The 56078-nt window shown below is 68.9% G+C and carries 59 protein-coding genes, 1 pseudogene and 2 riboswitches (1 of these 62 cut by a window edge); of the genes and pseudogenes, 42 read left to right on the top strand and 18 right to left on the bottom strand.

Annotated features, from left to right (window positions below; all coding sequences use genetic code 11):
• Positions 1 to 2575: the 3' portion of a DNA polymerase III subunit alpha gene (gene dnaE, locus ACFYY8_RS28875; protein WP_390046227.1), read on the top strand. 1019 nt of this gene lie to the left of the window's left edge; 2575 of the gene's 3594 nt are visible here — the last part of the coding sequence; its start codon lies beyond the left edge, outside the window; it ends in the stop codon at positions 2573 to 2575.
• Between the two features lie 97 nt (positions 2576 to 2672).
• On the opposite strand, the gene ACFYY8_RS28870 is transcribed toward dnaE, so the two are convergent.
• Positions 2673 to 3440 (bottom strand): TetR/AcrR family transcriptional regulator, encoded by a 768-nt coding sequence (locus ACFYY8_RS28870; protein WP_390046225.1) that lies wholly within the window; start codon positions 3438 to 3440, stop codon positions 2673 to 2675.
• 109 nt (positions 3441 to 3549) lie between these two features.
• Here ACFYY8_RS28870 and ACFYY8_RS28865 point away from each other — a divergent pair, with 109 nt between their 5' ends.
• On the top strand, positions 3550 to 4221 hold the full coding sequence (locus ACFYY8_RS28865; RefSeq protein WP_390046223.1) for a hypothetical protein: 672 nt from the start codon (positions 3550 to 3552) through the stop codon (positions 4219 to 4221).
• 51 nt (positions 4222 to 4272) lie between these two features.
• Here ACFYY8_RS28865 and ACFYY8_RS28860 read toward each other — a convergent pair.
• Positions 4273 to 4722 (bottom strand): annotated as a pseudogene (locus tag ACFYY8_RS28860) (VOC family protein).
• 189 nt (positions 4723 to 4911) lie between these two features.
• On the bottom strand, positions 4912 to 5448 hold the full coding sequence (locus tag ACFYY8_RS28855) for a GNAT family N-acetyltransferase (protein ID WP_390046221.1): 537 nt from the start codon (positions 5446 to 5448) through the stop codon (positions 4912 to 4914).
• Positions 5449 to 5625: 177 nt separating this feature from the next.
• Here ACFYY8_RS28855 and ACFYY8_RS28850 point away from each other — a divergent pair, with 177 nt between their 5' ends.
• Positions 5626 to 6246, top strand: a complete 621-nt coding sequence (locus tag ACFYY8_RS28850; protein WP_390046219.1) for a DUF6461 domain-containing protein — start codon at positions 5626 to 5628, stop codon at positions 6244 to 6246.
• A gap of 195 nt (positions 6247 to 6441) precedes the next feature.
• Here the strand turns inward: ACFYY8_RS28850 and ACFYY8_RS28845 are convergent, their stop codons facing one another.
• Together ACFYY8_RS28845 and ACFYY8_RS28840 are read right to left on the bottom strand one after the other, a co-directional pair.
• The gene (locus tag ACFYY8_RS28845) at positions 6442 to 7314 is read right to left on the bottom strand and encodes an ABC transporter substrate-binding protein (protein WP_390046217.1); all 873 of its coding nucleotides are present in this window, start codon (positions 7312 to 7314) and stop codon (positions 6442 to 6444) included.
• A 181-nt stretch (positions 7315 to 7495) separates the two neighbouring features.
• On the bottom strand, positions 7496 to 8305 hold the full coding sequence (locus ACFYY8_RS28840; RefSeq protein ID WP_390046215.1) for a UTRA domain-containing protein: 810 nt from the start codon (positions 8303 to 8305) through the stop codon (positions 7496 to 7498).
• Positions 8306 to 9269: 964 nt separating this feature from the next.
• Here ACFYY8_RS28840 and ACFYY8_RS28835 point away from each other — a divergent pair.
• The 20 genes from ACFYY8_RS28835 (at position 9270) to ACFYY8_RS28740 (ending at position 20549) form a co-directional block, all read left to right on the top strand.
• The gene (locus tag ACFYY8_RS28835; protein WP_390046213.1) at positions 9270 to 9494 is read left to right on the top strand and encodes a hypothetical protein; all 225 of its coding nucleotides are present in this window, start codon (positions 9270 to 9272) and stop codon (positions 9492 to 9494) included.
• A gap of 448 nt (positions 9495 to 9942) precedes the next feature.
• Positions 9943 to 10278 (top strand): hypothetical protein, encoded by a 336-nt coding sequence (locus ACFYY8_RS28830; protein ID WP_390046211.1) that lies wholly within the window; start codon positions 9943 to 9945, stop codon positions 10276 to 10278.
• A gap of 276 nt (positions 10279 to 10554) precedes the next feature.
• On the top strand, positions 10555 to 10788 hold the full coding sequence (locus ACFYY8_RS28825) for a hypothetical protein (protein WP_390046210.1): 234 nt from the start codon (positions 10555 to 10557) through the stop codon (positions 10786 to 10788).
• Positions 10789 to 10799: 11 nt separating this feature from the next.
• A complete protein-coding gene (locus ACFYY8_RS28820; RefSeq protein WP_390046208.1) occupies positions 10800 to 11051 on the top strand; it encodes a BldC family transcriptional regulator in 252 nt (83 codons plus the stop codon).
• Between the two features lie 316 nt (positions 11052 to 11367).
• Positions 11368 to 11955 (top strand): hypothetical protein, encoded by a 588-nt coding sequence (locus tag ACFYY8_RS28815; RefSeq protein WP_390046206.1) that lies wholly within the window; start codon positions 11368 to 11370, stop codon positions 11953 to 11955.
• Complete coding sequence (locus ACFYY8_RS28810; protein WP_390046204.1) at positions 11952 to 13112, top strand: SRPBCC family protein; 1161 nt, start codon at positions 11952 to 11954, stop codon at positions 13110 to 13112. Before ACFYY8_RS28815 ends, ACFYY8_RS28810 begins: the two co-directional genes overlap by 4 nt.
• Positions 13113 to 13157: 45 nt before the next feature.
• Positions 13158 to 13571, top strand: a complete 414-nt coding sequence (gene gvpJ / locus ACFYY8_RS28805; RefSeq protein ID WP_362780971.1) for a gas vesicle protein GvpJ — start codon at positions 13158 to 13160, stop codon at positions 13569 to 13571.
• 1 nt (position 13572) lies between these two features.
• Positions 13573 to 14388 (top strand): GvpL/GvpF family gas vesicle protein, encoded by an 816-nt coding sequence (locus ACFYY8_RS28800; protein ID WP_390046202.1) that lies wholly within the window; start codon positions 13573 to 13575, stop codon positions 14386 to 14388.
• Between the two features lie 3 nt (positions 14389 to 14391).
• The gene (locus ACFYY8_RS28795; RefSeq protein ID WP_352014141.1) at positions 14392 to 14661 is read left to right on the top strand and encodes a gas vesicle protein GvpG; all 270 of its coding nucleotides are present in this window, start codon (positions 14392 to 14394) and stop codon (positions 14659 to 14661) included.
• Positions 14662 to 14665: 4 nt separating this feature from the next.
• A complete protein-coding gene (locus ACFYY8_RS28790) occupies positions 14666 to 15055 on the top strand; it encodes a gas vesicle protein (protein WP_390046200.1) in 390 nt (129 codons plus the stop codon).
• A gap of 1 nt (position 15056) precedes the next feature.
• Complete coding sequence (locus ACFYY8_RS28785) at positions 15057 to 15473, top strand: gas vesicle protein (protein WP_390046198.1); 417 nt, start codon at positions 15057 to 15059, stop codon at positions 15471 to 15473.
• Positions 15466 to 16254, top strand: coding sequence for a GvpL/GvpF family gas vesicle protein (locus ACFYY8_RS28780; RefSeq protein ID WP_390046196.1), 789 nt, complete (start codon positions 15466 to 15468; stop codon positions 16252 to 16254). Before ACFYY8_RS28785 ends, ACFYY8_RS28780 begins: the two co-directional genes overlap by 8 nt.
• Entirely contained in the window at positions 16244 to 16486 is a 243-nt protein-coding gene (locus ACFYY8_RS28775; protein ID WP_390046194.1) for a gas vesicle protein, read from the top strand. The genes ACFYY8_RS28780 and ACFYY8_RS28775 overlap by 11 nt, the downstream gene beginning before the upstream one ends.
• Positions 16487 to 16577: 91 nt before the next feature.
• A complete protein-coding gene (locus ACFYY8_RS28770; RefSeq protein ID WP_390046192.1) occupies positions 16578 to 16910 on the top strand; it encodes a gas vesicle protein K in 333 nt (110 codons plus the stop codon).
• Positions 16911 to 17209: 299 nt separating this feature from the next.
• Positions 17210 to 18061 carry a dihydropteroate synthase gene (gene folP, locus ACFYY8_RS28765; RefSeq protein ID WP_390046191.1) on the top strand — a complete coding sequence of 284 codons (852 nt, stop codon included), beginning with the start codon at positions 17210 to 17212 and terminating at the stop codon, positions 18059 to 18061.
• Positions 18058 to 18495 carry a nuclear transport factor 2 family protein gene (locus ACFYY8_RS28760; protein WP_390046189.1) on the top strand — a complete coding sequence of 146 codons (438 nt, stop codon included), beginning with the start codon at positions 18058 to 18060 and terminating at the stop codon, positions 18493 to 18495. The genes folP and ACFYY8_RS28760 overlap by 4 nt, the downstream gene beginning before the upstream one ends.
• A complete protein-coding gene (gene folB / locus ACFYY8_RS28755; RefSeq protein ID WP_390046187.1) occupies positions 18492 to 18854 on the top strand; it encodes a dihydroneopterin aldolase in 363 nt (120 codons plus the stop codon). The genes ACFYY8_RS28760 and folB overlap by 4 nt, the downstream gene beginning before the upstream one ends.
• Positions 18851 to 19348, top strand: a complete 498-nt coding sequence (gene folK / locus ACFYY8_RS28750) for a 2-amino-4-hydroxy-6-hydroxymethyldihydropteridine diphosphokinase (protein WP_352014132.1) — start codon at positions 18851 to 18853, stop codon at positions 19346 to 19348. Before folB ends, folK begins: the two co-directional genes overlap by 4 nt.
• On the top strand, positions 19345 to 19794 hold the full coding sequence (locus tag ACFYY8_RS28745) for a DUF3180 domain-containing protein (protein ID WP_390046185.1): 450 nt from the start codon (positions 19345 to 19347) through the stop codon (positions 19792 to 19794). The genes folK and ACFYY8_RS28745 overlap by 4 nt, the downstream gene beginning before the upstream one ends.
• A 125-nt stretch (positions 19795 to 19919) precedes the next feature.
• Positions 19920 to 20549, top strand: coding sequence for a hypothetical protein (locus ACFYY8_RS28740; protein ID WP_390046183.1), 630 nt, complete (start codon positions 19920 to 19922; stop codon positions 20547 to 20549).
• Between the two features lie 86 nt (positions 20550 to 20635).
• Here ACFYY8_RS28740 and ACFYY8_RS28735 read toward each other — a convergent pair whose 3' ends face one another.
• The gene (locus ACFYY8_RS28735; RefSeq protein ID WP_390046181.1) at positions 20636 to 21553 is read right to left on the bottom strand and encodes a hypothetical protein; all 918 of its coding nucleotides are present in this window, start codon (positions 21551 to 21553) and stop codon (positions 20636 to 20638) included.
• A gap of 393 nt (positions 21554 to 21946) precedes the next feature.
• Here ACFYY8_RS28735 and ACFYY8_RS28730 point away from each other — a divergent pair, with 393 nt between their 5' ends.
• Positions 21947 to 22381, top strand: a complete 435-nt coding sequence (locus tag ACFYY8_RS28730; RefSeq protein WP_390046179.1) for an NUDIX domain-containing protein — start codon at positions 21947 to 21949, stop codon at positions 22379 to 22381.
• Here ACFYY8_RS28730 and ACFYY8_RS28725 read toward each other — a convergent pair whose 3' ends face one another.
• The 4 genes from ACFYY8_RS28725 to ACFYY8_RS28710 all read right to left on the bottom strand — a co-directional run bounded on the left by ACFYY8_RS28725 (position 22382) and on the right by ACFYY8_RS28710 (position 25863).
• Positions 22382 to 22855 (bottom strand): diadenosine tetraphosphate hydrolase, encoded by a 474-nt coding sequence (locus tag ACFYY8_RS28725; protein WP_390046177.1) that lies wholly within the window; start codon positions 22853 to 22855, stop codon positions 22382 to 22384.
• 157 nt (positions 22856 to 23012) lie between these two features.
• Complete coding sequence (locus tag ACFYY8_RS28720) at positions 23013 to 23303, bottom strand: antibiotic biosynthesis monooxygenase (protein WP_390046175.1); 291 nt, start codon at positions 23301 to 23303, stop codon at positions 23013 to 23015.
• Between the two features lie 140 nt (positions 23304 to 23443).
• Complete coding sequence (locus ACFYY8_RS28715) at positions 23444 to 24640, bottom strand: MFS transporter (protein ID WP_390046173.1); 1197 nt, start codon at positions 24638 to 24640, stop codon at positions 23444 to 23446.
• 638 nt (positions 24641 to 25278) lie between these two features.
• Entirely contained in the window at positions 25279 to 25863 is a 585-nt protein-coding gene (locus ACFYY8_RS28710) for a TetR/AcrR family transcriptional regulator (RefSeq protein ID WP_390046171.1), read from the bottom strand.
• Between the two features lie 135 nt (positions 25864 to 25998).
• Here ACFYY8_RS28710 and ACFYY8_RS28705 point away from each other — a divergent pair, with 135 nt between their 5' ends.
• From ACFYY8_RS28705 to ACFYY8_RS28695, 3 genes are all read left to right on the top strand, one after another.
• Positions 25999 to 27540, top strand: coding sequence for an MDR family MFS transporter (locus tag ACFYY8_RS28705; protein WP_390046170.1), 1542 nt, complete (start codon positions 25999 to 26001; stop codon positions 27538 to 27540).
• 436 nt (positions 27541 to 27976) lie between these two features.
• The gene (locus tag ACFYY8_RS28700; protein ID WP_390046168.1) at positions 27977 to 28648 is read left to right on the top strand and encodes a hypothetical protein; all 672 of its coding nucleotides are present in this window, start codon (positions 27977 to 27979) and stop codon (positions 28646 to 28648) included.
• Positions 28649 to 29007: 359 nt separating this feature from the next.
• A complete protein-coding gene (locus ACFYY8_RS28695) occupies positions 29008 to 29481 on the top strand; it encodes a hypothetical protein (RefSeq protein ID WP_390046166.1) in 474 nt (157 codons plus the stop codon).
• Between the two features lie 38 nt (positions 29482 to 29519).
• Here ACFYY8_RS28695 and ACFYY8_RS28690 read toward each other — a convergent pair whose 3' ends face one another.
• The 3 genes from ACFYY8_RS28690 to ACFYY8_RS28680 are packed head-to-tail and all read right to left on the bottom strand — an operon-like array spanning position 29520 to position 33162.
• Positions 29520 to 30638: an acyltransferase gene (locus ACFYY8_RS28690; protein ID WP_390046164.1), complete on the bottom strand. Its 1119-nt coding sequence runs from the start codon at positions 30636 to 30638 to the stop codon at positions 29520 to 29522.
• A gap of 22 nt (positions 30639 to 30660) precedes the next feature.
• Positions 30661 to 31845, bottom strand: a complete 1185-nt coding sequence (locus ACFYY8_RS28685; RefSeq protein ID WP_390046161.1) for an NADH-quinone oxidoreductase subunit D — start codon at positions 31843 to 31845, stop codon at positions 30661 to 30663.
• Positions 31846 to 31863: 18 nt separating this feature from the next.
• Positions 31864 to 33162 (bottom strand): aminotransferase class V-fold PLP-dependent enzyme, encoded by a 1299-nt coding sequence (locus tag ACFYY8_RS28680; RefSeq protein ID WP_390046158.1) that lies wholly within the window; start codon positions 33160 to 33162, stop codon positions 31864 to 31866.
• Between the two features lie 51 nt (positions 33163 to 33213).
• Positions 33214 to 33329, bottom strand: a riboswitch (SAM riboswitch).
• Positions 33330 to 33524: 195 nt separating this feature from the next.
• On the opposite strand from ACFYY8_RS28680, the gene ACFYY8_RS28675 reads away from it, so the two are divergent.
• Positions 33525 to 34259, top strand: coding sequence for a TerC family protein (locus ACFYY8_RS28675; RefSeq protein ID WP_352014155.1), 735 nt, complete (start codon positions 33525 to 33527; stop codon positions 34257 to 34259).
• A gap of 9 nt (positions 34260 to 34268) precedes the next feature.
• Entirely contained in the window at positions 34269 to 35465 is a 1197-nt protein-coding gene (locus ACFYY8_RS28670; protein WP_390046156.1) for a cytochrome P450, read from the top strand.
• Between the two features lie 4 nt (positions 35466 to 35469).
• Here ACFYY8_RS28670 and ACFYY8_RS28665 read toward each other — a convergent pair whose 3' ends face one another.
• From ACFYY8_RS28665 to ACFYY8_RS28655, 3 genes are all read right to left on the bottom strand, one after another.
• Positions 35470 to 36537, bottom strand: coding sequence for an acyltransferase family protein (locus tag ACFYY8_RS28665; RefSeq protein WP_390046154.1), 1068 nt, complete (start codon positions 36535 to 36537; stop codon positions 35470 to 35472).
• A 397-nt stretch (positions 36538 to 36934) separates the two neighbouring features.
• Positions 36935 to 37942 carry an NAD-dependent epimerase/dehydratase family protein gene (locus ACFYY8_RS28660; protein ID WP_390046152.1) on the bottom strand — a complete coding sequence of 336 codons (1008 nt, stop codon included), beginning with the start codon at positions 37940 to 37942 and terminating at the stop codon, positions 36935 to 36937.
• 65 nt (positions 37943 to 38007) lie between these two features.
• Complete coding sequence (locus ACFYY8_RS28655) at positions 38008 to 39024, bottom strand: SAM-dependent methyltransferase (protein WP_390046150.1); 1017 nt, start codon at positions 39022 to 39024, stop codon at positions 38008 to 38010.
• Between the two features lie 197 nt (positions 39025 to 39221).
• On the opposite strand from ACFYY8_RS28655, the gene ACFYY8_RS28650 reads away from it, so the two are divergent.
• The 12 genes from ACFYY8_RS28650 (at position 39222) to ACFYY8_RS28595 (ending at position 53107) form a co-directional block, all read left to right on the top strand.
• Positions 39222 to 40112, top strand: a complete 891-nt coding sequence (locus tag ACFYY8_RS28650) for a Rossmann-like and DUF2520 domain-containing protein (RefSeq protein ID WP_390046148.1) — start codon at positions 39222 to 39224, stop codon at positions 40110 to 40112.
• Complete coding sequence (gene panC / locus ACFYY8_RS28645; protein ID WP_390046146.1) at positions 40103 to 40948, top strand: pantoate--beta-alanine ligase; 846 nt, start codon at positions 40103 to 40105, stop codon at positions 40946 to 40948. Before ACFYY8_RS28650 ends, panC begins: the two co-directional genes overlap by 10 nt.
• A 95-nt stretch (positions 40949 to 41043) precedes the next feature.
• Positions 41044 to 41469 (top strand): aspartate 1-decarboxylase, encoded by a 426-nt coding sequence (gene panD, locus ACFYY8_RS28640; RefSeq protein WP_390046143.1) that lies wholly within the window; start codon positions 41044 to 41046, stop codon positions 41467 to 41469.
• A gap of 101 nt (positions 41470 to 41570) precedes the next feature.
• Entirely contained in the window at positions 41571 to 42308 is a 738-nt protein-coding gene (locus ACFYY8_RS28635) for an ABC transporter ATP-binding protein (protein ID WP_390046141.1), read from the top strand.
• Positions 42302 to 44761 (top strand): FtsX-like permease family protein, encoded by a 2460-nt coding sequence (locus ACFYY8_RS28630; RefSeq protein ID WP_390046139.1) that lies wholly within the window; start codon positions 42302 to 42304, stop codon positions 44759 to 44761. The genes ACFYY8_RS28635 and ACFYY8_RS28630 overlap by 7 nt, the downstream gene beginning before the upstream one ends.
• Before the next feature lie 200 nt (positions 44762 to 44961).
• Positions 44962 to 45765, top strand: a complete 804-nt coding sequence (locus ACFYY8_RS28625) for an ArsR/SmtB family transcription factor (protein WP_390046136.1) — start codon at positions 44962 to 44964, stop codon at positions 45763 to 45765.
• 33 nt (positions 45766 to 45798) lie between these two features.
• A complete protein-coding gene (locus tag ACFYY8_RS28620) occupies positions 45799 to 46320 on the top strand; it encodes a hypothetical protein (protein WP_390046134.1) in 522 nt (173 codons plus the stop codon).
• A 120-nt stretch (positions 46321 to 46440) separates the two neighbouring features.
• Positions 46441 to 47232, top strand: a complete 792-nt coding sequence (locus ACFYY8_RS28615) for an SDR family NAD(P)-dependent oxidoreductase (RefSeq protein ID WP_390046132.1) — start codon at positions 46441 to 46443, stop codon at positions 47230 to 47232.
• A 111-nt stretch (positions 47233 to 47343) separates the two neighbouring features.
• Positions 47344 to 49884 carry an L-aspartate oxidase gene (locus ACFYY8_RS28610; protein WP_390046130.1) on the top strand — a complete coding sequence of 847 codons (2541 nt, stop codon included), beginning with the start codon at positions 47344 to 47346 and terminating at the stop codon, positions 49882 to 49884.
• Positions 49884 to 50666 carry a type III pantothenate kinase gene (locus tag ACFYY8_RS28605; RefSeq protein ID WP_352014107.1) on the top strand — a complete coding sequence of 261 codons (783 nt, stop codon included), beginning with the start codon at positions 49884 to 49886 and terminating at the stop codon, positions 50664 to 50666. The genes ACFYY8_RS28610 and ACFYY8_RS28605 overlap by 1 nt, the downstream gene beginning before the upstream one ends.
• 111 nt (positions 50667 to 50777) lie before the next feature.
• Positions 50778 to 52235 (top strand): bifunctional lysylphosphatidylglycerol synthetase/lysine--tRNA ligase LysX, encoded by a 1458-nt coding sequence (gene lysX / locus ACFYY8_RS28600; RefSeq protein ID WP_390046457.1) that lies wholly within the window; start codon positions 50778 to 50780, stop codon positions 52233 to 52235.
• A gap of 623 nt (positions 52236 to 52858) precedes the next feature.
• Complete coding sequence (locus tag ACFYY8_RS28595; RefSeq protein WP_386188844.1) at positions 52859 to 53107, top strand: LuxR family transcriptional regulator; 249 nt, start codon at positions 52859 to 52861, stop codon at positions 53105 to 53107.
• Positions 53108 to 53267: 160 nt separating this feature from the next.
• Here the strand turns inward: ACFYY8_RS28595 and ACFYY8_RS28590 are convergent, their stop codons facing one another.
• Entirely contained in the window at positions 53268 to 54317 is a 1050-nt protein-coding gene (locus tag ACFYY8_RS28590) for an NlpC/P60 family protein (RefSeq protein WP_390046127.1), read from the bottom strand.
• Between the two features lie 5 nt (positions 54318 to 54322).
• Positions 54323 to 54473: riboswitch (cyclic di-AMP (ydaO/yuaA leader) on the bottom strand.
• Between the two features lie 334 nt (positions 54474 to 54807).
• On the opposite strand from ACFYY8_RS28590, the gene ACFYY8_RS28585 reads away from it, so the two are divergent.
• Positions 54808 to 55443, top strand: coding sequence for an amino-acid N-acetyltransferase (locus ACFYY8_RS28585; protein WP_390046125.1), 636 nt, complete (start codon positions 54808 to 54810; stop codon positions 55441 to 55443).
• Between the two features lie 267 nt (positions 55444 to 55710).
• On the opposite strand, the gene ACFYY8_RS28580 is transcribed toward ACFYY8_RS28585, so the two are convergent.
• On the bottom strand, positions 55711 to 56078 hold a 368-nt coding region (locus ACFYY8_RS28580), incomplete at its 5' end, for a hypothetical protein (protein ID WP_390046123.1).

The raw sequence follows: 56078 nt of genomic DNA, 5'->3' as shown, positions 1-56078 counted from the left end.
CCCGGTCCCCGCCGAGGTCCTCGAACGCATCGAGTACGAGCTCGGCGTGATCGAGACGATGGGTTTCCCCGGCTACTTCCTCGTCGTCGCCGACATCTGCCAGTACGCCCGGGACAACGGCATCTGGGTCGGCCCCGGACGAGGTTCGGCCACCGGGTCGATGGTCGCCTACGTCACCGGCATCACCGAACTCGACCCCATCGAGCACCAGCTGCTGTTCGAGCGGTTCCTCAACCCCGAACGAATCTCGATGCCCGACGTCGACCTGGACTTCGACGAGCGTAGGCGCGGTGACATGATCCGCTATGTCACGGAGCGGTACGGCGAGGACAACGTCTCGCTGATCATCACCTACATGACGATCAAGTCGAAGGCGGCCGTGAAGGACGCGGGGCGCGTCCTGGGCTACCCCTTCGCCGTCGGCGAGAAGATCACCAAGGCGTTCCCGCCAGCCGTCATGGGCAAGGAGATCCCGCTCAGCGGCATCTTCGACAAGGACCACCCCCGGTACGCCGAGGCCAGCGAACTCCGCAAGCTGTACGAGGAGGACGCCGACGTCAAGAAGGTCATCGAGACCGCGCTCGGCCTTGAGGGGCTGACCCGCGGCACCGGTGTCCACGCCGCCGGCGTCATCCTGTCGTCCCAGCCGCTGGTCGACGTCATGCCGATCTTCATGCGGCAGGACGACGGCGCCCGCATCACCGGCTTCGACGGGCCGTCCAGTGAGAACATGGGCGCGCTCAAGATGGACTTCCTGGGCCTGCGCAACCTCACCGTGCTCGGGGACGCGGTCGAGAACATCAAGGCCAACCGCGGCATCGAGCTCGACATGCTCAAGGTGCCGCTGGACGACAAGAAGGCCTACGAGCTGCTGGCCGCCGGGTGGACGCTGGGCGTGTTCCAGCTCGACTCGTCCATGATGCGCGACCTCACCAAGCTGATCGCCCCCACGGAGTTCGAGGACGTCTCGTCGATCCTCGCGCTGGGACGTCCCGGACCCATGGGTGCGAACGCGCACGTCAACTACGCGCTGCGCAAGGCGGGAACGCAGAAGGTCGAGCCGATCCACCCCGACCTCAAGGACGCCCTGGAGCCGATCCTCGGCAACACCTACCACCTGGTGGTCTACCAGGAGCAGGTCATGGCCATCGCCCAGCAGCTCGCCGGCTACACCCTCGGCGGCGCCGACATCCTCCGGCGCGCGATGGGCAAGAAGAAGAAGGAGGAGATGGACAAACAGTGGGCCACCTTCTCCTCCGGCATGGTCTCCAAGGGCTTCACCGAGGAACACGCCAAGGCCGTCTGGGACGTCCTCGAACCCTTCAGCTCCTACGGCTTCAACAAGTCCCACACCGCCGGGTACGGACTCGTCTCCTACTGGACCGCCTACCTGAAGGCCAACTACCCCGCCGAGTACATGGCGGCGCTCCTGACCTCGGTCGGCACGAACAAGGACCGCATGGCCATCTACCTGGCCGAATGCCGCCGGATGAAGGTCCGGGTCCTGCCGCCGTCGGTCAACGAGTCCAACCTCCGGTTCTCCGCCGTCGGCGAGGACGTCCGGTTCGGCCTCGGCGCGATTCAGAACGTCGGTGACGGCCCGATTCAGGGGATCATCTCGGCCCGCAAGGAACACGGGAAGTACACCGATTTCAATGACTTCCTGACCAAGGTTCCCGTCCAGGTCTGCAACAAGCGCACGATCGAATCACTGATCAAGGCCGGGGCCTTCGACGACCTCGACCACCCGCGATTCGGGCTCGTCATGGTCCACGAACAGGCCATCGACTCCGTCATCGACGTCAAGAAGAAGGAGGCGATGGGGCAGGACTCCCTGTTCGGCGCCTTCGAGGACTCCGGTGACGGTGACGCGGCCTTCGCCGTCGTCGTCCCGCCGAACGAGTGGGACAAGAAGACCAAGCTCGCCTTCGAGCGCGAAATGCTCGGCCTCTACGTCTCCGACCACCCTCTCAACGGCGCGGAACGCGTCCTGGAGAAGAACCGCACCCACTCGATCGCGCAGGTCCTCAACGGCGACGCCGACCGGGAACGCGGTGAGATCAAGATCTCCGGCATCATCTCCGGCGTCGAGAAGAAGGTCACCAAGCAGGGCAACGTCTGGGCCATCCTCAAGATCGAGGACCACGACGGCAGCCTTGAGGTCCCCTGTTTCCCCACCACCTACCAGCTCTACGGCGACAACCTCGCCCCCGACCTCGTCGTCGCGTGCACCGGCAAGATCCGCATCCGGGAGAACGGCGAGGACGCCAGCGTCAGCTTCAACGCCGTCGCCTTCGAGTTCCTCGACATCTCCAAGGTCCCCCAGCCCGGCGACAAGGACCCGATCGTCATCTCCCTCCAGGAGAGCAAGATCGACCGAAAGCTCGTCGACGAGCTGAAGCAGATGTTCCGGACCCACAAGGGCGACACCCCGGTCCAGTTCATGGTCGAACGTCTCAACCGGCGCAAGGTCCTTGTCGGCCTCGCCCCGGAGTACAAGGTCAACCTCGCCAACGGAGCCTTCGCCGGAGACCTCAAGGTCCTCCTGGGCCCCAACGCCCTGGCCGACTACTGACTCTTGACCGGCTTGGCCTCCTCGGCTCGCTGGGGAGGCCGTACGGCCCGCGTGCTTCGACGGCGGTCCATCCGGCAGGCCGACCGTGACGGCATTCTCACCGTCGGACATATGACTCGATGCCGTCGAGAATCCTCGCGAGACCGAACTCGAAGCCGTCGAGCGGGGGCTCGTCGGAGAGGAACATCGGGTCCTCCATCGCGTCCGCGACGGCGTTCAGGTCGCGGGAGCGGAGCTGGCCGTCCAGGAAGACGCGGACCGCGCGCACCGCCCGTCGCTGGTCGGGATTCGCCCGGCGCAACGCGGCCGGTGTCGGGGTGTTGCGCCGCAGGTTGGCACCGTACCGGGCGTGGCTGTCGAGGAGATACGCGCAGTTCAGCGTCTGCTGCGCCGCCATGCCGGTCGATCCGAGCACGGTGATCAGCGCGTTCAGCCAGGCCGCGTTGTGCGGGGTCAGCGAGACGGTCGTCGGCACGTCCAGCAGCCATGGGCGGGAGATGAAGCGTTCGAACAGCCGGCGTGACCACAGCGCCGCCGCCTCCCGCCAGTCGCCGTCCGGCAGCGCGGGCGGGTCGCCCCAGGCGCGGTCGGCCAAGAGCACGATGAGCTCCTCCTTGGAACTGACGTAGCGATACAGCGCGTTGGCGGTCACGCCGATCCGGGCGGCCACCTTCGGCAGCGAGGCGGCGGCGATGCCCTCCTCGTCGGCCAGTTCCGTCGCCACCGCGATGATCTTCTCGACGCTGTGCGCCGGTTTGGGACCGCGCCGCCCCCCGGCGTCGACCACGCCCCAGGCCGCGGCCAGACCCGGCGGCAGCGCCTCAAGGTCGGCGGGTACGGGGTCGTGACTCTTACGTGGGGTCATGGCCTGCGTCCTCTCGAAGATCCAGGAGAAATAGTAGACGGCTTACACAGTTGTTGCTACTGTGCATGCCATGAACACTTCATGGCATGCACAGATTCAGTTCCCGTCTGTGGCGCGCCGCTGGATCGGCCTGGCCGCGGTCCTCGGCGCCGTTTTCGCGATGGCCGAACTCCCCCTTTACTTCGTGGTGCCCACCTGTGACCCCCCGGCCTGCGGTGTCGAGACCGGCAGTCTCATGCCGGACTGGCTGATCCTCACCCGTACGCTCTTCAACTTTCTCGCCCTCACACTGTTCCTGGTGTTCATGGCCGGCGTCCGGCCTCTGATCGCGCAGGCCGACGCCCGGTTCGAATGGTTCGGCGCGGTCGCCGGTACGGCGGGCGTGACGTGGACGATCGTCGACATGGTCGCCAAGGGGATCGAGGGCAGCAGCGCCATCAAGGCCGCCGAGGAGATCGACCCGACCCGAACCGTGCCCACCTACCTGCTCTACGGCTCCATCACCCATCTGATGCTGGTCGTCTTCGGGGTCGCCTTCGGATACGCGGTGCTGCGGTCCCGCGCCCTTCCCGGCTGGGTCGGCTGGTCGTCGTTCGCCATCGCCGCCCTGCACCTGGCCGGGGTGCCGTCGATGTTCTTCGGCTTCAACTCCGACGAGTTCTACGCCTCCAACGGCTGGGGCGCGGTCGCGATGTTCAACGGCATCGCCGCCACCTGGCTGGCGGCCGTGGGCGTCTCGATCCTGAGAAGGAGGACCCCGCGGCTGGCCGCCCACGCCTAGACAAACGAGTGGCGAGTCCGCGGGGGCCTCGCCACTCTTCGCCCGTCACCGTCAGACGATGTCGAACTCGTTGCCCTCCGGGTCCCGCATGGCGGCGGCGTAGAACCCCATGTCCGGCTCGTCCTTGATCCGCAGTACGGTGGCACCGGCTTCGACCAGCCGTTCCACCGTGGCCTTGACCCGCTGCGCACGGACGTCCAGGGGAACGGCAGGGCCCCCACCGACCTTCAGGTCGAAGTGCCACCGGTTCTTGACGACCTTCGGCTCCGGAACCCGCTGGAACCACACCCGCGGCCCTCGCCCCTCGGGGTCGATGATCGACTCCGGGACATCCCCGGCACCGGCCGGCAACTCCGCCTCGGGCACCCCCATCGCCGCTCAGTAAGAACGCCAGGTGACGTGCCCACCGGGTGGGGGCTCAGGAACGTAGCCCAGGGCCTCGGCCCAGAAGGCCACCATTCTCTGCGGGTCGGAGCAGTCGATCGTCAGTTGCAGCGTCATGTCCATGCCGGGAGCATTCCAGGCAGGTCTGACAGTCGATCCGCGGTCGTCGTGGATGACGAGGCTCAGGGCAGGGTGGTTGCTGGTCGAGACAGTCGTAGCGAACGCCTTGCTGTCCTCGTCACCCTGGCGTTTCGACTGGCCAGGCGAATGTGCTGGGTGTTCGGCGGACACCCAGCAGAGCCTCGTTCACCCCTGTGGTCGGATCCGGTACAGGACGTGGCGGCGCAGCGGGTGACCCTCGGGCAGCACCGGATGGTCGAAGTCCCCGGCGGCGTCGTGAGTCATCCCGAGCCGCCGCATGACCGCCTGAGAGCGGACGTTCGGCCCCGCCGTGAACGAGACGATCTCGGTCAGGCCGAGCCGACCGAACCCGTCTTCCAACGACGCCCGCGCCGCCTCCGTGGCGTACCCACGACCCCAGGCGGAGGAGGCGAACCGCCAGCCGATCTCCACGCACGGCGTGAAGTGGGCGGTGAACCTGGGAACCTGCAGTCCGGTGAAGCCGAGGAACTCCCCATCCGCCTCGACCGCCCACCAGCCGAACCCGTGCTCCTCGAAACCGGCCTCGACACGCTCGACCAGCGCGTCGCTCTCCTCCCGGGAGAGCGTGGCAGGGAAGTGCTCCATGACAACTGGGTCGGCGTTCAGCGCCGCGAACGGTTCCTTGTCCTCCTCACGCCACCTTCGCAGCACGAGCCTGTCGGTTTTGATGGAATTCGTCACCTGTTGACCCTAATGCAGACGCAACTGTCGAACTCTGCTGCCGGAGTCGACCACGGGTCCCAGGGCCGTTCGTACGTACGGACCACAAAAAGAGACCCGCCGAAGCCGTCACGATCGCCGAGGCGGCTGGATGGCATGACCCCATATTGTGTCGGTGGACGCTGCGAGTCTGACGGGATGATCGCGACTCCTGACGACTACTCCTGGTTCTCCCGGCGCTTTCCCGGCCTGGCGGACGCCTACTGCTTCACCTACGTCCGTGGCCTGACGCCCGAGGAACTGATGACCCGGCTCGGCGCCCGGGTTGAGAACTGCTCTCACACAACGCTCGATGAACTGATCCGGTGGCAGGCCTTCGGCGCCGCCTCCGTTGGAGACTGGGTGCTCCTCGCCGAAGCCAACAGTGGGCTTGGCGTCACCGAAGAGATCATCATGCCGCTGTCGGCGGGTACCCGCCTTGTCTCTCACTTCTACCTCGAAATCGAGGGCATGGACTACTTCCACTGGATCGACGACGGAGAGATCCGGTTCGAGTTCCTGCACCAGGAGGGCTACTCCCACTGGATCAAAGACGGGAAGGTCCAGCTTGAGTTCCCGCCCCAGGAAGGGTACTCGGAGGAGATGCCGGACGAACTCGCAGAGGTCATGGAACGGATCGACTCCGCCGTCTATCCAGTCGTCGACCCCCATGCAGGACCGGCGTTCCTCCTGGCCGAACGCCTCACCGGGATCACGATGACGCCGCGGCTTCTGGAGGAGTCCACCTATCTGTGCGGAGGCATTTCCAGATCGAGGTGAGCGGAACCCGCCTTCACGGTCCCGTGAATTGGCTGTGGTTGACGACGGCCAGGCTGGGGCGCTGGTTCAGAGGGGTGTTGGGCCGGTGGGGCTCCATCTGATGAGGGCTGGTTGGTGACCGTGTTGGGTGCCGGTGTGGGGGTCGATTTTGAAGGCGCCGAACAGGGTGGTGGTCTCCAGGTCGGTAGCGGCCTGTCAGAGAGCGGTACGTGAGGTGCTTCCGGCGGTTGTGGCGCAGTGGGTGGCGATGGTCGCGGCGGCCACGGCCTGGACGGCCGGGTAGTCGGGGAGTACTCCGGCGCGTTCGCGGTAGGCGGTCAGGAAGGTGGGTTCGTCCATGCCGAGGCGAGGTGTGGGTGTCGTGCCGGGGAACCACTGCCCGATGCCGTAGATCCCCTGGGGGTGGTCGAGGGCCTGGCCGAACTCGTGGACGCCCGCCGCGACCGTGCACACCACCTGGGGTGGTACGGGCAGTGCCCTGGCTCGCTGGATGGTTTGGATGTCTTCTTCGAAGGCTCCAGCGCACAGCAGCGCCCACGGTTGCGTCGTGGCCATGCTGGCCAGGTCGTCTTCAGGGCCGAGCCGTGTGGTGGGCAGGCCCAGGGCGCGCGCGGTGGTTTCGGCGCCGTCGCCGACCTGTCGGCCGAAGCTGCCCTTGCCGGCGGCGATCCACAGGGGCAGGGGTGTGGTGGTGGCCAGGTGGTGCAGGAAGGGGGTGGCGTATTGGCTGGTGGGGGTGAGGATCGAGATGAGATGCCCGGGGTGGGAGGCTTCGACGTCGTCGCCTGATCCGCCGTGGTTCCACAGCAGGCGGTCGTGGTCGGCGGCCAGGCGGGCGGCGGTGCGGGTCAGGTGGGTGGAGTAGGGGCTGAGAAGGAGGTCGCACCGGTCGGCCAGCTCACGGAATCCCGCCCGCAGGACGGCGGGGTCGCTGTGGTCGTCCTGGATGAGGAGGTTCAGGGCGGGGCTGGCGGTGTGCCAGATCTCCAGGCCGAGTTGAGCTTGGCGTCCGAAGCGGGCGTGTTTGCCGGACAGCGATAGGAAAGCGCCGATGGTGAGGGCTGTCACCGCATTTTCACCTCGTATCGGAACTCGTGACTGTCTGCCGCTGGACTTCCAGAAGCCCGTAGATGCGAGTGTTTGGCCGTACTGGGAGGGCCCTCCGCGTTGCGGCGAACGCGGAGGAGCGGTTTTGGCGCCTGTTTATGGTGTTGTTGGCCGCCGGAATGGTCTGGCGATAGATGGATGCTCAGAAGTGGTCGAATCCGGCTACTTGTCCGATGACGAATACGTGTCGGCTGGCCGCGCAGACAGTTTCCAATGCGTGGATGGGGATGTCGTCGGTGCTGATGCTGATCCGGAGTACCTGCACCACCCATTCGCCGGGTATTTCCAGCAGGTCGGCTTCGTACGGTGTCGGTGGCCGGGAGGTCAGTGTCTCGGTGGCGTGGCTGAAGCGGTGGCCGAGGTCTTCGATCGCGGCCTGGAGGGTGGGCAGCACGAATTCCTGCTTGTCCAGCCTGGTGTCCTGGGCGACATCGAGGCGGAAGTAGCTGGTGGAGATCCGTACGGGTACGTCGTTGGCCCAGAACATCTTGCGGCGGGCGATCACGGTGTCGCCTGGTTCGACGCGTAGGGCGACGGCCACGTGCTCGCTTGCGGGTTCGGGGCCGATGAAGAGCATCTTGCGCTCTGGTTTGAGTCCCTGGCTGGCGGCTTCGGTGAGGTAGAGGGATTTCGAGCCGCGTACCGCCGGTGGTGTGGGGATCGCTCGTTCCACGATGACGCGTGGGCGTGGCTCGATTGGTCCTGTCGGGGCCTGGTGGGGTGGGGCTCCGGCTTTCTTCATCTGGCTCACCCTTCCTGGGGTCACTCCCAGGTGGCGGGCGATGTCGTCCTGTTTCATGCCGGACTCCTGGGCCTCGATGATCGCGGCGCGGCGGATTCGGGAGAGTTCTACGGATTGGCCTTGCAGCGTTGCCATAGCGGCGGATGCGGCGCGCGCACGGTCAAGTGGGTCGGAAATGGCTGCGATGTCATGCAGCGTCCTGGCATCCAAGGTATCGGTCCTTCACATCGCGTCCACTCGAAATTTAGCCCCCCTATTGCGTCGCTGTCGACGGCAGGCTATCGTCCGAGCACATGGACTTTAGCCCCCATAAACAAGAGGGCATTAAGACCATAACGGACAAATGCGAGTGGATTGGTGGCGGTCACGTCGTCCAGTCTGTCGCACTCGCGAGTGATACGCCGCGCGGCCGAGGACTTGGCGGTCACCGGCTGCGCGGTCACAGCTTCGACATGAGATCGGCCCCGGAATCGCGGTGAGGCAACACCGGCCGGGGCCTTGATCAGGAAGGTGTCTCCTGACGTGAGCAAGAGTAGTGCTCCGAGCTTCGGCCCGGACACATCGATCCGGGACGGATGCGGCTGCTTCGCCGGTGCCGTACCTCTGCCCATGGGATGCGCCCGGTGTGGGCATTCTCCCTACGCCCACGGCTGTCCCGGTCAGGACGAGCACGAGTATGTGCAGCCGTCCGGGCTATTGATGCACGCCCGTCTCCAGGCCCGTCGCGAGCACGGCCCGCAGTTTCTTCCCGCTCCTCGGCCTCCGGTGGAGGTCGCACCCGCCGAGGTGATTCCGCTGGTGTCCGCTCAGCGGCGTCCCGATCCTGAGCCGGTGGCGCCCGCGATGGTTCCGGCCGCGAAGGCTGTACCGGATGGTGGTGGGGAGCCGGATCTTGGGCCGGTTGCGGTTCCGGAGTCTGTGCCTGTGGAACCGGTACGGCCCACGCGGCCACCGTTGCCCAGGAGGGTTCGGCGTCCGTTCCCTCGGGGGGGTCATCTGGACGCGGGTGCACCAGCTCCACCACTTCGGTGTACGGCCTCGATGTCTTGTTGCTCGTGCTCCTACGGCCTGTCGGCCGGTTCGGGTTTCGGCTGTTTCTTGTTCCGCAGGGCAGGCCCGTCTGGCGATCACCTCGTCGGTAAGAGCCTCTGATCGGATCACGGAGGTCCAGATCATGCACGACACCCCCACGACCCCGGTGATCCCGGGCTGGCGGTTGATCATCAGTGACGCGGGCCGGTTCTGGGCCTTCCGTACCCATGTCTTCTCCCGCGTCGCCGTACGGGCCGGAGCCGAGTCGGCCGTGGACGCCGACACCTTCGACGAGGTCCAGGAGGCCGTGGCCGAGCAGGAGAAGACCGCCCGCGCCGCCGCCTTCGTCGAGGAGGTCACCTCATGACCGGACGGCACCGGGACGGCCGGCCGTACGCCCCGGTCTATCGACGGGTGTGGGACGGACCCGCACGGGCGGAGGCTGAGCGGATCGATCAGGCCTGGGCGGACTGGACCGTGCTCTACAGCCTGGGACGGCGCTGTTTCTACGCGGTGGCCGCTTGGGAGGGTCCCCGGCCGGTGATCGTGGAGGACCCCACCTCCGAGGGGTTGGAGGAGCGGATGCGGGAGGCCGAGATGATCAGAGCCATCCGGCTCTCACCGCATTCCTCCCCGGCGCCGGTTCGGCGTAGGAGGGGCGGTGCTGGCCGTCCGCCTTCCGGGGCACGGAACGGGGAGGTCGGCGAGGAGCGGGGTTCGCCGGGTGGGGAGACGGCGTCCGCTGGAGGACGGCCTTTGTCGGGTGAGGCAATGGTGTCCGTCGGGGCACGGCCTTCGCCGGGTGGGAGGGCGGCATGACGTCGGGTGTCGCGCGTCAGAGCTGCGACGCCGTACAGCGGGCGCACTCCGACTGGCTGGTCTTCCACAACTCGGCGACCGGGTTGTGGAGCGCCTACCGTCGCGTTCCTCCTGGCAGGCCGGGTCCTGGGGACACGCCGCTGGTGCGGGCCGGGTCGGCTGAGGAGCTGGACCGGAAGCTGACCGCCCAGGCGTCCCCGGTGGTGCCGCCGAGCATCCGGGCCGTCGCCATCGCCCGCGCTCTCCAGGCTGCTCGGATCTCCCGGGTCGTTCAGGCCGTATGTCCTGGTCAGGTCGTTGTTCCGGGCCTGCGCAGACTTCTGCGCTCCTGAAGCCGGTACGGCGGGCGGTGGACGTTCATCCCACCCGTCGCTCGCCGTACCCCATGAACGTGCGGCTCAGGGATGAGGGACCTGGGCCGCACACCCTCGCAGACGGTTTCCATGCGCGCCGGGACAAATGGGCGTGTCGGGGAAGAGGGAGCCGTCTGGCACGCCGGCCCCGTACTCGTGGGGCCGGTACTCCTCCAGGGTGCCCGGCCCGTGCTCCCCGGCTCGGGGCCGGGTGCCCGTCCCTCGCTTCTTCCGCTCCCAGAACCAGGGACGACCGTGACCGAGTACGAACGTCGGTTGATCGACCTGCTCACCAGCACCCACCCGGCCTGGCGGTACGAGGAGCACGACCTGCCGGGACTTCCTCGATGGTGGGCCATCCGCTACGGCCCCCTGCGACCCGACCAGCGCAGGGCCGGGGCCAGGGACGTGCTCGGCCGTACGACCCTCCACCGGTTGGCCGAGGCGCTGGCCCGGCACGACGAGATCCTCCACCGCAGCCGCTACTGAAGGAGAGCCCCATGTCCCCCCTCAAGGCCGTAGCCCCGGACGGCACCTTCGCCACCGGACCCGACACCACCGACCGCCTCCTTACCCCCGGCGAGGTCGCCCGCATCTTCGGCGTGGACCCCAAGACCGTCAACCGGTGGGCCCTCACCGGCCGTATGCCCTCGGTGCGAACCCCCAGCGGCCACCGTCGCTACCGCGAAACCGACGTCACCACCTTCCTCAACGGAGGGTGTCCCACTGACGATCGAGCCTCTCGGGGGTGAGGGTCCAGTCAGCTCTCCGCTGACCATCTGGCGAGGACCGCCGGTGCCTCCGGCCGCCGCGAAAAGCCGGGAAAATGCGTTCTTTCAGGTTACAAACGAGGTATGTCTACTTTTTACCTATATGTGTTTTTCTGTCGGCTTTTCGGGTAGGGAGACAGCCTGTTCGGAAACCAGATGCTTCCGACACGTTTAAAGCGGCAGACGTTTGTCCTGGACAACGTCTCCTTCCCGCCGGTGGCCCGTCGAGGCTCCGGGCGGACGGATTCCACGACGGAGTGATCGTTTAGGGGTGGCGATCGTGAAATGCGGAGTGCAAATGGCCCTGGCGGTCGGCGCGGGTTACTTCCTCGGTCGGCGTCACAAACTACGGACGGCGCTGGCGCTGGCGGCGGCGGGCGCGACCGGTCGGCTGGGCATGGGCGGAGGCGGCCTGCTGCAGCAGGGCCTGAAGCAACTCGGGGCCTCTCCCGAGCTGGAAAAGCTCACACAGAACGTGCGGGGAGAACTGCTCGACGTGGGTAAGGCCGCGGCCAGGGCCGCGGCGAGTCGGCAGATCGACTCACTGACCTCCAAGCTTCACGAACGCGCCGAGTCGCTGCGCGTCCCCGGTGGTCCCGCGGGTGAGGAAGAGGGAGAAGAGGAGGAGACGCGTCCGAGGAGGCGCCGTCCCACCGAGAGCCGGGGCCGTACGGCCCGCAGGTCCCGTGAGGAACCGGAGGACGAGGAAGAGGAGTTCGAGGACGAGGAGGAGCCGGAGGACGAATTCGAGGACGAAGAGGAGGAAGAGGAAGAGGAAGAGCCTCCACGAGGTCGGGGCCGGGCCGTACGGGTCCGGAGTCCGCAACGGGAGAGAGCCTCCCGGCGTGACCGTCCCGTCCGCCGCGTCCGGGATGAGGCGCGATGACCGAGCAGACGAAGACGAAGGGGAAAGCCGGAGAGATCACACAGACTCTTCCCGTCGATCAGCTCACCGAGGAACTCCGCAATCTCGCCGAGGCGCTCGGAGAGCGACTTCTGTCGTCCGCGACCGAGAAACTCGGCGGACTGACCGGTCGGCTGACCGACTACATCGACAAGGGAGACGGCGGGGTGGTCGGCCTCGTCGGATCGGTGATCGGCTCGAAGCACCCCGTGGCCAGCGGGCTCAAGGAGGTGGCGAAGACAGCGGCCGGAGGCCTGCTCCAGAAGGTCACCGGTGGCGGCAAGGGTGGCAAGGGGAAGAAGCTCAAGGTCACCAACATCGTCGAGACACTCGACGTGGGGGCCCCACTACGGCTCGTCTACGACCAGTGGACCCAGTTCGAGGACTTTCCCAGCTTCACGAAGAAGGTCGAGGGGGTTCAGCAGGAGGCCGAGGGGAAGCTCTCCTGGAAGGCACAGGTCTTCTGGTCCCACCGGACCTGGGAGTCGACCATCGTCGAGCAGATCCCCGACCGGCACATCATCTGGCGTTCCAAGGGCGCCAAGGGCCACGTCGACGGCGCCGTGAGCTTCCACTCGCTCGGTCCCGACCTGACCCGTGTCCTGCTCGTCCTGGAGTACCACCCGCAGGGGTTGTTCGAGCGCACCGGCAACCTGTGGCGGGCGCAGGGCAGGCGGGCGCGCCTGGAGTTCAAGCACTTCCGGCGGCACGTCATGACGCAGGCGCTGCTTCACCCGGACGACATCGAGGGCTGGCGCGGCGAGATACGCGACAGCAAGGTCGTCAAGGACCACGAGACCGCCCTGAGAGAGGAGGAGTCGAGGGAGCCCGAGACCGAGGAGACAGAAGAGGACCAGGGGGAACCGACGCCTGTGAACGGCGAACACGCCGCCGGGGCCGAGGAGGAACCAGAGGCGTCCGCGCAGGCGAGGCGTCCGGTACGGCGCCGCCGCGCCGAAGCCGAGAAGCCGGAAGAGCCCGAAGAGCCCGAAGAGCCGGAGGAGCCGGAGGAGTCGGACGAGGCCGATGAGGCCGAGGCGGCCACTCCGAGGCGTCCGGTCCGGCGTCGCGCCGCGGACACGAAGACAAGGGAGGCTCCGCGCCCGGCCCGCCGCCGGGCAGCCGCCCGGAGCACGTGACGTGGAATCCGGGAAGGAGATCGCGGAGCCGGGGAGAGGCGGCTGATGACCATCGTGCAACCTTCGGGAGCGGGAGGGGGTGGCGGATCCTCCTCAGGACTGGCCGACGTCATCGACACGATTCTCGACAAGGGTCTCGTGATCGACGCCTTCGTCAGGGTCTCGCTCGTCGGCATAGAGATTCTGACGGTCGACGCCCGCATCGTCGTGGCCAGCGTCGACACCTATCTGCGTTTCGCGGAGGCCGCGAACCGGCTCGACCTCACGCAGACAGGAGGAAAGGGCCTGCCGGAAGTGGTGCAGGACATGACACAGGGCGTGGGCAGGGCGAAGACCAAGGGCATCACCCAGGGGGCGCTGGACGCGGCGGGAGACAAGCTGCGTGACTTCCTGGGTGCCGAGGAGTCCGAGGAGGAACCCGAACCGGCGCCTCGCAGACGGCGAAGGCGGGAGGACTGAGATGCCCCGCTCCACGAAAGAGACCGAGACCGCCGGGACCGGCGAAGCCGTACGGCAAGTGGGAGGCGGCGCCTCCTACGTCTACGGCATCGTGCCGGGCGACACCGAGGTGGACCCTGACGCCAGGGGAGTCGGTGACCCGCCCGGACGGATCCGGCTGGTACGGCACGGCGAGATCGCCGCCCTGACGAGCGAGATCGTGCTGGACCGCCCGCTCGGCAGGCCGGAGGACCTCTTCGCCCATCAACGGCTGTTGGACGAGGCCGCCGCCGAGGTACCGGTGCTGCCGCTCCGCTTCGGAGCGGTGCTGACCGATGACGGAGCGGTCGTCGGCGAACTGCTCGCTCCCAACCACGACGCGTTCCGCGACGCGCTGGAGGACCTGGAAGGGCGGACGGAGTACATCGTCAGGGGCCGCTACGTCGAACCGGTGGTGATCGGTGAGGTCCTCGCGGAGAACGCCGAGGCCTCCCGGCTGCTCGACGGGATTCGCGGCAAACCCGAGGACGCGACATGGGACGCGCGGATCCGGCTCGGCGAACTGCTCGGCGAGGGCGTGGCGGCCAGACGTGACGCCGACACCGAGGAGATCGTCGGTGCCCTCGCCCCGCTGAGCGTCGCCGTCGCCGTACGGGAGCCGACCCACGAACAGGACGCCGTGCACGCGGCGTTCCTCATCGAGACCGACCGGTTGGAGGAGTTCGAGCGGGCTGTCGAGGAGTTCGGCGATCGGTGGGCGGACCGGGTGACCGTACGGCTGCTCGGACCGCTGGCACCGTACGACTTCGTCACGACTCCACAGGCGGGGGAGGGATGACGGATGGACCTGTTCGGCCTGACCCTGGGCCTGCCGTTCGCCCCGATCCGTGGGCTGATCCGGCTCGCGGAGCTGATCGAGGAGCAGGTCGAGCTGGAGACACGAAGCCCGGCCGGGGTCCGGCGGAGGCTGGAGGAGATAGCGGAGGCAAGGCGTGCCGGTCTGATGACCGAGGAGGAGGAGACCGAGGCGGTGACGCGGGTCCTCGGGCGGTTGACAGGCCGCCCCGGCACAGACGGCACCGCCCTGCCGGGTGACGGGGAGAGGGGGTGATCCCGTGCCCGCCAGGCGCAGAGCCCGTGGCGAGCGGATCGCCGAAGCGGACGTCTCCGACGACCTCTACGACGAGGAACCCCTCGACGAGGACGAGGACGAGGAGGAGCCGCCGCGGACCAGAGGGCGGCGCCTCACCGCGGCGACCGTGGGTCGGTTCGCCGTACGGGAGATCACCGAGCTGACCGCGAAGGAGGTCGAGGGCGTCACGTTCGTGCAGCCGAAGGAGGACGGCTGGCTCGTCGGGGTCGAGGTCGTCGAAGACCGTCGCGTTCCTTCCTCAGGGGACGTCCTGGCGCTCTACGAGGTCGAACTGGACCGGGAGGGAGACCTGCTGTCCTACCGCAGGACAAGTCGCTACAAGCGCGGCAGAGGAGACAGTGAGGGGCCGTGAGATGACCAGTCCGGTACGACCCGGTTCCGCGATGCCTCAGGGATACGGCAGCAGGTCGCTCGCCGGACGGGAGACGACCAGCCTGGGCGACATCCTGGAACGTGTACTCGACAGAGGCGTGGTGATCGTGGGAGACATCCGCGTGAACCTGCTGGACATCGAGCTGCTCACGATCAAGTTGCGCCTGTTGATCGCCTCGGTGGACACGGCACGGGAGCTGGGCATCGACTGGTGGGAGCACGATCCGTGGCTGACCTCGAAGGACCGCGACCTGGTTGAGGAGAACCGCAGGCTCCGCAGGCGGCTCACCGCGCTTGAGGAGGACGGGCTCGTCGAGGCGCGGGAGGACGTCAAGGGCGTGACGCGCGGCGGGACCACCGGGGAGCGGTCACGCGTGCCGAGGGAGGGCCGTGACTGAGACCGGCACATACGTGTACGCGATCGCACACGGCGCGGACAGCCCCGACCCGTCCGGCCTGGAGGGGGTGGCCGGCGCACCGGTGAGGACGATCGAGTACGCCGGTCTGGTCGCGTACGTCAGCGCCGTACCGCTCGACCGGTTCGGGGAGGAGCCGCTCCGGCGCTCGCTGGAGGACCTGGACTGGGTCGCGGCCACCGCCCGCGCCCATCACCGTGTCGTCGAGGCCGTCTCGGAGGCGGTCGCGACGGCCCCGGTGCGGCTCGTCACGGTCTACACCGGCGAGGAGCAGGTGAGCGCCCTGCTGGAACGGAGACACGACGACTTCGCCGAGGTGCTCTCGCACGTCGCCGGGCGCAGGGAGTGGGGGGTGAAGGCGTACGCGGGGCAGCCCGCGGGGACCCCGTCGTCCGGCGGGCGGGAGCAGGAGGGCGAAAGCCCGGGAACGGCCTACCTGAGACGGCGCCAGGCGAGCCTGCACGACCGGGACACCGCGTGGCGCCACGCGGCCACCGAGGCCGAGCGGGTCAACGCCGCGTTGTCCGCCGTCGCCGTGGCGAGCAGACGTCACCGCCCCCAGGACCCCGAACTCTCGGGACGTGAGGAGTGGATGGTGCTCAACGGTGCCTATCTGGTCGACGACGACCTCGCCGACGAGTTCGCCGCGACTCTCGACGCCCTCCGTGGGCAGGGTCTCGACCTGGAGCTCACCGGCCCGTGGGCCCCCTACTCCTTCACCGACATCGATCTTGGTACGGCGGAGGCGCCGGATGACGTCTGAGGTCTCCAGGAGAGCCGAGCCGGCCCGGCGGGGACGGTTGCCACCGGAGCGGGTGGCGCTCGTCGATCTCCTGGACCGGCTGCTGGCGGGCGGCGTCGTGGTGACCGGCGACCTCGTCCTGTCCATCGCCGACGTCGATCTCGTACGGATCTCCCTCCGCGTGCTGATCACGTCCATCACGGAGGCGACCGTGATCGATCCGGAGGGCCTCCATGAACCGGTCCGGAGGTGAGCCGCCCGCCTCCGGCGGCCCAAGGCCGGGGACGGGACGGTCCAGGACGAAATGGTCAGCCGGGGTGCCGTCGGGAGCGGCCCGATCGAGGGTGACCTGGCCGCGCGGGACGCGGCCGGAGAAGAGTCGCTCCCGGACCGTACGGCGGGACGGCTGGCGCCTCGACACCGACCCCGAGCGGGTCGAGCGCGACCTGACGTGCCTCGTCCTCACCCTCGTCGAACTGGTGCGTCAGCTGATGGAGCGACAGTGCGTGCGGCGGATGGAACAGGGGGACCTGTCCGACGAGCAGATCGAGACGCTGGGCCTGACGCTGATGCGCCTCGAAGGCGCGATGAAGGAACTGTGTGAGCACTTCGACCTGTCTCCCGCCGATCTCAACCTCGACCTCGGCCCTCTCGGGACGCTTCTCCCCATGGACTGACTGTGGCCTTGGGAGGTTTTGCGGGGTTTTTCAGTGATTTATGGGGGTGGGCGGCATCTGTTCCGGAGCCCAAGGAAGGGGTGAGGGAAAGGGGGACGAGGCGGGGGAGGGAGGGCTAGTCTCTGATCGTGCTCGGGCTGATATCGCCAGACTTGCCAAGGTCCAGCCTGCTCCAGTCCCTCCAGTCCGGACACTTCGCACCTTGTGCCACCCGTCGCACACCGGGCGCGATCCCTTGGTATGACACAAGCCGGACCCGCGATATGGGCGAAGGGCGGACAACGCCTAGGCTTGTCCGCATGACTACGTGGAGTGTGCCGGGGCTGCCCAGCGAGGGCCGCTGCCTGGTGATGGGCGTGGTCAACGTCACCCCTGATTCCTTCTCCGACGGAGGACAGTGGTTCGACGTGGCGACGGCCGTACGACATGGGCTTGAGCTGGTCGAACAGGGTGCGGACATCGTCGATGTCGGCGGCGAGTCCACCCGGCCCGGTGCGGCCAGGGTCTCGCTCGCCGAGGAGCTGGCCAGGGTCGAGCCGGTCATCAGGGCGTTGAGCCGAGAAGGCGTCACCGTCAGTGTCGACACCATGCGGGCCGAGGTCGCGCAGGCGGCGGTCAACGCGGGTGCGAAGCTCGTCAACGACGTCAGCGGCGGTCTGGCCGACCCGGAGATGCCGAGAGTGGTGGCCGCCGCCGGCGTGCCGTACGTGGTGATGCACTGGCGCGGCCACAGCCACTCGATGGACAGCCGGGCGATCTACGGTGATGTTGTGACCGAGGTTCGAGAGGAGTTGTCGAAGCGGGTCGCCTCCGTGCTCGCCGAAGGGGTCGCGGAGAGCCAGATCGTGCTCGACCCCGGGATCGGCTTCTCGAAGAACTCCGACCACAACTGGGCCGTGCTCGCGGGCATCGACCAGCTCTCCGAGCTGGGATACCCCCTGCTCATCGGAGCATCACGCAAGCGTTTTCTCGGCCGTCTGCTGGCCGACCAGGACGGTACCCCCCGACCCTTCGGCCAGAGCGACGACGCCACGATCGCCGTGACCGCCCTCGCCGCGCAGGCGGGGGCCTGGTGCGTTCGAGTGCACGACGTACGCCCGAACGCGGACGCTGTCCGCGTGGCCGCAGCAGTTCAGAGAGCGAGATCATGAGCGTCGACACCACCGCCGTCGAGACGGTCAACCAGGCGTTCTACACCGCGATCGAGAACGCCGACCTCGACCGCATGACCGAAATCTGGGCCGAGGACCTCGAAGGTGAGCAGGTGAGCTGCGTGCACCCGGGGTGGCCGATCATCAACGGCCGCCAGGAGGTGCTGCGCTCCTGGGCGCTCATCATGGCCAACACGCCCTACATCCAGTTCGTGCTGACCGACGTCCGCGTCATGGTGCTCGGGGACGTGGCGATCCTCACCTGTGAGGAGAACATCCTCACCGCGGGCGACGAGGGTGATTCCAGCTTCGCGGCGGGAAAGGTCGTGGCGAGCAACACCTTCGTCAGGACCTCCGGTGGCTGGCGGCTCTGGCTGCACCACGGATCTCCCGTTCTGCAAACCGACGACGACGAGGAGGAGGAAGCCGCGTGACGGACCGGATCAGCGTCAGGGGCCTGAGGGCGCGGGGGCGCCACGGTGTGCTGGCCGCCGAGCGGGAGCTCGGCCAGGAGTTCGTGGTGGACGTCACGCTTCTCCTCGACACCGCCCCGGCCGCCGAGGGCGACGACCTCGAAAAGACCGTCGACTACGGAGAGCTCGCCCAGGACCTGGTCAAGGTCGTCGAGGGTGAGCCGGTGAACCTGATCGAGACGCTGGCCCAGCGCCTGGCGGACGTCTGCCTGGCCCGTGAGGCGGTTCAGTCGGCAGAGGTGAGCGTGCACAAACCCGCCGCACCCATCCCGCTGCCGTTCGACGACGTGGTCGTGACGATCGTCAGGAGCAGATCATGAAGATCGTTCTGGCCCTCGGCAGCAACCTGGGCGACCGGTTCGACACGCTGCAGGGCGCGCTCGACTCACTGTTCGACTCCTCGGAGCTGGAGTTCGTGGCGGTCTCCCCGGTCTACGAGACGGACCCGGTCGGCGGACCCGAGCAGGGGCCGTACCTCAACGTGGTGGTCATCGCCTCCAGCACCCTGGAACCCAGGGCGCTCCTCGAACGCGCGCTGAACGTGGAGAACGTCTTCGGCAGGGTCCGCGCCGAGCGCTGGGGCCCGCGCACCCTGGACGTCGACCTGATCGCGGTCGGCGACCTGACCTCCGACACCCCCGAGCTGACGCTGCCGCACCCCAGGGCGCACGAGCGCGCCTTCGTGCTGGTCCCCTGGGCCCAGATCGACCCGGACGCCGTACTCGGCGGGCGTGGGATCACGGAGTTGCTCGCCGACCTGGATCAGACCTCTGTACGGCTTCGCCCCGACCTGACCCTCCAGAGGCCGGAGTGAGGCCGAGCCGTCCCGGGGTGCTTTTCGGCGTTCTCCTCGTGTGCACGATCCTGTCGTGGGCGTTGCTGAGGCCGTTCTACTCGGTCCTGCCGAGGGTGCCGTGGACGGCGATCCCCACGGTGTTGCTGCTGGCGATCGGTGAGGCCTACAGCGGGTGGATGACCCGGGCGAGGATCGAGCGAAAGCCGGACACCAAGCCCGTCGAACCGCTCGCGGTCGCCCGCCTCGCGGCGCTGGCCAAGGCGTCGGCGTACGCGGGGGCGGTCTTCGGGGGCATGTTCGCCGGATTCACCCTCTACACCGCCGAACTCCTTGAGCAGGAGATCCCCCGCCAGGACTTCATGATCGCGGGCGGCTCGTTCGTCTCCTGCGTACTACTGATCGGCGCCGCCCTTTACCTCGAACACTGCTGCAAGGTGCCCAAGGACTCCGAAGAGGAACGGTGACCCCCTGCGCCGCCTTCGGCGTCGCAGGGGGGTAGCCCCTACCCGTGATCTTCATGCCTGCCGCAGGGACATGGCAGCGCCCAGATGATCCACTGGTTGCCCTCCGGTGAGAAGGGGAACGGCAGATGGAGCAGTGTGATCGGCGGGCTGCGATGGGAGCGGCGGCCGCGCTGTTGGTGGGTGGCGCGACCGTGATGGCGGGCAGCGGAACCGCGCAGGCGGAGTCCTCCGGGGAGCAGGCCCGGAAGTCGTTCCGGGTGGTGGACCGCCGGGGCCGACAGCGCTTCCTGGCGAGCTCAAGCAAACCCCCGGTCATCAGCGGAGGTAAGACGTATCCCGCCGACCAACGTCAGGGACCCGAAGGCACCTATCTGATCTTCAATGACGGCGACGGCAACGAGAAAGGAGGAATCGTCTCCTCCTCCGTCGGGGCCAGCATCTCGCTCGACTACACCAACGCGCAGGCGATCACGTTGGCCACCCGCTGGGAGGGCGTTCACGGCGCGGCGATGCTGGAGATGAAGCACATGCCTGATCCGGCGCTCCCGATCGACCAGGTGCCCGCCATGCCGCCTCGCGTCCAACTCGGCTACAGCACCCCGGAAGGAGCCTTCCTGGTGCTCAGCGACTCGCAGGGCCGCCCGAGGATCGTGCTGGAGATCGACGGCGACGACAAACCGATGATCAAGGTGCTGGACCCCGAGGGCAAGGTGGTCGGCCGGCTTCCCGAAACGCCGGACGGGCAGCGCCCATAGCCGTTGTCCAAGGTCGATGACCAGGCTTGACGCCCCAATCCGGACGTTCGGCTGGGCGTCTCACCATGCGGCGGCCGTGTGTTGTCTCACCAGGGGTTCTTGCCGGTGGGAGGCGGGTTGACGGTGTCGCTGCCCCAGGACAGGCGTTGGTCGACGGGGATTTCCATGATCTCCAGTTCCTCGTCGGCCAGTAGGGCCGTGACACACTCCACGCTGCCGCCGATGTAGGTGGTCATCAGGTCCACGTCGGTGGCGACGCACCAGGCCCGGTCCTGCGGCCACCACAGGCTGGCGTACTGGGCCCACCATGGAATGTCGGAGAACGAGGTGGTCGCGGCCCGTAACGGACCCTCGAAGAGGAGCATCGGCCGCGCGGGCATGTCGACCCTGGGAATCTCCTCATCCTCTGTGGGGAGACAGAGGTGGCCGAAGCCCTCCCAGACAGCGAACCAGCATTGCTCGGGAGTGGTGGTGCGCGGGGTGAGCAGTTGGAGCAGCCGGGTGAGCTGTCGCAGCGGCAGCGTCCCCTCGTCAGGCGGATGGTCCCAGATGCCCGGCTGCTCGTCGTTGAAGAAGCTCCATGCACCGGTGATGTACGGCCACTGCATCCCGGGATGAGGGACACGCCCGTTGGCGAGGGCCACCTCCCTCCAGGAGGTCTCCTGCTCGACGTCGCCCACGGTTATGCGCGGCGGGTGGAACAGCCGGGCATAGGCCCCGAAGACCGGCGGCAGCATGCACGCCACGATGTTCCAGTCGAAGGGGAGCGTGGCGGAAACGGCCCAGTCGGCGGGCCGTACGTCGGTGCACAGGGTCAGCTCACCGAGGGTGAAAGGCTCGTCCTGACTTTTGGCGGCGGCAGGAGGCCTCGCGGGCTTGGGCGCGAGCCCAGGCCGGGGTTCGGGGTGTGCCTCTACGTAGCCGTAATGCCCGGTGGCGTCGATGGGTTTGAGCACCTTGGGCAGACGTCTTTGGTGCTCCGGGTCGGAGCTTTCCTTCGTCATTCCGTCGCCTCTCTCCAAGCTGTGTTTCTTTGCGCCGCCTTCGGCGTCGCGGGCTTGGGCGCCCTGAGTCGGCGCTTTCCCTCGTCACTGCGTCGCTTCGCTCCTGCGTTCCTCAGTCCAAGCACCGACGCGCCCAAGCTGTGTTTCTTTGCTCCGCCTGGCGGCGTCGCGGGCTTGGGCGCTTCGGGTCGGTGTCTTCCCTCGTCGTTCGTCCGCTGCGCTCCCTCACTCCTCAGTCCAGACACCGACGCGCCCAAGCCGGACACTCCTCACACATGGGGCCGGGGCGTTCGGTTGGAACTCTTCATGTTCGGCGTCGGGGCGTTCAAGTTCTTTTTGCCGGTGTCCTTAATCTGGACGTCCCCAATGGTCGTCATCAATGGAGGGGAACCGGTGACGGACAAGGTCGTGAAGGACAAGGTCGTGTGCTACGTCGTTCGCGACGGGCGGTTGCTGGTCTTCCGGCACATCGGCCGCAGCTGTGAGGAGGTCGGAATTCAGGTTCCCGCAGGAAGCGTCAGGCCGGGGGAGGCTCCGGAGGAGGCCGCGCTCCGCGAGGCACGGGAGGAGACGGGCCTCACCGGGTTCGGGATCGTCAGGAAGCTGGGTGAGGTCGTCTACGACATCAGTCCCCACCGGTTCGAGATCCAGCACCGCCACGTCTTCCAACTGGAGCTCACCGAGCCCACTCCGGAGCGGTGGGCCAGCCAGGAGCTTCACGACGGCGAGCGGGAGCCCACCGATTTCGAATGCTTCTGGACTCCACTGGAAGACGCCCATGTCCTCCAGTCCGGCCAGGGCGCCCTGATCGGGGCGCTCTTCGACTGACTAGAGGCGTAGTCGGTCGAGTTCTTCGCTGATCGTTTCTCGCAGGGCATCGTGTTGTGGGCCGAGGGCGAAGCGGTTGTCGTGCCAGTTGTCGCGGGGGTAGAGCCAGACGGGTTTGCCTACGAGGTCGGCCGGCTCCCATTCGAACCTTGGCCATACATGCGCGTGTAGGAAGGCGTCGGTATTGCCAAGGATCTCCAGGTTGACCCGGCGAAAGGCCGGGTCGAGACGTCGGCAGGCCCGCTCGACGGCCTCCCCCAGATGATCCATGTCGGACAGGAAAGCCTTCCGCCTGCCTTTCGGCAGGTCCGACAGCCTCTCCACGGCCGGGTCGTCCGCCAGAAGCACCGAGTATCCCGGCAGGAATTGAACATCCCCGATCACTGCGAATCCGGCGTCCAGCCGCCGCAGCACGGTGGGGTTCTCATCCCGCAGCGCACTTCCAATCCTGTCCATCTGCCAGTTTTCAGCCACGCCCCGGACCCTATGCGGTCACGATCATCCACCTCCCGAATGCCTGGCATCGCGTTGGTCCGGATATCTCGGGTTTTCCCGAAGACCATGAGTGACCCGTTCTCGTCGGCCCGGCATGGTGCGCCTGCCATCCTGTACGGTCACCGGCGCCGAGGAGTCATGCCTCCTGGCGGCCCTCCTCCATGCTGACCAGTTCGTCGATCGCTGCGAAGAAGGCGGCGATTCCCGGCAGGTTCGCGCCCTTGGCGCGTGAGGCCGCGAAGTCCTCGGGGGAGCGCCAGTCCACGATGTCCAGCCACTCGTCGTCGGACAGGCGGATCAGCCTGGCGCCGAGGAATCCGGCGCGGTCGGCGGCGAAGTCGGTCAGCATCGCGGGCCGTGCGTCGAGCAGCGCCTGGGCGCGGTCGGCCGCGACGCGGAAGCGGGTGAGTTCCACGGTGATCGTCATTGTCGTCTTCTCCCCTGGTGAAGCACGTTCGGTGATGACGATCACGCTATAGTAAGGATTATTGATAGTCAAAATCATTGACTAAATTCCGGCGGCGAGGTGCCCATGCGGCATACGCCAGGTCAGTGGGTGGCCGGGCTTCAGCGAGTCGGCTGAAGCGAGACCGAAGGGGTTCGCGGGATCAGGAAGGCACAACAGGCCGTCGCCAGGGCCGCCGCGGGCGGGATGAGGAAACCGGCGTGGAAATGGTCGATCACCATGGCCGCGAGCGCGCCGCCGAGGGCGTAGCCGCCCAGGAGGAACGAGGTGGTCCAGGCGATCCCCTCGGAGAGCCGTGAGGCGGGCACGAGCCGTTCGACCAGGGTGAAGCTCGCGATCGTGGCGGGCGCGGCGGCGAACGCCAGCAGCGTCACGGCCACGCCGACCAGGACGACCGCTCCTGAGGGGACGGCCGCCGCGAAGGGCAGGGCGGCGCTGAGGACGGCCGTCGCCAGGGAGGCGAGCCGTACGAGGCGGTGGGGCGGGAGACCTACGGCGCCGACGAGCAGCGCGGCCAGGACCGAGGCGCCCGCGACGGCCCCGAGCACCGGGCCGCTCAGCCCGCGCACGCCCTGTTCCGAGCAGAACGCGACGACCGTGAAGTTGACGCTCCCGGACAGGAGGCCGAGCCCGGCCGCGGTGAGGCAGACCGAGCCGAGCCGCGCCACGCCCAGCGGTTCGCGCACCCGCTGTCCTGGAGGTCTGCGCGGTGGTTCCGTACGGCGTTGCGCCGCGAACAACGTCGTCCCGGCGAAGCCGCAGCCGATGGCCACGACGAGCCCGGCCAGCGGGGAGAAGGCGTCGGCCAGGAGGGCGGCCAGCGGCGGGCCGACGACCGCGCAGAGATCCTCGACCAGCGACTCCAGGGCGTAGGCGGCACGAAGCTCGGGCCGGTCCCCGAGCAGCGCGCTCCACCTGGCCCGCGCGTAGGCGCCGACCAGCGGAGAGGTGGCACCGCCCGCCGCCGCGCACAGTTGCGGGAACGGCGAGGACAGATCCGAGGTGACCGAGAGCACCATCGCGCCCTTGGCGACCAGGTTGACCAGGGCGAGCGGCAGCAGTACGGCCCGCTGCCCGAGCCGGTCGACCAGCCGTGCCTGGAAGGGGCTGACGACGGCGGCGAGGAAGACGTAGGCGGCGGTGACCTGCCCGGCCAGTGTGTACGACCCCCGCTCGGCGGACAGCAGCAGGAGCAGGCTCAGCCCCATCATCGAGGCCGGCATCCTGGCCAGCAGCCCCGCCCCGCAGAAGGCGAGCGCTCCGGGCAGGGCCAGGATCGAACGGTACGGCGCCGGCAAAGGCCCTCCCGTTTCATATGGATCTTCGATCCTACGTATCGGGCGAGGCGCCGTGCGTTCGCCGGAAGGCCGTCAACGGGAAGGAGACAGCCTTTCGGTCCTGGAGCAGCAGGGGCAGACCCGGAAACGGGGCGGTTCGAAGCTGGATCACGGTCTCGGGACGGGGTGACGGTCCCAGGAGCGGCCTGTTTCGACGTCCGGTGTCGTGGTCGCTGAGTGGGCGAGGTCTCTGGCAGCCGAGTTGATCAACCAAGGGCGATCAGCACCGGAGACCGCGCCATCCGAGGAAAGTCGGTCCGACCTCATCGTCGGTGGGGGGGTTGAGGTTATCGGCCCCAGGCGTGAGGAGCGTCGGCTTGGGCGCCTGAGGACCGAAGACCGCGTCATCCGAGGAAGTCGGCCCGACCTCATCGTCGGTGAGGGGGTTGGGGTTACCGGTGCCGTGTGTGAGGAGTGTCCGGCTTGGGCGCGTCGGTGCTTGGACTGAGGAACGCAGGAGCAAAGCGACGGAGTGACGAGGGAAAGCACCGACTCGGAGCGCCCAAGCCCGCGCCGCCGAAGGCGGCGCAAGGAGACACAGCCCGCGACGCCGCCAGGCGGCGCAAAGGAACACAACCCGCGCCGCCGAAGGCGGCGCCTTAGAAAGGCGCCGACATCTGGTCCAAAACCTGTTCCATGACCTCCTGGAGGGGGCGGGGTTCCTGTTCGTCGGTCCACAGGTGGGTGGCGATCCGCAGGGCGACGAGGAACCCGGCCGCCAGGACGCGGGGCCGCACGGTGTCGGTTGGGCCGTCGCGGTCGGTGATGGCCTGGACCAGGTCGCGTTCCAGGGCGGCGTGGTTGGCCAGTTGCCTGGCCAGCAGGGACGGGTGCTGTTTGGCGAGCCGGGCGCGTACCGCCCAGGCGACGTCGGGGTCGCCGAGCTCGCCGTAGAGGTCTCGTACGGCTCCGCGCAGCGCCTCCCAGGCGGGCTCCTCGGAGGGCCGGGAGCGGATCCGTTCGACGAGCAGCCTGATGCGCTGCTCGTCGCCGTACAGGAGGGCGTCCTCCTTGCCGGCGAAGTAGTTGGAGAAGGTCCGCCGGGAGATGTTGGCGGCGTCGGCGATGGCCTCGACGGTGACGTTGTCCAGGCCGTGTTCGGCGCACAGCCGTAGCGCGGCCTCGTGGACGGCCTGTCTGGTCTCGGCCTTCTTGCGTTCGCGCAGTCCCGCTGTGCTCTCCATGGCGCCAGTATCTCACCCTCTGGGAAAAGATGCCCAGTGCGCAAACTTTCCCAGTGGGCATGTAAGGTGTCACGGTCATCCTGTTTCCACCGCTTTGGAGGTGTGTGCGTGGGCGCCCACACAGAGACCGCTCGCATGAGCCATCGTCAGATCCTGGAGGCGTTGAGCGGTCTGCTGCTCGTCCTGTTCGTGGCGATGATCAGCAGCACGATCGTGTCCGTGGCGCTTCCGCAGATCATCGGCGCGCTCAACGGCACCCAGTCGCAGTACACGTGGGTGGTCACCGCCTCGCTGCTCGCCTCGACGGCCTCGACGCCGATCTGGGGCAAACTCGCCGACCTGTTCAGCAAGAAGCTGCTGTTGCAGGTCTCCATCGTCATCTTCATGGTCAGCTCGCTGGCCTGCGGTTTCGCGCAGAACACCGCCCAGCTCATCGCCTTCCGCGCCATCCAGGGCCTGGGCATGGGTGCCCTGCAGGTCCTGGTGCAGGTCATCATCGCGGCGATGATCAGCCCCAAGGAACGTGGACGCTACAACGGCTACCTCGGCGGTGTCATGGCCGTCGCGACCGTCGCCGGACCGCTGCTCGGCGGCCTCATCGCCGACACCTCCTGGCTCGGCTGGCGCTGGTGCTTCTTCGTGGCGGTGCCGTTCACCGTGGTCGCCTTCGCGCTGCTGCACAAGACGCTGAGGGTGGTCACCGTGCGTCGTACGGACGTCAAGATCGACTATGTGGGCGCCACCCTGATCGCCGCCGGGGTCAGCGTCCTGCTCATCTGGGTCACCTTCGTCGGCAACTCCTTCGAGTGGCTGTCCTGGCAGACCGCGGCCATGGCCGGGGGCGGTGTGCTGCTCCTGGTGCTGGCCACCTGGGTCGAGTCGCGGGTCGCCGAGCCGGTCGTCCCGCTGCGGATCATCCGCCGTCGCACCCCGGCCCTGGCCATCCTGGCCAGCCTCGCGGTCGGTATGGCCATGTTCGGCGGCTCGGTCTTCCTCGGCCAGTACTTCCAGATCGGCCGTGGCTACAGCCCCACAGAGGCGGGGCTGCTCACGATCCCCATGATGCTCGGAGTGCTGGTCTCCTCGACCGTCTCCGGGCGCATGATCTCCAGGAGCGGCCGGGTGAAGCCGTACATCGTGATCGGCGCGATCGTGCTCACGGCCGGGTTCCTCGTGCTGTCCACGATGGACCACCAGACCTCGCTGCTGCTCATCGCCGGGGCCATGGTGCTGGTCGGCGCCGGGGTCGGCATGTCGATGCAGAACCTCGTGCTGGCCATCCAGAACACCGTCCCGCTGAGCGAACTCGGCGCGGCCAGCGGGGCGATCACCTTCTTCCGCTCCCTCGGCGGCACCATCGGTGTCTCGGTCCTCGGCGCCGTCCTGGCCAACCAGGTCGCCACCGGCATCGCCGAGGGCCTGGCCAAGGCCGGGATCAGAACCCCGGGCTCCGGGGGCGGAGGCGGCACCCTCAACATCCAGGCCCTGCCCGAGCCGATCAGGGAGATCGTGCGGGCCGCGTACGGCGACGCCACCGGGCACATCTTCCTCGTCTCGGCCGCCGTGGCCATGGTCGGCGTGGTCGCCGCGCTGTTCCTCAAGCCCATCAGGCTGCGGGACAGCGTGGACCTGCCCGCGGACGCGGAGGTGGGCGAGCGGGTCGCCACGGCCGGCTGACCGCAGCGCGGAACGCGCGGAACCGCCCCGGCCGTGGACACGCGGCCGGGGCGGTTCCGCTTCGGGCGTCCGGCACCGCGAGGGCTCACGGTCCGGGCTCTTTTCCCGGGCCGGCGTCAAGGGCCTTCCCGGCCGGGTGCCGAGGGTTTTCCCGGGCCGGGTGCGAGAGTTTCCGGGCCGCGCGTCGGGATGCATGGCGGCGCCGTACGGCCGTGAGGCGTGAATATGGTTCCGGACGCGGTCCCAATGGGCTTATCCAGTCCGAATGAACGCATGGAATCCACTCAGTAAACGGCAGATTACGCTTTTTCCCGGCGCTCGGCGCCATTGCGTGTCGTTTTGTTCCGGCCGCATAATGATGCACGTTCCGATCGATCACCGCCTCCGAGGGGGCGAGTGGATACCGCTCGCCCGCCGGGATTCGGCTCATTCCCCGGTGAGCGCCGCGAGAGCGTCAGCAAGGTTCCGGAGATTCACTGAGCGGTTCCCCGTGGCGTCCGACACCCGTGGTCCGGTGCGGGCGACGGTCACGGCGTCATACGCGACGGATGTGAACCGTCCTCGCCCGTCGGGCGCGTTTTCCGCGACCGGCGATCCCGTCGTCGTTCGGTGTGGGAGGTCAGGGTCGATGGTCAGGCGATCACGCCGGCGCTTCAGGCCGTTCGGTGACCGGAAGGTGGGCGAGGTCCTCCTGGACGTGGTCATGGTGCTCTGCTGCCTCGCACTGGTCGCCGGAATGCTCTTCATGATGGGCGCGATGGTGGTGATGGGCTTTTGGAACGTCGACATGTACCTGCACGGCGGCCGGACCACCGCGACGGCGATGTCCACCAGAGCCGTGGAGCAGCGGACCGGTGAGGGAAGCGGCACCCTTCACTTCACCAGGATCGGTTTCGTCGTGAAGGACGACCGGCACGTCGTCGAGATCCCGGGGGAGTACGCCGAGGGCGAGAAGGTCTCGATCATCTATGACACCGACGATCCGATGACGGTCGGCAAGGAGTCGCAGGTCGGCATCTTCGCGCTGCTTTTCGCCATATTTTTGGCCGTGATCCTCCTCTGGGCCGTCGCAGGCCTTTACGTCTTATGGGATGAAAGATTCAGGTGACCTTTTCCGTCGCTCGGCCGGTCCCGATTCCGGAAAACGTCGGTCCCGGATACGGGAGGGTCGGAAAATTCCTGACGTCCGGTACGTCGGCGGGCCGCCCCGCTGATTCCGGACACGACCGTCGACGGTGACCGACCGGCTCTGAACAAAACACTCCGGCCTCGCGTCGTCCGCGGCTGATGAAACGTTACACGCAGTGCTCGAAAATCTTCCCGCGCCTGGAAAACGGCGCATTGATTTGTTTTTGATGCAGACTGTTGGACGTACCGATCGGCCGCCGCCCACGAAGGGCGGGGGCGCCGGACGCGCCCTCTACGGTCGATGATCCCGCCGCCGTCCGATGAGGGAGGTCTGGGCCGATGGCCGGACGATCGCGCTGGCACTTCAGGCTGTCCGGTGCCGAGGAGGACCAGGAGCCGGACGACGGGTCCGTCAACGGGGTGTACGTGATCGCCTGCGTTCTGCTGGGCGTCGGATGGACCTTCACGACCGTCCTGGGGGTGAAGGTGGCCGCGTCGAACCTCGACATGTACCTTTACGGCGGCCGGGCCACCGCGACGGCGATGTCCACCAGAACCGTGACGGGAGCGGACAGCCATCAGGCCACCAAGGTTGGTTTCTTCGTGAAGGACGTCCGGCGTTTCGCGGAGATCCGGGGGGAGTACGCCGAGGGCGAGAAGATCTCGATCATCTATGACGCCGACGATCCGAGTGTGGCCGACAGGGCGTACCGGGTCGTCTTCACCCTCCTGCTGATCGGCGTATTCCTGGTCCTGACCCTCACCGGGGCCGTCGCAGGTCTTCGCTCACTGTGGAAGAAGCGGTTCGGGTGACCCCTTCCTCCCTCCGGGTTCCGGGAAAGGCGTTCCCGTCACCGGGAGGCGGTCGCCGAGTTCCTGCGGCCGAAGATCAACAGGAACGGGATCGTGCACAGCAGCGGCCCGGCGATCGCCAGGGGACGTTCCAGCCACCAGATCAGCGTCGGCGGCACCTGACTGCCGGGCGGTGAGCCGGTCAGTCCCCAGAACACCCCGTTCAGGATCGCCATACCGGTGGTGTGGAACAGGAACAGCTGCAGCGCGAACCGGTTGATCGTGGTGTTGACCCACCCCCAGCGGGGCCGTTCGAGCAGCCGTTCCATCGCGGGCCGCAGCACCTCGACCAGGCCGATCTGGAAGATCAGCAGGGCCACGATGACGAAGGTCGGCGGCGCCATGTTCGACAGCTTGTCGCCGGGCACCCCGACCATCGACCCCGGGTAGATGCCCGAGTAGACCAGGCCGACCAGGGCGAACAGGCCGGTCCACAGGGTCGCGACGTCCAGTCTGCGGGGCATCGCGACCATCCGGTCGTAGAAGAAGCCCGCCTGGTGGGCCAGCCCCCACACGATCACCATGTTGAGCCAGCCGATGGCCTCAAGGCCGTACCGCAGCCGCAGCACGTCGACCACCAGCGCCGCGCCACCGAGCCAGATGAGCACCAGCACGTCGAAGCGCCGGTGCAGCCACAGCATCACGGGCAGCAGGGCGACCAGCATCAGGTAGACGCCGATGAACCACAGCGGGCTCAGCACCAGGAGCACGGCCCGGCCGATCCACTGCACATCGAAGATCAACCAGATGACCCCGCCGAAGGCGAGCCACGCGAAGGACAGCGCCAGCGCCGGGATCGCCAGAGCCCGGATGCGCCGCCACACGAAGGCGCCGATGCCGACCCCGCGTTCACACGCGCGGTTCCACGACATCAGGTGGACGTATCCGCCCACGTAGAAGAAGAGCGGCAGCACCTGGAAGAGCCAGGTGAGGATCCACAACCCCGAGCTGAAGCCGAGTGGGCTGGTCGGGGAGGGGCCGTCCGGCCCCCACTGCAGGATCGTGAACGCCCAGTGCCAGACCACGACGACGATCAGGCTGACCGCGCGGAGCCAGTCGATGTACTTGTCCCGCTTCGGGCCTTCGGTGCGGGAAGCGGCGTCCACGCGCTCGCTCATGTCCCCCCTTACGCGCTCCGGGTCACTTGTCGATGTCACCGACCACGAAGAACATCGACCCCAGGATGGCCACCATGTCGGAAACCAGATGTCCAGGCAACATCTCTCTCAACACCTGCACGTTGTTGTACGAGGCGGACCGGAGCTTCAGCCGCCAGGGGGTCTTCTCGCCACGAGAGACCAGATAGTAGCCGTTGATGCCGAGTGGATTCTCCGTCCAGGCGTAGACATGACCCTCGGGGACCTTCAGCACCTTGGGCAGACGCTGGTTGATCGGCCCCCTCGGCAGGGACCGCAGCCGCTCCACACAGGCGTCGGCCAGGTCGAGGGAGACGCGGACCTGTTCGAGCAGCACCTCGAAGCGGGCGTTGCAGTCTCCCGAGGAACGGGTCACCACCTTGACCGGCAGTTCGCCGTAGGCGAGGTAGGGGTCGTCCCTGCGCAGGTCGAGGCCGACGCCGGAGGCACGGGCGATGGGGCCGCTCACGCCGTACTGCATGATCGTCTCGCGGTCGAGCACCCCGACGCCGACCGTGCGGGCCAGGAAGATCTCATTTCCGCTGATCAGGGCCTCGATGTCGGGCAGGCGGCGCCGTACGTCGGCGACGGCCAGGGCCACCCGGTCGAGCCAGCCGTACGGCAGGTCCTCCTTGAGGCCGCCGACCCGGTTGAACATGTAGTGCATCCGGCCGCCGGAGATCTCCTCCATCACGGCCTGGAGGGTCTCGCGCTCGCGGAAGGCGTAGAAGACGGGGGTGATCGCACCCAGTTCGAGGGGGTAGGAGCCGAGGAACATCAGGTGGCTGAGCACCCGGTTCAGCTCGGCCATCAGGGTGCGCGCCCACACGGCCCTGACGGGCACCTCCATGCCGAGCATCCGCTCGACCGCGAGCACGACGCCCAGCTCGTTGGCGAACGCCGACAGCCAGTCGTGCCGGTTGGCCAGCACGATGATCTGCCGGTAGTCCCTGACCTCGAACAGTTTCTCCGCGCCCCGGTGCATGTAGCCGACGATGGGCTCGGCGGCGCTGATCCGTTCGCCGTCCAGTGTCAGGCGCAGCCGTAGCACGCCGTGGGTCGAGGGGTGCTGCGGGCCGATGTTCAGGACCATGTCCTCGGTGGCCAGCTCCTTGCCGGCCGCCGCCGCTCCCGCGACGGCGTCGGCTCCGGCCCCGATCCCCACGTTCACTTCCCGGGGCTCAGTCATAGGCCCCATGCTGTCACGTCAGCGGCGCGTGACGAGATCCCGCAGGGCCTCGACGAGACGGTCGACGTGCTCGGTGGTGCTGCCGACGCCGATGGAGGCGCGCACCGCGGAGGCGGTGACGTCGTCGCAGCCGCCGTCCTTGGCGCCGAGCAGGTGCCTGACGAAGGGGTGGGCGCAGAACTTGCCGTCCCGCACGCCGATGCCGTACTCGCCGGACAGCGTCTCGGCCACCTCACGGGCGGTGAAGCCGTCCACGACGAAGGAGACGATGCCGACGCGGGCGTGGTCGGGGCCCCACAGGGACAGCTCGTGCACACCCTCGACGCCGGCCAGGCCGGCCCGCAGGCGGGCCAGCAGACGCTCCTCCTCGCGCACCAGCACGTCCCAGCCGGTCGCGCTCAGCGCGTCGCAGGCGGCGGCCAGCGCGATGGCGCCCAGCACGTTCGGTGTGCCCGCCTCGTGGCGCGCCTCGGGGTCGTCGTGCCAGTCGGTCGCCTCGTCCTCGACGGCCTTGACGGCCCCGCCACCCCGGAGGTACGGCTCGGCGACGGAGAGCCAGTCGGAGCGGCCGATCAGCGCGCCGGTGCCGAACGGGGCGTAGAGCTTGTGACCGGAGAAGACCACGTAGTCCAGGTCGAGCGCGGTCAGGTTGAGGCGGCGGTGCGGGACGAGCTGGGCGGCGTCGACCAGGACGCGGGCGCCGTGGCGGTGGGCGATGTGGGCCAGGGCGGCGATCGGCCACAGCTCGCCGGTCACGTTGGAGGCGGCGGTGACGACCAGCAGCTTGGGGCCGTCGATCGCGGCCAGCGCGTCGTCGGCGGCGCGGACGGCCTCACCGGGGAAGGCCGGGGCGGGCAGCCGTACGACGTCGGCCCAGGGCAGGAGCGAGGCGTGGTGCTCGGTCTCGAAGACCACCACGGTGGTCCCGGTGGGCAGGCTGCGGGCCAGCAGGTTGGTGGCGTCGGTGGTGTTCCTCGTGAAGATCACCGCGTCGTCGGGACGGGCCCCGACGAAGGCCCGCACGGTGTGCCTGGCCTGCTCGTAGCGGGCGGTGGTCAGCTGGGAGGCGTATCCGGCGCCGCGGTGGACGCTGGAGTAGGCCGGGAGCGCGGCGGCGACGGCGGCGCTCACCGGCTCAAGACAGGGGGCGCTGGCGGCGTAGTCGAGGTTGGCGTACGGCACCAGCCTGCCGCCCTTGACGGGCACCTCAAGGTCGGCGCCGAGGACCGCGGGGATCGGCCGGTCGTCGTGGACGCGGGTCGCCGGGACGGTCACGGTCTCGGCGGCGGCGGCGGTGAAGATCGTCAGTGTGGACACGCCAAAGCTCCTTGGAGGTCATCGGACCCCAAGCCATGGCCTTGGTGCTGGAGCCCGCGCTTGCCCGGCACACCTCGTGCCGGACCAGGTCCTCACCCGGGGCACCCCGCCGCGGACGCGAGGGTTGCCGGCCAGCTAGCCGGGGCTTGTCGCTGGCACTCATGACCTACGAACCGGACTATACCCACACAGAGGCGGTGCTTGGCAAGTCTGCGGGAAGGGGTCCGGAGGGCTGGAGTTTCGGCGGTGATCCTGAGGAACTTCCGGTTCTGCCCGATCGTCTGGAGCTGTGACCGTGAACGCCCGTCAGGTCACGCGCCGCGCGCGGGCGGCGCCCCCCCCCACTGAAACTGGAGGACCCGATGGACTGGGTGGCCGACCCGGCGAGCTGGATAGGTCTGCTCACGCTGATCGCTCTGGAGATCGTGCTGGGCATCGACAACATCATCTTCATCTCGATCCTGGCGGGGAAACTCCCGCCGGAACAGCGTGACAACGCCCGCAGGCTGGGTCTGCTCGCCGCCCTGGTCAGCCGCCTGGCGCTGCTGCTCGCCCTGTCCTGGGTGGTACGGCTCACCGCCCCGCTCTTTGAGATCTTCGGGCACGAGATATCGGGACGCGACCTGATCCTGATCCTCGGCGGGCTGTTCCTGCTGGTCAAGAGCGTTCACGAGATCCACGGCCACACCGAGAACGGTGAGGACCACTCCGGCGGCCGGAAGGCGGCGGCCTCCTTCGGCATGGTGATCCTGCAGATCATGGTGCTGGACATCGTCTTCTCCCTCGACTCGGTGATCACCGCGGTCGGCATGGTCGACGAGCTGGCCATCATGGTCATCGCGGTCATCGTCGCGGTCGTGGTGATGCTCTTCGCCTCGGGGCCGATCAGCCGTTTCGTGGACAAGCATCCGACGATCAAGATGCTGGCGCTGTCGTTCCTGGTGCTGATCGGCGTCGTGCTGCTCGCGGAGGGCTTCGGACAGCACATCTCCAAGGGCTACATCTACTTCGCGATGGCGTTCTCGCTGGTGGTCGAGCTGCTCAACATCCGGGCCCGCCGCCGTTCGCGGGCCGTCGAGAAGACCCCGGAGCCCTAGCATGGGTTTGTGCGTTTTGATCCATGGAGTCCGGAATTCGTCGCCTATCCCTATGACGCCTACGCCGAGCTGAGACAGCGGCCGGTCACCTTCTTCGAGCCGACGGGCCAGTGGCTGGTCGCCCGGCACGCCGACGTCAACGCGTTGCTGCGCGACCGAAGGCTCGGCCGGTCCTACCTGCACGTGGCCACGCACGCCGAGTTCGGCAGACCGGAGGAGCCGCCCTTCCTCGACCCGTTCTGGCGGGTGGTCAGGGCCGGGATGCTCGACGTCGAGCCGCCCGTCCACACCCGCCTGCGCCGCCTGGTCTCCCGGGCGTTCACGCCGCGGATGGTCGAGGCGTTGCGGCCCAAGGTCGCCTCGATCGCCACCGGGCTGGTCGAGGACTTCGTGGCACGCGGCGGCGGCGACCTCATCGCGGAGGTCGCCGAACCGCTCCCGGTGACCGTGATCGCCGAGATGCTCGGCGTCCCCGAGGCGGACCGGCACCTGCTGCGGCCCTGGTCGGCCGACATCTGCGGGATGTACGAGCTCAACCCGTCGCCCGAGACGCAGCGCACCGCCGTACGGGCGGCGGAGGAGTTCTCCGGCTACCTGTCGGAGCTGGCCCGCGCCCGCCGGGCGAACCCCGGCGACGACCTGATCAGCGCCCTGGCCCTGGTCGCCGACGGCGGTGACACCCTGACCGAGGAGGAGCTGGTCGGCACCTGTGTGCTGCTGCTCAACGCGGGTCACGAGGCGACCGTCAACGTCACCGGAATCGGCTGGTGGTCGCTGTTCCGCAACCCGGCCGAGCTGGACCGGCTGCGCGCGGACCACGGCCTGCTGCCCACGGCGATCGAGGAGCTGATGCGCTGGGACACCCCGCTGCAGATGTTCGAGCGCTGGGTCCTTGAGGACATCTCGGTCGGCGGGGTGGACATCCCGCGTGGCGCGGAGGTGGCGCTGCTGTTCGGTTCGGCCAACCGGGACCCCGAGGTGTTCGCCGACCCCGACCTCCTCGACCTCGGCCGTACGGAGAACCCGCACATCTCCTTCGGCGCGGGCATCCACTTCTGCCTGGGCGCCCCGCTGGCCAGGATCGAGCTGGCCGAGTCGTTCGGCGCCCTGCTGCGCCTGGCTCCCCGGATGGAACTCGCCGCCGAGCCCACCTGGAACCCCGGCTACGTCATCCGGGGCCTGACGGCTCTGGAGGCGCGGGTCTGAGGTCTCACGCGGCCCCTGGGCGCCCGCCTGACAGCAGGCGCTCGGCGGGCCGCTCGACGAGGCGGTGCAGCGCCCAGGCCAGCAGTACGGCCAGCGGCAGTGCCGTCAACGTCACCAGGAGCGCGTGCGCCGGGACACGCCCGAGCACCCGGTTGACCAGGCTGATCGTCGGCTGGTGCACCAGGTAGAAGGCAAAGGAGATCTCCCCGAGCCAGACCAGGACGGGCAGGCGCAGCGGCGAACGCGTTTCGCGCACGTCGGCCGTCGCGGCGGCGGCGATCAGCACGGCGAACGGGCCCGCCATCCACGCCACCCAGCCCGCGCGCTGCCAGACCAGCGGGACGGTCGCGTAGGCGGCCAGGACCAGGATCACGGCCGTGGGCAGGCCGGGTCCCCGCCAGCGGCCTTCCTTGACCATCAGCGCCACGGTCATGCCGAGTGCGAACTCCAGCGCCCTGGTCACCGGGAAGATCCAGACGAACCAGTAACCGATGCTTTCCGACATCGAGAAGCTGACAAACGGGACCACCCATGTCCCGGCCCACAAACCCGCCGAGGTCAGCAGGAGCCGGTTTCCTGGAATGCGCCGGAGAAGCGGCAGTAGAAGCGGAAAAGCCGCATAAAACGCCATTTCACAGGAGAGTGACCAGGAAGGGGTGTTGCCGCCAAAGTAATAGGTTTCGTCCGGTACCCAGGCCTGAAGGAGGAAAAAGCCGCTCGCGGCCGGTCCGGGCGCCACGGCGCGTCCCGCCACGGTCAACAGGGCCAGGACGGCGATCCAGGTGACCATGTGGCTCGGGACGATCCTGGCGGCACGCCGCCGCCAGAACGCCCACGCCCTGTCTCCGGGCCTGGACGACCAGGTCAGCACCATGCCGGACAGCACGAAGAAGAACGGCACCCCGGAGGAACCCGCGGAGAAGACCGCCCCGAGAAAACGCTGCGTTCCGGGGTCGTCCGTTATGCCGCCGGTGAACAGATGAAAACCGAAAACAGCAAATGCTGCGAACCACCTCAATCCCGTCAGAGAGGGGAGGCGGGGGGCTTTTTCCCTGGACGCGGGAGGAGCCATGGTCTCTTCCACGTGAACCTCGTCACGGTCGCTGTCGGCCGACGCCGTGGACCGGCATGGCGGGGGTCACACCAAGTAGAACGATCCAGACAATAGCGAACAGCCGCGACCTCCACGATCCCCGTTTTCAGGGAACAGGGGTGACCGCTTGTTTCCGAAGCTCATGGAGTTATGTTTCAGGTTCAATCATTTGTTTCGGGCCTGCGGCGACCGGCCCCCGGCCGCCGGAGGAACCGGTCACCTGGTCGCCGCACGCCCCGGTCGCCGAGGGAACGCCGCCGGGGAGCCGCCGCCGTACGGCCCCCGGAAGCCGGGAAGCCGCCGGAAACCGCGCCAAGGGAACGCCGCCGGGGCCGGGAGCCGCCCGCCGTACACGCGCAGCCGGGGGAACCGTGTGTCAGGCCAGGCCGTCGAGAACCTTGGCCTCCTTGGCCGGGTCGAGGCCGACCGAGGGGCGGTCGGCCCTGAGCGCCGGGTCGCCCTCCACTTTGAGCCACTCCCAGGTGTCGGCGACCGTCTCCCGCACCGGGCGGCAGACGAGCCCCGCCCCGTGGGCGGCCGAGACGTCCCCGTCGTGCAGGCCGTCCTCCTCGCCGCCCTCGGGCAACCAGACCGGCAGCTCGGTCCACGCGGCGATGCCCGCCTCCTCGATCACCTCGGCGGGGGCCCAGACCAGTTCGGCGTCGGAGCCGGTCACCCTGATGATCTCGTCGAGCAGCTCGCCCATGGTGGCGTGCCCGGGGTGGCTGACCGTGTTGAAGGCGCCGCCGACACCCCGTTGCGCCGCCCCGAGCATCCAGATCGCGATGTCCCTGGCGTCGATGTACTGCAGCGGACGGCCCGGCCTGCCCGGCGCCAGCACCCGGCCGCCCCGCTCGACGCGGCGCAGCCACCAGGGCAGCCGCCCGAGGTTCTCGTAGGGGCCGATCACCAGCCCGGCGCGGGCGAGCAGGGCGCGCTCGCCGAAGACACGCAGGACGGCCAGCTCGCCGCCGCGCTTGGCCTCCGCGTAGTCGTCGGCCGACTCCGCGTCGGGGTCGCTCTCGACCACCTGGGCGCTCTCGTCGGCCCCCGGTGGGATCGGCCAGCTGTGGACCGACCTGCTGGACACATATCCGTAGTGGCCGACCCGCCCGTCCAGCAGCCCGCACGCCTCCGCGACGACCTTCGGCGCGCCGCTCCAGGTGTCGACGACCGCGTCCCACTCACGACCGTCAAGGGCCGCGCGCAGCGCCTCGCGGTCGGTCCTGTCCGCGACGAGCGTCTCGACGTCCGCCCCCGCCGTCCCCGGTGGGAGGGGACTTCTGCCCCGGTTGACGATGGTGACCTCGTCACCCCGTCGCACCGCCTCCTCGACGACGGCCCGGCCGACGAAATGTGTGCCACCCAATACAAGAAGCCTCATGCCGACCATCCTCATCTCGCCCGCCCCGCCACCCCAGGGAATTCACCGTCGGCGTAGCCGTACGGTCAGGATCGTGACTGGCGCAGCCAGCCGAAGGCGCCGAGGCCGTGGGGGTCGATCAGCTCCGCCTCAAGGGAGGCCCGTGACAGGGCGCGCAGATAGCCGACCGGGTCCCAGCCGGCCAGGTCGAGGGACGGGCGGGCACCGGTGACGCCCAGGGCGCGCAGGGCCTCCCGCTGGGTGGTCAACGTCGTCGTGACCGCCCCCACCCCCTCGCCCGCCGCCGCGCAGGCGTCCAGCGCGACGTGCGCGGTGATGTCACATGACCCGTCGGGGACCGGGGCCACGGCCGCGCCGCCACGGTAACCGGCGAGCGAGCCGTACGGCGGGCGGGCGCCCAGCCGGTGCGCGTAGTCGACGGCGACGGCCCGGCCGCGCGCCAGCCGTACGATCACCGAGGCCCAGGCCTCGTCGCGGGGCCTGCCGATCTCGGCGCGTTCGCCGACGGGGCCGAGCGGCCACCAGCGGTCGAGCCAGGCCAGGTCGGCCTCCTCCGGGGTGTCGCCGAGTTGTTCCGCGCCGTCCGAGGGGTCGACCATGACCAGCCGGGGGCCGTCGGACGTCTGTTCGACCACGTCGAGGGGAACGTTGTCGAGCCACTCGTTGGCGATCACCAGCCCCTCGACCCCCTCGGGCACCACCGGTTCCCAGCCGATCTCCTCGGGCAGGTCGGGGGGCCGGGGAGCGACGTCCACGCAGGTCACCCGTAGCCGGGAACGGAGTTCCTGCGGCGCCAGGGCCAGCACGCCGACCGCCAGGGCGCCCTCGCCCGCGCCGACGTCCACCAGGTCGAGCGGTCCGGAGGGCCCGGCCAGTTCGGCCAGTTCGCGCAGCACGGCCCCCGCCAGGACGGCCGAGGTCCCGGCCGTGGCGCTGACCGCGGCACCGACTGGGGCACCGGCCGTGGCACCGACCGCGGCGCTGACCGAGGTCCGGAAGTGGGCGGAAGGTCGTTCGCGCAGATAGAAGCCGTTTTCGCCGTAGAGCGCCCGCTGTGTCGCGGCGCGCCAGGTGAGCCACACGATCCCCGACGCTACAGGGACGCCCCCCTCGGTGAGAAAGCCTGCGACAAGAGGAGAAAAGCGGCCCGGCCCGGGGCAGACCTGGGACAGGACCGCCGCCGCTTTCGGACACGTGCCTTCGCGCAGCCGGGTGGGGCAGGCCCGTTACGCTGGTCAACTGGGCATGGAGCCCCAATCTTGTCGAAGGACGGGACGTCATGGACGCAGTCGATCGCCCGGCGCGGCTGGCCGTCGGAGTGATTGGAGCAGGCCGGGTCGGCTCGGCGCTCGGCGCCGCGCTGGCACGCGCCGGACACCGGGTCGTCGCCGCCAGCGGCGTCTCCGATTCCTCCAGGGAACGGGCCGTGGAACGGCTGGGCGTCACACCGTCCCGGCCGGAGGACGTGGTGGCCACGTCGGACCTCATCCTCGTGACGGTCCCCGACGACGTCCTGCCCGACCTGGTCTCCGGGCTGGCGGGCACCGGCGCCGCCTTCCAGGGCAAGCTCGTGGCCCACACCAGCGGCGCGTACGGCCTGGCCGTACTGAACCCCGCGATCAGGGCGGGAGCCCTCCCCCTGGCCCTGCACCCGGTGATGACCTTCACCGGCAGGGAGGACGACCTGCGCCGCCTGACCGGCATCTCGTACGGCGTGACCGCCCCCGACATGCTCAGGCCCGTGGCGGAGGCGCTGGTCATCGAGATGGAGGGCGAGCCGGTCTGGATCGCCGACGACGACAGGCCGCTCTACCATGCGGCCCTGGCGGGCGCCGCCAACCACATGGTCACGCTGATCGCCGAGTCCTCCGAGCTGCTCGAACGCGTCGGTGTCGAACAGCCGGGCCGGATGCTCGGGCCGCTGCTCGGGGCCGCGCTGGAGAACGTGCTGCGTCTGGGCATCTCCGGGCTGACCGGTCCCGTGGTGCGCGGCGACGCAGGGACGGTCCGCAAGCACGTGGACGCCCTGATCCTCGCGGCACCCGAGGCCGCGGATGCCTACGTCGCCCTCGCTAGGCTCACCGCGGACCGCGCGCTGGCGGCCGGGCTGCTCAAGCCCGAGGCCGCCGAGCGCCTCCTCGACGCCCTGGGAGGGAACATATGGACGTGATCGTGGCCGGTGACCGCGCCGGGCTGGTCAAGGCGAAGCACAGCCTGGGGATCGGCGCGTCCGGGGCGACGCTGGCGCTGGTGCCGACCATGGGCGCGCTGCACGAGGGCCACCGCTCACTGATCCGGCTGGCCCGTGAGCAGGCCGACCACGTCGCGGTGAGCGTCTTCGTCAACCCCCTCCAGTTCGGGCCGAACGAGGATTTCTCCCGCTATCCCCGGACGTTCGACGTCGACCTGGAGACCTGCGCGGACGAGGGCGTGAGCATCGTCTTCGCCCCCTCGGCCGACGACATGTACGCCCAGGACCGGCAGGTCTCGGTGTCCTCCGGGCGGATGGGCACGATCGTCGAGGGAGCGTTCAGACCCGGTCACTTCGACGGCGTGCTGACCGTGGTGCTCAAGCTGTTCAACCTGGTCCAGCCGGACATCGCGATCTTCGGGCGCAAGGACGCCCAGCAGCTGGCCATGATCCGCCGGATGGTCGCCGACCTCGACGTGCCCGTCTCCGTCGTGGGCGCGCCGACCGTCCGTGAGGCGGACGGCCTGGCGCTGTCCAGCAGGAACCGCTACCTGTCCACGCACGAGCGGCACACCGCGCTCTCCCTGTCCCGCGCCCTGTTCACCGGGGCCCGAGGCCGTACGCCCGCCGAGGTCCTGGCCGATTCGCGGGCGGTGCTCGACGCCGAGCCCGGGGTCGAGCTCGACTATCTGGTGCTGGTCGACCCGGCGACCTTCACCGAGGTCGGCGACGACCACCGGGGCCCGGCCGTCCTCGCCGTGGCCGCCAGGGTCGGCACGACCAGGCTCATCGACAACGTCACAGTCACCCTCTGACTCCCCCTGGGCCGTGCGTTCGGCGTCGGATATATTCCGCGCAGGCGCGCACGCCGCCCGGCGGCGCGACCGACCGAGCGAGAGGTGATCGACGCATGCTCCGCACCATGCTCACATCCAAGATCCACCGGGCCACCGTCACCCAGGCCGATCTGCACTATGTGGGGTCGGTGACCATCGACGAGGACCTCCTCGACGCGGCCGGTCTGCTTTCCGGGGAGCAGGTCCACATCGTGGACATCGACAACGGCGCGAGGCTGGTGACCTACACGATCGCGGGTCCCAGGGGTTCGGGGGTCATCGGCATCAACGGCGCCGCCGCCCATCTCGTCCATCCGGGCGACCTGGTGATCATCATCGGGTACGGTCAGCTCGACGACGCCGAGGCCAGGGTCTTCCAGCCGAGGATCGTGCACGTCGACCGGGAGAACCGGATCGTCGACCTCGGTCACGACCCTGCCGGGGCCCCCGAAGGCCTGCTGCGCGGGGACGAGATCCACAGGGCGGCCGTAGGGGGGTAATCCCTACCATCGGTTGGGTAGCTCACTGGCTCGTTTCCCTGTTGTCCGAATTCATAGCGTTGCTCCTGCAAGGCAGTGAATTCGAAGACGGGGGACGACAGGTGTCGACGCACGCGGTGCGCCTCAACGCGGTGACCAAGACATACGGCAGGAAGGTGCACGCGCTACGCGGCGTCACGGTCGACCTGCCCCGGGGCGGCTTCACCGCCGTCATGGGGCCGTCGGGCTCGGGCAAGAGCACCTTCCTGCACTGCGCGGCCGGACTGGACACGCCCACCTCGGGTACGGTCCACATCGGCGACGCCGAACTGTCGCAGATGAACGAGACCCAGCTCACCGAGCTGCGCCGGGACAGGGCGGGCTTCGTCTTCCAGGCGTTCAACCTGATCCCCTCGCTCACCGTGACCGACAACGTCCTGCTGCCGTTCCGGCTCGCGGGCACCAGGCCGGACCACGCCTGGGTGGCCGAGGTGCTCGGCCGGGTCGGGCTCGGCGACCGCGCCGGGCACCGCCCCTCCCAGCTCTCCGGCGGCCAGCAGCAGCGGGTGGCCATCGCCCGCGCCCTGGTCACCAGGCCCGAGGTGGTCTTCGCCGACGAGCCGACGGGCGCGCTGGACACCCAGACCGCCGCCGAGGTGCTCACCCTGCTCCGCCAGGTGGTGAACACCACCGGCCAGACCATGGTGATGGTCACCCACGACCCGGTCGCCGCCTCCTACGCCGACCGGGTGCTGTTCCTCGCCGAAGGCACGCTCGTCGACGAGATGTACGCCGCGGGACCCGACGCCATCGCGGGCCGCATGGCCTCGCTCGGCCGCCTGAGGGCCGTGCCGTGCTGAAGCTCGCCTTCGCCACCTCGCGTGGCCGCGCGATCTCCCTCGTCGGATCGTTCCTCGCGCTGTTCTTCGCGGTCGTCCTGGTCGTCTCGTGCGGGTTGCTCCTGGAGAGCGGTGTGCGCGCCAGGATCCCCACCGAACGCTACGGCGCCGCCCCGGTCGTGGTGGCCGGGCAGCAGAAGATCACCTTCGTGAAGGGCGAGGCCGACATGGGCCTGCCGCTCTCCGAGCCGGTCGCGATCCCCGCGACCCTCGCCGAGAAGATCGGCAAGGTGCCCGGTGTCACCGGGGTCGTGGCCGAGACCGCCTTCCCGGTCGGCCTGACCGGCACCGAGGGCCGGGTGGTCGGCCGTTCCTGGGAGTCGGCGGGGCTCACGCCGTACCGGCTGGTCAAGGGGCGTGCGCCCGCCACGGCCGGAGAGGTCGTCACCGACGTCACGCTCGGCAGGAAGGTGGGCGAGAAGGTCGGCGTCGCCGGCAGGGACGGCCTCCGCGAGTACGTCGTGACCGGTGTCGCCGGTCCCGGCCTCACCCGGCAGCCGTCGGTCTTCTTCACCGGGGAACGCGCCGGGGAACTGTTCGCCAGGCCGGGGAAGGTGTCGGCCTTCGGGGTGTTCGGCACCGGTGACGGGCTGGCCGACCGGGTCGAACAGGCGCTCGGCGACTCCGTGGCCGTCTACTCCGGCGACCAGCGGGGCCTGGCCGAGACCCCCTCGGCGCACGAGGGCCGGGAGATGCTCATCGGGCTCGGCGGCAGCCTCATCGGCATCGTCGTCATGGTGGCGGTGCTGGTGGTCTCCGGTGCCTTCGGCCTGGCCGTACGGCAGCGCGACCGGGAGATCGCCCTGCTGCGGGCGGTCGGCGCCACCCCCAAGCAGGTCCGCGCCATGATCGGCAGGCAGGCGCTGGTCGTCGCCGGGGCGGCCATTCTGCCCGCGCTGCCGCTCGGGGTCGTGCTGGGGACGTGGATGTTCGGCCAGTTCCTGGCCCGGGGCATGGTGCCCGAGGGGTTCGCCCCGGTCGTCGGCCCCATCCCGCTGCTCGCGGCCGCGGCCCTCGGGCTGCTCACCGCCTGGCTGGCCGCCCGCGGAGCCGTACGGCGGGCCGCGAGCATCAAGCCGACCGAGGCCCTGGGCGAGGCCATGGCCGAACGCAGGGAGCTCGGCAGGGGCCGCATGATCGCCGGGCTGGTCTTCCTCGGCATGGGCGTGGCCGCCTCCGGCCTGTCCATGGTGGCCGCGGGGGAGACGGCCGCGATGAGCGCGAGCGCGATCGTGCTCCTGCTGATCACCGCCGCCTCCCTCCTCGGTCCCTGGCTGGTACGGCTCGCCGCGACCCTGGCCGGTGGCCTGGTCAGGCGGACCTCACCGGTCGGCGGCTACCTGGCCGTCGCCAACACCAGGACCGCGGCCAAGCGGCTGGCCTCGGTCGCCAGCCCGCTCATCCTGATGTTCGCCTTCACCTCGACCACCCTGTTCGCCCAGGCGACCGTGGGGCACGCGACCACCACGCAGGCGATCGAGGGCAACCGCGCCGACTACGTCCTTGAGGCGAGCCCCGGGCTGTCCCCCGAGGTCGCCAAGGCCGCCCGTTCCCTGCCCGGTGTCACGGGCGTCACCGAGACGATCAGGACCCAGGTGCTCGCCGACACGGTCGAGCTGGGCGAACGCACGTTCAAGCCGATGGGGGCCGTCGGCCTGACCGTCCCCGCGCACGGCATCGACCTCGGGGTCACCTCAGGCTCCCTGGACGGGCTGCGCGACGACGGCGTCGCGTTGAGCAGGCTGGCCGCCGACGGCTTCGGCGCCACGGTCGGGCAGAAGGTCCGGCTGCTGCTCGGCGACGGCACCCGCCTGACCCGCACCGTCGTGGCCGTCTACGAACGCGGCCTGGGGTACGGCGAGGTCGCCCTGCCGTACCAGGTGGTCCGCGACCACTCGGAGACCGGGATGGCCGAGCGCCTCTACGTCACCGGTGGCTCGAAGGAGCGGCTCGCCGCGCTGGCCCCCGGCCTGACCGTCCTCGACCGGGACGGCGCGGGCGCCGCGGTCAACGCCGTCCAGGAGTTCAGCGACTGGGCCAACCTCCTGGTGGTCGGGATGATCATCGTGTTCATCGCGATCTCGGTGGTCAACACGCTGGTGACGGCCACCGGCGCCCGGGTGCGGGAGTTCGCGCTGCTGCGCCTGGTCGGGGGGACCCGGCGGCAGGTGCGCGGGATGGTCCGCTGGGAGGCGCTGTTGGTCGGCGGCCTCGCGGTGGTCGCGGGAACCCTGATCACGGCGCCGACCCTGATGGCGCTCAGCTACGGGATCACGGGGTCGCCGCTGCCGCACGTGCCGTACCTGACGTACGCGGCGATAGCGGCCATCACCCTGGGTCTTGCCTACGCCGCGACCCTCGCCCCGACCCGGACCGCCCTGCAGGGCCACCCCGCCACCCAGATCCGCACCTGATCCTCCTCGGGGTTTCCGGCATACGGGAACGAGCTGCCCGGCCGTCTCTCTCACGAGACGGCCGGGCACCGGCCTTCACCGGCGGTTTCCGCCCTCGGACGGCTCCGGTCACGAGGCGTCCCAAGCCCACGGTGCCCGGCTGAACGGGTGTTCGAGGCCGTGCTTGACGTTATGCAGGCAAATACCTGCATAATTGGGCCGTGAAGCCCGAAGCGACAGAGATGGACCTGGCGTTCAAGGCGCTGGCCGACTCCACCCGGCGGCTCCTGCTCGACAGGCTGCGTGAGCACAACGGTCAGACGCTGCGCGAGCTGTGTGAGTGTCTGGACATGGCACGCCAGTCGGCGACCCAGCACCTCGACATCCTTCAGCGGGCCAACCTCGTCACGGTCGTACGGCGTGGCAGGGAGCGGCTTCACTACCTCAACCCGGTGCCGATCCACGAGATCGAGCAGCGGTGGATCTCAGGGTTCGAACAACCGCGCCTACGGGCGATAGCCGCCATAAAAGACAGGGCAGAGGAGTACGCCATGACTGACGAATCCACATCCATGCCGAGCTATGTCTACGTCACCTACATCCGCGCGACGGCGGAGCAGGTGTGGCGGGCGCTGACGGACGCGGATCTGACGGCGCGTTACTGGTACCACGCCAACGTCTCGGACTGGCTGCCCGGTTCGACCTGGGAGCACCGGCGCCTCGACGGATCGGACACCGTCGCGGTCGTCGGCGAGGTGCTTGAGGCCGAACCCCCGAAGCGCCTGGTCATCACCTTCGAGGACAAGCCCGGTGCCGACCGGGAGGCGTCGGTCGTCACCTTCGTCATCGAACCGCACCAGGACATCGTCCGTCTGACCGTGACCCACGAGAAGCTCCCCGACCGGGAGATGTACCACGGCATCACGCACGGCTGGCCCGCCGTGCTGGCCGGGCTCAAGACCCTGCTCGAAACCGGCGAGGCCCTCCCGCAGGCTCCGTGGGACATGCCCCGGCTGGAGGTCTGACCCCCGTACTTCCGGACCCATCAGGAGGAAGAGATGCTCGACACGACCCCGCTCGGAGACGCCTGCCGTGACCTGCTCGAAGCCGCGGCCACGGTCGCGGACTCCGGCATGAAGCCCGTTCCGCCACCTGATGAATGGGGCGCCGAGCAGATCCTGGCGCACGTCGTCATCGTCAACGCCGTCACCCTCGCCACCATCTCCGACGTCGCGGCGGGAGTGGACGCGACCTACGACAACCGTGCGGCGCTCTACACCTGGAACCTCGACCGCGTCATCGCGCTCTCCGGTGGTGACGCCGGGCTCCGGGAGCGCATCCGGCTCCAGGGGGAGGCCCTGTGCGCGCTCGCCGGGTCCACGCTGAGCGACGCGGAACTCGACACGCAGGTGCCCACCCTTCTGCTGTCCAACGGCACGGTCCTCGTCGACCAGCCCATGCCGCTGAGGGTCCTCCTCAAGGGCCTCGCGGAGGTGGAGATCCCCGGCCACACCCGGCAACTCCTGGCCCTGCTGCCCGACCACGCCTTCCGTACGGCGGAGACGGCCCTGAGCGCCTGATCCCCCGGCGACAGGCGACCCGTCGGGGGCGGGTCGCCTCTTTCGGGCCACACGCGGTCGATAAAACCGACAAATGCCCCTTTAGTCTCATAAATAGGGACTAGTTGATCGGGGGAGCGGATGGACCGTCTCAAGGGGAAGGTCGCGCTGGTCACCGGGGCGGGCAGCGGCATCGGCCGCGCCGCCGCGCTGCTGATGGGCGCGCAGGGCGCCCGGGTCGCGGTGGCGGACCGCGACGGACAGGCCGCCAGGGAGACGGCCGACATGATCGACGGTGGTCTCGCGGTGTCGGTCGACGTCATGGACGAGGGCTCCGTGGCCGCGATGGTCGGCGCCACGGTCGCCGAGTTCGGCCGCCTGGACGTGCTCTGCAACCACGTCGGCGGCACGGATCCGCGCACCGACCTGGACCTGCTGCGGCTGGACATGGCCGAGTTCGACCGGGCCGTCGCCCTCAACGTGCGCAGCACCCTGCTGGGCTGCCGGTACGCGCTTCCCCACATGATCGAGGCCGGTGGCGGCTCGATCGTCAACACCGCCTCGGTGGCCGGACTGGTCGGGGACGTCCTGCAGATCTCCTACGGCGCCGTGAAGGCGGCCGTCATCAACCTCACCAAGTCGATCGCCGTGCAGTACGGCCCGCACCGCGTGCGCTGCAACGCCGTGGCGCCGGGGGCGGTGGTCACCCCGGCGTTGCTGGACAACCTCCCGAGGAACGTCGTGGACGACCTCCGGCGCCTCAACGCCCTGCCCTACCTCGGCACCCCCGAGGACATCGGCCACGTCATGGTCTTCCTGGCCTCCGACGAGTCGCGCTACCTGACCGGGCAGGTCCTCGTCGTCGACGGCGGCATGACCACCCAGTCCCCGGCCGCCCCGGGCCGCCGCGAGATGCTCCCCCCGGCCACCTGAGAACGGGACGACCGAAAAGGGGGGACCCGGGGAACAAGGGCTTTCGGGAGGGCGTTATCGTCACATTGACGAAATAGAGATGCCTCTAGCGATCCCCACAAGGAGGCGGCAGTGACGATCCCAGCCATTCCCCTGAAGTTGACCGCGCCCCCACCGGGCTGGACGGTCGAGGCCGACGTCGTCGTGGTCGGCTCAGGCGTAGCGGGGCTGACCCTCGCGCTGCGCGCCGTCGCGCTCGACCCCGGTGCGAAGGTCCTGGTCGTCACCAAGGACGTGCTCTCGGCGGGTTCGACGCGCTGGGCCCAGGGCGGCATCGCCGCCGTGCTCGACCCGGCAGACACCCCGGAGGAACACCTTTCGGACACCCTCGTCGCCGGCGTCGGCCTGTGCGACGAGGAGGCCGTACGCGTCCTGGTCACCGAGGGGCCGGGCGCGCTGCGCGAGCTGATCGCGACCGGCGCCAGGTTCGACACCGACGAGACGGGCGAACTGCAGCTCACCAGGGAGGGCGGCCACCGCCGCGACCGCATCGTGCACGCCGGTGGTGACGCGACCGGGGCCGAGGTACAGCGGGCGCTGACCAAGGCCGTCAGCGAGTCGTCCATCCAGGTCATCGAGCACGCCCTGGTGCTCGACCTGCTCAAGGACGCCGAAGGCCGGGCCGCCGGGGTGACCCTGCACGTCATGGGAGAGGGCGAACGCGACGGCGTCGGCGCCATCAGGGCCCGCGCCGTGGTGCTGGCCACCGGAGGCATGGGCCAGGTCTACGCCGCGACCACCAACCCCGTCGTCTCGACCGGGGACGGCGTCGCGCTCGCGCTGCGGGCCGGGGCCGTGGTCAGGGACCTGGAGTTCGTCCAGTTCCACCCGACCGTCCTCTGGCTCGGTCAAGACTCGACCGGCCAGCAGCCGCTGATCTCCGAGGCGGTCAGGGGCGAGGGCGCCGTCCTGATCGACGCCGAGGGCGTCCGCTTCATGCAGGGCGTCCACGAACTGGCCGACCTGGCCCCCCGCGACGTCGTGGCCAAGGCGATCACGCAGCGGATGCGTGAGACCGGCGCCGACCACATGTATCTCGACGCCAGGCACTTCGGCGCGGAGAAGTGGCGCACCCGCTTCCCGACGATCCTCGCGGTCTGCCTCGAACACGGGATCGACCCGGTCACCCAGCCCATCCCCATCGCCCCGGCCTCCCACTACGCCAGCGGAGGCGTCAGGACCGACCTGCGGGGCCGTACCAGCGTGCCCGGCCTGTACGCCTGCGGCGAGGTCTCCTGCACCGGGGTGCACGGCGCCAACCGGCTGGCCTCGAACTCCCTGCTCGAAGGCCTGGTTTTCGCCCGCCGCATCGCCGACGACGTCCACGCCGAGCGCGCCGCACGGCCCGCGCCCGGTGAGCCCGTCGACGACGGACGCCAGGAAGGGCTGATCGACCCCAGGGCCAGGCCCAGGATCCAGGGGCACATGAGCATGGGCGCGGGGGTGCTGCGCAGCGGAGCCTCCCTGGGCGAGGCCGCCAAGGCGCTGCTGAACGTCCGGTGGACCCCGGTCGCGGTCGAGCCGTGCACGGAGTCGTGGGAGACCACGAACCTGCTGACGGTCGCCTCCGCGCTGGTCGCCGCGGCCCGCGACCGGGAGGAGACCCGCGGGTCGCACTGGCGTGAGGACTTCGCCGGACGGAACGATGAATGGTGGCTCGGGCACCTCGACGTGACCCTGACAGCGGAGGGAACGACCATGACATATGTGCCGCACGGACGAGGCTCCGACGCCCTGCCGCCGCGGGTCGAGGCGGCCCTGGCCGAGATGGGCGTCGAACCGGCCGAGGTCGCGGCGCTGATCGAGGTCGCCGTGGCGGAGGACCTCCAGGAGGCCGGTGACGTCACCAGCCTCGCCACGATCCCCGAGGGGCTGACCGCCACCGCCGACGTGGTCGCCAGGGCCGACGGCGTCGTCGCCGGGCTGGCCGTGGCCGAAGGGGTGTTCGCCCGTGTGGGCGGGAGCCGCCTGACGGTCGAGCGCGTGGCCAAGGACGGCGAGCGGGTGGCGCGGGGCGACGTGCTGATGACGGTCTCCGGCCCGGCCCGCGACCTGCTCACGGCCGAGCGCACGGCGCTCAACCTGCTCACCCACCTGTCCGGAGTGGCCACCCTGACCAGCCGGTGGGTGCGGGCCGTCGAGGGCACGGGCGCGCGGATCAGGGACAGCCGCAAGACGCTTCCCGGGATGCGGGCGCTGGAGAAGTACGCGGTGCGCTGCGGCGGCGGCGTCAACCACCGCATGTCCCTTTCGGACGCCGCGTTGATCAAGGACAACCACGTGGTGGCCGCGGGCGGGGTGGCCGAGGCCTTCCGCGCGGTCAAGGACGCCTACCCGGAGTTGCCGATCGAGGTCGAGGTGGACAGGATCGACCAGATCGAGCCGGTCCTCACCGAAGGGGCGGAGGAGGTCCTGCTGGACAACTTCACCGTCGAGGAGCTGTCGCGGGCCGTACGGCTGGTCGCGGGCAGGGCACGGCTTGAGGCCAGCGGCGGGTTGACCTTGGAATCGGCTCGTGACGTAGCCGAAACAGGGGTTGACTATCTTGCCGTTGGCGCGCTCACCCACTCGGCGCCGGCCCTTGACATCGCCTTGGACCTTCGGGGGAACTGATGCTGCTCGCCATCGATGTCGGTAACACCCATACCGTCCTCGGCCTTTTCGAGGGCGAGGAGGTCATCGAGCACTGGCGGATCGCCACCGACGCCCGGCGCACCGCCGATGAGATCGCGGTCGTGCTGCAGGGGTTGCTCGGGCAGTCGCCGCTGCTCAAGGGCACCGACGTCGACGGCATCGTGCTCTGCTCGACCGTGCCGTCCGTGCTCAACGAGATGCGGGAGATGTGCCGCCGCTACTACGGCGACGTCACCGCCGTGATCGTCGAGCCGGGCATCCGCACCGGGGTCCCGGTCAGGATGGACAACCCGAAGGAGGTCGGCAGCGACCGGATCGTCAACGCCCTGGCCGCCATCCAGCTGTACGGCGGGCCGTGCGTCATCGTCGACTTCGGCACCGCCACCTCCTTCGACGCGGTCTCGGCCAAGGGCGAGTACGTCGGGGCGGTCACGGCCCCCGGCATCGAGATCTCGGTGGACGCGCTGGCCGCGGCCGGGGCGCAGTTGCACAAGGTCGAGCTGATCCGGCCCCGCTCGGTGATCGCCAAGAACACGGTCGAGGCGCTGCAGGCGGGCATCATCTACGGCTTCGCCGGGCAGGTGGACGGCATCGTCGAGCGGATGGCGGCCGAACTGGCCGACGACCCCGACGAGGTCACCGTCGTCGCCACCGGCAGCGCGGCGCCCCTGGTGGTGAGCGAGGCGCGCTCGGTCGACGTGCACGAGCCGTGGCTCACGCTGATCGGCCTGCGGCTCATCTACCACCGCAACACCACCTGAGGCCCGGTCCTCCCTGCGGAGAAAAAGCGGGAAACACCCTCTGGCGGACATCGGTAACCTTGTCCTGTGACCGATGAAGTGACCACCCCAGCCGACGATCTGCCGGAGCAGATGCGCGTGCGCCGGGAGAAGCTCGACCGTCTCCGTTCGGAGGGCGTCGAGCCGTACCCGGTGAACTTCCCGCGCACCGCGACCAACGGCGATGTCCGCGAGAAATACGCCGGCCTCGACGCCGACACCGCGACCGGCGACAGGGTGGGCGTCACCGGTCGGGTCATGCTGTCGCGCACGGGCGGCAAGCTCTGCTTCGCCACGATCCGCGACGGCTCGGCCGACCTCCAGGTGATGATCTCCCTGGACCGGGTCGGCGAGGGGTCCCTGGCGGCGTGGAAGCGCGACGTCGACCTCGGCGACCAGATCGGCGTCGTGGGCGAGGTCATCACCTCCCGCAGGGGCGAGCTTTCGATCCTGGCCGACAGCTGGACGATCACCTCCAAGTGCCTGCGTCCGCTGCCGGACAAGCACGCCGGGCTCACCGACCCCGAGGCGCGGGTCCGCCAGCGCTACGTGGACCTCATCGTCAACGACGAGGCGCGCAAGATGGCCTACACCCGCAGCGCGGTCGTGCGGTCCATCCGTGACTTCTGGCACGAGGAGGGGTTCCTGGAGGTCGAGACGCCGATGCTCCAGCCGATCCACGGCGGGGCGGCGGCCAGGCCGTTCAGGACCCACATCAACGCCTACGACATGGAGCTCTACCTTCGCATCGCGATCGAGCTCTACCTCAAGCGGCTCGTGGTGGGCGGCATCGAGAAGGTCTTCGAGATCAACCGCAACTTCCGCAACGAGGGCGCGGACGCCACCCACAACCCCGAGTTCACGATGATGGAGGCCTACGGCACCTATCTCGACTACAACGGGATAGCCGACCTGACCCAGCGGATGATCCAGCGGGCGGTCGTGGCCGCCCTCGGGCACTCCGTGGTGGTCCACGACGGCCAGGAGATCGATCTGGGGCTGCCGGTGTGGCCGAGGGTCACCGTTTACGGCTCGGTCTCCGAGGCGCTCGGCGAGGAGGTCACGACCGAGACCCCGCTCGACCAGGTCCGTAAGCTCGCCGACGCGCGCGACGTCCAATGGGACGCCAAGTGGGGTCAGGGCAAGCTCGTGCAGGAGCTGTTCGAGGAGCTCGTCGAGCACACCCTCGTCCGGCCCACGTTCGTCATGGACTACCCGCTGGAGACCTCCCCGCTGGCCAGGACGCACCGGGACAACCCGCTGCTGACCGAGAAGTGGGATCTGATCGGGTTCGGCACCGAGCTCGGCACCGGTTACTCGGAGCTGAGCGACCCGATCGAGCAGCGCCGCCGTCTCACCGAGCAGTCCCTGCTCGCCGCGGGCGGCGACCCGGAGGCCATGCAGCTCGATGAGGACTTCCTCACCGCCCTTGAGTACGCCATGCCGCCGACCGGCGGCGTGGGGGTCGGCGTGGACCGCCTGATCATGGCCTTCACCGGTAAGAACATCCGCGAGACCATCCTGTTCCCTCTGGTCAAGCCCACGGGCTGACCCTTCCTTCCCTGCACCGGGCCCGTTGCCCGGCTCCCCTCACGGCGGGCCGGGCGGCGGGCCCGGTCTCGTGTGGGGGTCCGGCGCCCGGTGATTTGATTGGGGCCAAACGGAGGACGGAAACTCTATTTCCAGTGTGTTCGATACCGTACGGTAAACGGCATGTTACGCCAGATTTGCGCCGAATGCCGTAAATCTGGGGCATGGCATCCTCCCATTGCGGGGGGTTTCCAACCACCACGTCAAGGGGTAGTGAGGCGCTCGGCGAAGCACGCGGAAGGGCTCCACTTTTTCCGGCGAAATTCACATATAGGTCATAACCATACGGCCGACCAGCGCCGGGACCGTGGTCGGCGGGGCTCCGGCGAAACCTTGTTCTGCGAGGACGTGGCGCGCGGCGGGTGCCCCCGGCCACGGACCCTGACTTGTCCGTGACTTAACCATAAAGGCGCCGACATATCATGAGTACTTCACGTAGCGACCACTATGTCAACAGCGCGTGCTACCTCTATGAAGAGTGGAACTTGACGACCTTTGAACAAGCCGTTTACCGTTCCTGACGGGCGACACTGATTCCAGACAACTCACGCCTCGATTAGCAGGTGCGGGGGGAGCGACTCCAGATGGCATATCCCGAAGTGGATTCCCGTCGCGGCGACAGCCTCCTGGGCATGGGCGAGGTCGGCCTCACAGATGAGGATCTCGTGCTGCTGGCGGAGCTGGCCAAGGGCGTCACGGTCGACCGGGTCGGACGCCGCCTCGACATCAGCGGAAGAACGGTCCGCCGTAGACTCCGCGGGATCTGCGACCGCATCGGCGTGGCGACGGCCATCGAAGCCGTCGCCTGGGCGGCCCGCAGACGCCTCATCTGAGGCGAGCCCTTACCCGATGCCGTCCCGGACCTCCGCGTACGGCAGGAGCCCCCTGAGGGGCCGCTGCGGCCGTACGCGACCCGGGTGAGTCCTTCCCCGAACCGCCGCCGGCGGTTCGGGGCGGCCCGGCCGCCCGGTTGGTCCGGCCGGCCGAACCGGCTCAGTCGGCGATGCGCACCCCGCCCGCGAAGGGACGGTTGTCGATCGGGGCGATGTGAATGACGTCGCCGGTCTGCGGCGCGTGGACCATGAGGCCCGCGCCGATGTAGATCCCGACGTGGTGCAGGTCGCTGTAGAAGAAGACGAGGTCTCCCGGGCGCAGGTCGCTCCTTGAGGAGATGTGGGTGCCCGCGGTCCACTGGTCGCCCGTGTAGTGCGGCAGGCTGATGCCGACCTTCTGGTAGGCCCACATCACCAGGCCGGAGCAGTCGAAGGAGTTGGGGCCCTCGGCCCCCCACACGTACGGCTTGAGCTGCTGGGTGAGGGCCCAGCGGGCGGCCTCGGCGGCCTTGCCCGAGCCGATGATCGGCACGTTGACCTTGACCCGGCTGCCCCGGCTGCTCCCGGCCTGCGAACGCACCTCGCTGAACAGGTCGCTCTCGACCCGTTTCACCAGCCGCTCGATCTTGGTCCGCCGGTCGCCGAGGTCGGACAGGAGGTCCTTGACCTCGTCGGTGCGGGCCTTGGCGCTTGCCTGCGCGCGCTTAGCGGTCTCGATCGCCTTGCTGACCTGTGCGACCTCCTCGCTCTGCTGCTGCTGGATCGCGTAGTTCGTGGTGGCCTGGTCGAGGAAGGTGTCCGGGTTGGACGACTGGGTGAAGGCCAGCGCCGAGGCGAGCCCACCCGCCATGTAGGTGCTCTGGGCGAGCAGGGTGGCCTTCGTGCGTCGCTCGGCCAGCTGTGACTCACTGACGGCGAGGGTCTTCTTCGCGCTCTCCGCGGCGCGCTGCGCCTGCTTGAGCTTGACCCGCCCGCCGTTGTACTGCTCGGTGAGCGTCTCGATCTCGGTGTGCAGCTTCTCCGCCTGCTTGGCGAGCTCCTGCAGACTCGGCTTCGGCTCCGCGGTCGCGGCGAAGGGGGCGCCGAGGAACAGGGAGGCGAAGGCGAGCCCGGCGATCACCACCTTGTACCGCGGCCTGCGCACCCGGTGTTCTCGATGGCGGGCGTTCCCGCCCGCGCTCTCTCTCCCACGGTTGCGCGTGCGCTTCACCAACAGGCTCCTCTCTCGGCCGCCTACCGGGTTAGCTGACGGGTTCGGGCCGAGGCAGCCCTACCGAGGCGCCGGTGGCACATCGGATTCACCCCGGGGGACGGCTGGAGGGTGGGTCCCCGGTTCCCCGAGTCGGGGATTCGGCGGCGCAGCACTTTACGGGTGCTGACATCGAGGACGGACATTAGTGCAATTGGCGGTTCATGCTCAACCAGAACTGTGAAGCCGGTGGAGCTTTCGCAACTGAAATGTCACGGTCGGGTCACGCAATTTCATGATCGACATATGTGTCGTGCCGGGCGTCCGCCTTTCCCGGCGTCGGGGCGGAGATTCTCGCAGGTCCGGGCCTTTGGGTGGGGCCGGTCGGGGCGAGCTCGCCGGGCGGCCTCCCGGGGCGCGAAGAGGACGGTGGGAGTCATCCGGTGGACCCCGCGAACGAGATAAGGGCAGGCCGTAAACAAGCGGTGACGAGGACGTACTCTGATCAGTCATGGAGCAGGTTGCGCAGCAGTCCCCGGTGCGGGCCGTACCCGGCCGGGACGAGGTTTCCCCGGAGATCCCGGAAGGGGAGCCGGTGGCGGTCTCCGGCGACGTCCCGGGAGGATCGTCGGCGGAGATCACGGTGCGCCGGGCCAGGACGCCGGACGTCCGCGCCATCCGCCGCCTGGTCGACACCTACGCCGGAGCGGGGCCGCGCCTGCTGGAGAAGGCGACCGTCACCCTTTATGAGGACATCCAGGAGTTCTGGGTGGCCGACGTGGCGGGAAAGGTCGTTGGCTGCGGAGCACTGCACGTCCTGTGGGAGGACCTGGCCGAGATTCGCACGGTCGCCGTCGACCCCGACTGCCGGGGTATGGGAATCGGCCACCGGATCGTCTCCCGTCTCATCGGCGTCGCCGGAGACCTCGGACTGCGCAGGGTCTTCTGTCTCACCTTCGAGATCGATTTCTTCGCGAGGCACGGATTCAGGCAGATCCAGGGCACACCCGTCGCGCCGGAGGTCTACGCGGAACTTCTCGCCTCCTATGACGAAGGTGTGGCAGAGTTCCTTGATCTGGAGCACGTCAAGCCGAACACCTTGGGAAACACCCGGATGCTGCTCCATCTGACACCGCGGGGCGACTAGTTTGACCGTGGTGCTGACTGATCGGAAAGGTGACTGTTGTTACCTATGTCGATACGTTGTGCACCAGCAAGCATGTGAGTCTGACATGTGCCACATGCGCAGTCGAAGTGAGGTGACGCGGTGAGCACCGGACAGCCACCGTATCCGCAGGATGATCCCGAGCGCGACCGCACACCGTCGGGGCATCCGCAATACGGACAGAACGCGGGTCGGGCCCCCGGAGAACTCGATCCCGATGTGACAGTCGTGGGATATCGATCGGAGGCCTCACAGCCGAACACCGGCCCTGGGCAGACCCAGCCCGGGTACGGCCAGCAGCAGGGCTACGGCCAGCAGGCCGCCCAGCCCGGCTACGGCCAGGCTGACTACGGTCAGCAGCAGGGCTACGGCCAGCAGGCCGCCCAGCCGGGTTACGGCCAGCAGGGCGGGACGGGTGCCTACGGGCAGCCCGACTACGGCCAGCAGCCTGATTACGGTCAGCAGCAGGGCTACGGCCAGCAGGCCGCCCAGCCCGGCTACGGCCAGCAGGCCGCGCAACCGGGCTACGGCCAGCAGGCCGCCCAGCCGGGTTACGGCCAGCAGGGCGGGACGGGTGCCTACGGGCAGCCCGACTACGGCCAGCAGCCTGATTACGG

The sequence above is a fragment of the Streptosporangium sp. NPDC001559 genome, from assembly GCF_042893955.1.
Lineage (GTDB): Bacteria > Actinomycetota > Actinomycetes > Streptosporangiales > Streptosporangiaceae > Streptosporangium.
Note: the sequence above shows the minus strand (reverse complement) of the source record. Positions and strands in the feature narration are given on the sequence as shown.

Coding starts and splice junctions, on each gene's coding strand:
- ACFYY8_RS28870 (WP_390046225.1), bottom strand. CDS start 3,440: ATGACCCCACGTAAGAGTCACGACCCCGTACCCGCCGACCTTGAGGCG.
- ACFYY8_RS28675 (WP_352014155.1), top strand. CDS start 33,525: ATGGACTGGGTGGCCGACCCGGCGAGCTGGATAGGTCTGCTCACGCTG.
- ACFYY8_RS28850 (WP_390046219.1), top strand. CDS start 5,626: ATGATCGCGACTCCTGACGACTACTCCTGGTTCTCCCGGCGCTTTCCC.
- lysX (WP_390046457.1), top strand. CDS start 50,778: ATGCGCGTGCGCCGGGAGAAGCTCGACCGTCTCCGTTCGGAGGGCGTC.
- gvpJ (WP_362780971.1), top strand. CDS start 13,158: ATGACCATCGTGCAACCTTCGGGAGCGGGAGGGGGTGGCGGATCCTCC.
- folK (WP_352014132.1), top strand. CDS start 18,851: ATGAAGATCGTTCTGGCCCTCGGCAGCAACCTGGGCGACCGGTTCGAC.
- ACFYY8_RS28595 (WP_386188844.1), top strand. CDS start 52,859: ATGGCATATCCCGAAGTGGATTCCCGTCGCGGCGACAGCCTCCTGGGC.
- ACFYY8_RS28690 (WP_390046164.1), bottom strand. CDS start 30,638: ATGAGCGAGCGCGTGGACGCCGCTTCCCGCACCGAAGGCCCGAAGCGG.
- panD (WP_390046143.1), top strand. CDS start 41,044: ATGCTCCGCACCATGCTCACATCCAAGATCCACCGGGCCACCGTCACC.
- folP (WP_390046191.1), top strand. CDS start 17,210: ATGACTACGTGGAGTGTGCCGGGGCTGCCCAGCGAGGGCCGCTGCCTG.
- ACFYY8_RS28785 (WP_390046198.1), top strand. CDS start 15,057: ATGACCAGTCCGGTACGACCCGGTTCCGCGATGCCTCAGGGATACGGC.
- ACFYY8_RS28685 (WP_390046161.1), bottom strand. CDS start 31,845: ATGACTGAGCCCCGGGAAGTGAACGTGGGGATCGGGGCCGGAGCCGAC.
- ACFYY8_RS28820 (WP_390046208.1), top strand. CDS start 10,800: ATGTCCCCCCTCAAGGCCGTAGCCCCGGACGGCACCTTCGCCACCGGA.
- ACFYY8_RS28695 (WP_390046166.1), top strand. CDS start 29,008: ATGGCCGGACGATCGCGCTGGCACTTCAGGCTGTCCGGTGCCGAGGAG.
- ACFYY8_RS28620 (WP_390046134.1), top strand. CDS start 45,799: ATGCTCGACACGACCCCGCTCGGAGACGCCTGCCGTGACCTGCTCGAA.
- ACFYY8_RS28585 (WP_390046125.1), top strand. CDS start 54,808: ATGGAGCAGGTTGCGCAGCAGTCCCCGGTGCGGGCCGTACCCGGCCGG.
- ACFYY8_RS28795 (WP_352014141.1), top strand. CDS start 14,392: ATGGACCTGTTCGGCCTGACCCTGGGCCTGCCGTTCGCCCCGATCCGT.
- ACFYY8_RS28815 (WP_390046206.1), top strand. CDS start 11,368: ATGGCCCTGGCGGTCGGCGCGGGTTACTTCCTCGGTCGGCGTCACAAA.
- ACFYY8_RS28710 (WP_390046171.1), bottom strand. CDS start 25,863: ATGGAGAGCACAGCGGGACTGCGCGAACGCAAGAAGGCCGAGACCAGA.
- ACFYY8_RS28830 (WP_390046211.1), top strand. CDS start 9,943: ATGACGTCGGGTGTCGCGCGTCAGAGCTGCGACGCCGTACAGCGGGCG.
- ACFYY8_RS28615 (WP_390046132.1), top strand. CDS start 46,441: ATGGACCGTCTCAAGGGGAAGGTCGCGCTGGTCACCGGGGCGGGCAGC.
- ACFYY8_RS28800 (WP_390046202.1), top strand. CDS start 13,573: ATGCCCCGCTCCACGAAAGAGACCGAGACCGCCGGGACCGGCGAAGCC.
- ACFYY8_RS28720 (WP_390046175.1), bottom strand. CDS start 23,303: ATGACGATCACCGTGGAACTCACCCGCTTCCGCGTCGCGGCCGACCGC.
- ACFYY8_RS28665 (WP_390046154.1), bottom strand. CDS start 36,537: ATGGCTCCTCCCGCGTCCAGGGAAAAAGCCCCCCGCCTCCCCTCTCTG.
- ACFYY8_RS28775 (WP_390046194.1), top strand. CDS start 16,244: ATGACGTCTGAGGTCTCCAGGAGAGCCGAGCCGGCCCGGCGGGGACGG.
- panC (WP_390046146.1), top strand. CDS start 40,103: ATGGACGTGATCGTGGCCGGTGACCGCGCCGGGCTGGTCAAGGCGAAG.
- ACFYY8_RS28705 (WP_390046170.1), top strand. CDS start 25,999: ATGAGCCATCGTCAGATCCTGGAGGCGTTGAGCGGTCTGCTGCTCGTC.
- ACFYY8_RS28735 (WP_390046181.1), bottom strand. CDS start 21,553: ATGACGAAGGAAAGCTCCGACCCGGAGCACCAAAGACGTCTGCCCAAG.
- ACFYY8_RS28810 (WP_390046204.1), top strand. CDS start 11,952: ATGACCGAGCAGACGAAGACGAAGGGGAAAGCCGGAGAGATCACACAG.
- ACFYY8_RS28740 (WP_390046183.1), top strand. CDS start 19,920: ATGGAGCAGTGTGATCGGCGGGCTGCGATGGGAGCGGCGGCCGCGCTG.
- ACFYY8_RS28605 (WP_352014107.1), top strand. CDS start 49,884: ATGCTGCTCGCCATCGATGTCGGTAACACCCATACCGTCCTCGGCCTT.
- ACFYY8_RS28660 (WP_390046152.1), bottom strand. CDS start 37,942: ATGAGGCTTCTTGTATTGGGTGGCACACATTTCGTCGGCCGGGCCGTC.
- ACFYY8_RS28760 (WP_390046189.1), top strand. CDS start 18,058: ATGAGCGTCGACACCACCGCCGTCGAGACGGTCAACCAGGCGTTCTAC.
- ACFYY8_RS28835 (WP_390046213.1), top strand. CDS start 9,270: ATGCACGACACCCCCACGACCCCGGTGATCCCGGGCTGGCGGTTGATC.
- ACFYY8_RS28650 (WP_390046148.1), top strand. CDS start 39,222: ATGGACGCAGTCGATCGCCCGGCGCGGCTGGCCGTCGGAGTGATTGGA.